Genomic DNA, 57,181 nt, shown 5'->3' on the forward strand with positions numbered 1-57,181 from the left:
CCGATTGCACGGGTACCGTCGTAACCGGAGGAGGCGTCGTCGGCGTCGAGTCGCCTTCGTTCAAGCTTCGGCCGGATAACGCGTTTAATTTCTTGCTTTCTTCCAGGTAGGCCAGCGCAAACGGCCTGTCATTGACGGCCGCGTAAGCCGGGCTGTACGAGGTCACGCTGAATCCGGCATCGGCCGCATTCGACTCGAACGACCAGATCTGACTGCCGTCTCCGCCAGCCTCGCGGAACGTCTTCAACATGTCCCGGAACCAGAGCAGACGCACGCGGTCGTAATCGGCCGAGCCAGGCTGAACGGCTTCGTCATCGCTGCCGGAATCGCGCACCGGCACGTTTTTCTGCAAATTCCATTCTTCCATGACGACCGGTTTGCCTGCCGCATGCGCATCCGCCACGAAGCCATTGATCAAGCCCTGCGCCTCCGGAAGCGTATAGTTCAGCCACTCCGCGTTCGGATAGAAGTGGAAGGTCATGAAATCGATGTTCGGCTGATCGAGCACGCCGATGGGATCGTCGCCGTTGCCTTCGTCCGTTCTCGCCCACGGCTCGCCTCCTGCAGCCGCATTCCGGTAACCGTGTCCCTCGGAGCCTGCCGTTACGAGATGATTGGGGTCCTTGGACTTGACGTAGGCGGCCATCTCCTCGATCCAAGCTCCGAGCTTCGTGCCATCGGGATCGTACAGGCTGTGATCGGGCGTATTGTCGTCGGCTTTGTCCATTCTGGGCTCGTTCATCAAGTCCCAGGCGAACAACGCCGGGTCTTCGGAGTACTTGACGCCGTTCACGGTATTGACTCTCTCCGTAAACTTATCGATGTACGCTTTGTAGAGGGCTTTGGCATCCGCGTTCGAGAAAAATTCCAGCTTGTTGTCCAGCCCGAGCCGGTCCGTATACGCCTTGATGCCGCCCATGTCGTTCCAGTAATTCGTCAGCGTGACGATGACGCGAATGCCGTTCTTCCGCGCGCTCTCCATCAGATAGTCGAATTCCCGGAACTGCGCCTCGTTGAAGCTCCAATCCGGCTTGTAATAGGAGTGCGCGTTCTCCGGCTCGATGAAGAAGCCCCAGGTGCGGAATACCGTCGCGCCAAGCTTCTTCGCTTCCAGCATCGCACGGTCGATCTGTTCCTGATAGGTAAGGACCGCATCTTTCTTCGCCAAGAGCTCGAATTGCTCGTTGTCCGCCGCATAGATGACCGTCTTGTTGTTGCGGCTTGCGGTCTGGTCGTCTTTGAACGCCAAATCGTACGTATTCCACCCGTTAAAATAAAACGTCTTGCCGTCCAGCGCGAAACGCGATCCGCTGCGCTTCACGATAGTGCTTATCCCGCCGCCGTTCGCGACGACCGCTTCCGCGACGTCCGTCGTCGCGAAGCTGCCGCTTTCGGCGCGCACCACGAAGATGTAAGCACCGTCCGGAAGCGCCGCCGTATCGATCGCCGCGCGATACGCGCCGTCCTCGTAAGTCATCTCGAGCTTTTCGTTATAGACATCGCTCGCGCCGTGGATTTCCGCGTAAACGCCATTCAGTTCCTCGGTTCCGCTATTCGTCACATCGGCCGTAATCTCATAGGCGCCGCCGATTTCTTCATCGAACCCCGGCTTGACAATGCGGACGTTAAGCGGGCTGTTCTTCACGTACACCTCGGTCGTCACGGTCGATGCGCTGCCGTCCGAAGCGCGCAGTTCGGCGGTCAGCACCTGGAAGCCTTCCGGCTCCGTCGTCGTGTCCCACGTCCCTGCGTATTTGCCCGCTTCGTTCCGCGTCAGTGTCACGATCTGGCCGGATTCCGACGTTGCCGTTACGGAGTCGGCCGTAACGCCGTCCGGCACGACGACATTATAGGCAAGCGCTAGCGCGCCGGATACTTCGTCTTCCAATTTCGGCGTTTCGGCCGTAATGGTCGTGTCCTCCGAAGGACGAAGCATGACGTTATCGATGTAGATCGGGCCCGTATAGCCGCTGTTCGTGCCGGCAAGACGGATGACCAAGCGTCCGACCTGCGTCTTGTCGACGATGGCCGCCAGCGACTCGGTCCGTTTGATATGCGCGTATTCGGTGCCGTTCACGGTCACTTTTTCCGCTGCAGACAGGTCATAGGCTTGATGGCTGCTGACGTCCATCCAGCCCGCATTGAACGCGAATCCCACCTTCAGCTGACCGGTAAACAGTGAAGGATTCGGCACGTAGATGTCGTAAGTAATCTTCTCAATCGCGGACAAATCGCTCTTGACGTCGTTCTTGCCGCTCGCCCATGCCTCAAGATTCGCTTCGGAAAACCCATTGTCGGGATCGAAAGCCACATTCACCGCCAGCGCGCCTTCGTTGCCCGGCACGGCCATGGCCGTGCTGTTCGCCACGGTCCCCAAGGCCGATCCCCAGCCGCCGAACCAGCCCATCGCCGTGCCGTCGTCGAAGGTATATCCGTTGCCGGCCGTCTTGGAGATGACGACGTTGTCGATATACAGCTTGCCGCTGTACGTCAGATTCTCGCCGACAAGGCGAATGATCAGCCGTTTGTTCTCTCCTCGGTGCGCGACATCCTTCAGCGGGACGGATTTGTGAATTTTGGCGTAGGACTTGTCTCCGATGGTCACGCGGTCGACGTTCCGCAGGTTATACTCGTCCCAATCGCCCATATCCTGATAAGGGCCGCCGTCCAGCGCCGTTTCGATCTTGACCCATTGGTCCGCGTCGTTCGATACCGGCGGGACCGGGTAGAACAGGTCGTAGTCGACCTTCTTGTGATCGGCGAGGTCCACGACCCGATGGTCCACCGGATCCAGGAAGACGCCGACGTTGCAATCCTCGAAGTTATTGCCGCCCGCATATTGCATGTCTATGGCTAAGGCGCCGGTATTGCTGCCGTCCGCCAAGTCCGAGCTGGCGTTAACCCCGTCGGCGCTGCATGGACTGCCCCAGGCATACCCCCACCCCATTGCCGTGCCATCGTTAAACGTATAGGCCAAGTCGCCCGCCGGCTTGATCACCGCCGGCTCGTCGGCCGCGTAGGCATTCATGGGAAGCGGAAGAAGACTTGTCAGCAGTGCAAGGCCAAGCAGAAGCGGAAGCTTTTTTATACCCCATCTCAACACGCGGAGACCCCCTCGATCGATTCGAATTCGTTCTTACGTCGCAAGCCCGTGCGTCCTGTCACTTTACCGAGCCGCTGACGATGCCGGCGAAAATATACCGCTGCAGCACCAGATACAGCACTGCGGTCGGGACCAAAATAATAAGAATGCCGGCGCAAATGCTGTTCCACTCCGCGCTGTACGCGCCGGAAAATTTCATTAGGGCGGTCGACACGACGCCCAGATGCTGCGCCGGCATGTACAGATAAGGAATGTACATGTCGTTGTAGATGCCGATCGTCTTCAGAATCGTCAGCGTCGCGATGGCCGGCACCAGCAGCGGCATAATGATCGAACGGTAGATTTTGAAGAGGCTGGCCCCCTCCAGCATGGCCGCTTCGTCCAGCTCGGCGGGAATGTTCCGCATGAACTGCAAATACAAGTAAATTTGCACGAGGTCGGTTCCCATGTACAGCATGACCGGCGCATAATACGTGTTGAACAAGCCCAAGTGCTTGATGATCGAGAAGACCGCCACCTGCGTCGTAATGCCCGGAATGATAACCGCTGCGGCATACAGCCCGATCACGGCCTTTTTCAATTTGAATTCGAATCTTCCGAGCGCGTACGCAAGCGATGTGCCGAGGAGAATATTCAGCGCGACCGCAAGCACGATGATGACGCCGATATTATAGAACGCGTGGCCCATTCGTCCGACCTCGAGCACGAGGCGGAAGTTGTCCATGTTCAGGAAGCTGTCCGGCAGCTCGAAGATGCCCGAACGGGCGTATTCCTCTTTGCCTTTGAACGCGTTGATGAACACGATATAAGGCGGGAACAGCACGACAAATGCGGCAATCAGGACGGAGACGTATTTTACGGCCTGGATCCTCACTTTACTTCTCCCCCCACATGATGAGTTTTCGCTGGATGAGCAGGACCGCCGCGACGAGTACCAGCAGCGCGATCGCCATGGCAGAGGCCAATCCGAAGTTGCTGAACGTGAACGCGATGTCGACCGTCTTCGTCACGAAGGTCTCGCTCGCGCCGATCGGTCCGCCTTTCGTCAGGATGAACGGAAGCTCGAACACTTCCATCGACCCCGTAACCGTCAGGAACAGGTTCACTTCGATAATGGAACGAAGGCTCGGCAGCGTAATGTAGCGAAAGGCTTGAAGCCTGCTGGCCCCGTCTATTTTCGCGGCTTCATACAGCCCGACGGGGATCGCTTGCAAAGCCCCCAGGAAGATGACCATGCTGAAGCCGGTATATTTCCAAATGTTAATGAACGCCAGCGAGTAGTTCACCAGGGAACGGTCTCCCAGCCAATTGACGTGCCCTCCCAGCCCGATCGCCTCGATCAGCCGGTTCAGTCCGCCGTTCTGCGAGTCGTACATATAGCTGAACATGTAGGAAACGGCAACCCCGTTCATGATGAACGGCAGGAAAATAAGGATCTTGAACAAGTTTCTGCCCCTCATGCGGGAGTTCAGCAATACGGCAAAGTACAGGGCGACGAGGTTCTGCGCGAGCCCGGCGGCCAAGTAAGCCAGATTATGCTTGAAGACGCCGATCAGCTTCGGATCGGAGAACATCTCCCGGTAGTTGTCGAGGCCGATCCACGTCTTGCTCGGGCTGAGGCCGTCCCAGGAGGTGAAACTCATGTAGAGCAAATTGACGGCCGGATAATAGGAGAACGTCAGCAGAATCGCGACCGGCAGGAGGAGGAAGGCAATCAGGATGATCGTTCGCTGCGTTTTATACGTGAGTTTCATTTTGTTCCCTCTGTCCCGGGGCCCAAGATCGGGAGACGCGGCCGTTGCAGCCCCGTCCTCCCGATCCAACCCGCTGTGGAATGTTATTGACTGACCGCTTTCCGCGTTTCGGCCCATTTCTTGTCGTATGTCTCGATTACGCTGTCCGGCTTGTCGGACACCGCGTATTCTTGAACCAGATCCGGCCATGCGAATTGCATTTTGTTCATGATGCTGTTCGCCAGCTCGCCCCTAGGACCGCTTTCGATCGTCGATACGCCGCTGGACATGAACTCGGCAATTTGGGTCAGCTTGGATTGCGCGGATTTGATCGCAGGCACGAAGCCGGAGTCGTTGTCGTAGCCGGATTGCTCGACCAGGAATTTCACCCACGCCTTGGCCGTCTCCATATGCTCGCTGTCCTTGCTGACGGCGATCATGGCATCCGATCCGATCGGAGCGACCAGCTTCCCGCTGTTGTCTACGGGCATCGGGAAGAATCCGATGTCTTCGGGAGCCGCGCCGTTGTCGATGACCTGCTGGATGGCCCAGTTGCCGAGAAGCGCCATGGCGAATTTGCCCGTCGCCAGGTCCTTCTTGGACTGCTCCCAGTTCGTGGAGAACAGATCCGGTTCGGTGTATTTCTTCTCGACCAGCGTGCGGAAGATATCGAGCGCTTTGCCGTAGGCTTGGTCCTTGGCGAACGGCGTGTCGATCTCGGCGTTCTTGTCCATGATGTTCACGTCGTTCGCGATGGCCTGGGCGAGCGACTCGTATTGGTTCAGCGGCCATTTGTCCTTGAAGTTCGTCGCGACCGGCACGATTCCGGCAGCCTTCAGTTTCTCGCAGGCGGCGTAGAATTCGTCCAGCGTCTTCGGCACGCCCGTGATTCCCGCAGCGGCGAACGCCTTCTTGTTGTACAGCATCCCTGTAATCGAGCCGCCGCTGGTAACGGCGTAGAGATGCCCGTCGATGGTCGATTGGCCGGCGAAATACACCTTGTCCGCAAGCCCCAGGTCGTCGAGAGGAGCGAAAAACTTCGGATAATCCTGCGGCTGGATCGCGTCTCCCCCTACGAACGTAACATCCGGCAATTGTCCGGACGCCGCCCGCACCTTCAAGATCTGGCTTTGATCCTTGACCGCTTCGATCTCGACGTCCGCTTCGGGATACAAGGCCTTGAACGCCGTGACGTAATCCTTCAGCTTCGTCTCCGCAATGTCCGTCCGGTGGTTCAGAAACGTAATCTTGCCCGTGATCTTGGCCGCCGGATCCTCGGCCGGCGCGTTCGCGTTTGCGTTTGCGGCGGCCGTATCGTTGCCGCCGTTCGCCGCGGTCGCGTCCGCGTTTTGTTCCGGCGCCGCATTCGACTCTGCCGCGTTATTGTTGCTGTTGTCGTTCCCGCAGGCCGTGACCATGGCCGTCAGGAGCAGGAGGCCGGATAGAGCAGCCAGCTGTTTTTTCATGTGATCGTTTCCCCCTAGAAGTTTTTGATATCGCTTACAATTTAAATTATAGAAAAAGAAAGAACCGGGTCATAAGTGACCCGATTCAGAATTATAGTCTTGAATGAAGTTTTTAGAGGCGATTGGTTTGCGTCCCCCGACGGATGTCGGGGAATGCAGCATTCGCCAGCTTCGTGAGCATCCGATTGGTTTGCGTAGGGATGATTGGTTTGCGTTCCCTGACAAATGTCGGGGAATGCAGCATTCATCCGGCTTCTTCGAATGTCAGGGAATGCAGCATTCATCCAGCTTCCCCGACGGATGTCGGGGAATGCAGCATTCGCCAGCTTCGTGAGCATAGGATTGGCTTGCGTAGGATGATTGGTTTACGTTCCCTGACGGATGTCGGGGAATGCAGCATTCATCCAGCTTCTTCGAATTGTCAGGGAATGCAGCATTCATCCGGCTTCTTCGACAGGTCGGGGAATGCAGCATTCGCCCAGCTTCGTGAGCATGGGATCAGCTTCCTCGAATCGCCCGGGAATGCAGCATTCACTCGGGCTGGACTTCCGCCCGCGCTTTCGCCCATTTACGGTTGTAGTCGTCCAGCACCTTCTGCACGTCGCTTGCGACGACGTATTCCTGCGCCAGCTGCGGCCATGCGAACTGCGCTCGTTTCATCACTTGGCCGGCATATTCGCCCGCCTGCGGGCTCTCCGCCAAAACGACTCCGCTCGCCAAAAAACCCACCACCTGCGGCAGGACCGGCTTCGCCGTCTTGATGACCGGAACCAAGCCGGAATCATTGCCGTAACCGGACTGTTCGACGAAGAACTTCACCCACGCCTTGGCCGTGGCGAGATGCTCGCTGTCCTTATTGACCGCGAGCGCGACATCCGCCCCGAACGGGCTGATCAAGCGGCCGCTGTCATCGATCGGCATCGGGAAAAATCCGATATCCGCCGGCTTGGCGCCATTATCGATCAGCTGCTGAATCGCCCAGTTGCCCAGCAGCGCCATTGCGGTCTTGCCCAGCGCGAGATCCTTCTTCGATTGCTCCCAATTCGTCGCGAACAAATCGGGCTCCGTGTAGTGCTTCTCCGTCAGCTCCCGCAGCAGCCCGAGCGCCTTGCCGTAAGGACCGTCCTGCCTGAACGGCGCGTCCGTCCTCGCGCTGCTGTCCATCGCGTTGGCATCGCCCGTCATCTCCTGCGCCAGCGCCTCGTAATAATTTAGCGGCCATTCCTCTCGGAAGTTGGTTGCCACGGGGACGATGCCCGCTTCCTTCAGCTTCTTGCAGTCGGCGAAGAAATCGTCCAGCGTGCGCGGCGTTTCGGCGATGCCGGCCTGCTCGAAAGCCCTTTTGTTGTAAATGACCCCCGTAATCGTGCCGCCGCTCGGAATCGCGTACAGTTTGCCGTCTACGGAGAACTGATCCTGGAAGTAGATGCGCCCGTTCAGGCCCAAGTCGTCCAAAGGAGCGAAGAACGCCGGAAAATCCTTCGGCAGGATGGCGTCTCCCCCGACGAACGCGACATCCGGAAGCTGGCCGGAGGCCGCCCGCACCTTCAAAATATTGCTTTGGTCCTTCACCGCTTCGATCGTCACGTCCGCCTTCGGATACAAGCGTCGGAACGCGGCGACATAATCCAGCATCTTGGTCTCCGCAATGTCGGTACGGTGCGTCAGGAACGTAATCGTTCCCGTGATCTCCGAAGAATCCTCCGTCCCCGATTCGTCGTCTCCCGCTCCCCCGGCGCATGCGCTGACGGACGCCGCAGCCAAGCTTAATCCCAATGCCAGGCGTAATGCTTTCCTCATGATCGAGCCCTCCGATGTCTGCTATCCCGCCGATGACTACCCTCGTTCCTTGTATTCTTTCGGCGTCATGCCGGTCATTTTCTTGAACAGGCGGTTGAAGTAGACGGCGTCATGATAACCGACCAGCCCGCCGACCTCGTAGACCTTCAGCTCCGGGTTATATCGCAGGATTTCCTTAGCCTTGTCGATGCGGACCTGCAGCAGGTAATCCGTAATCGTCTGACCCGTCTGTTTCTTGAACAGCTGGCTGATGTATTGCGGATTCAGGAAGACTTGGTCCGCCAATTCGGAGAGGCTGATTTCCTTGCGGAATTCGTCCTCGATATAATTCTTGATCAGCGCGACGACGCGGCCGTCCGCATCGCTCCTGGCTCCTTCCCCGCCGGCCCGCAAGGCAGCCAGCTCGTTCCTGACCTTGTCCAGCAGCCGGTACAGCTCATCCTGATTGACCGGCTTAAGCAAATAATCCTCCACGCCGAGCTGAATGGCCGTCTTCGCGTAATCGAAGTCGCGAAAGCCGCTCAATACGATGAAACGGAGGTCCTTATTGCACTGCTTGAGCTGCCCGATCAAATCCAGCCCGCCGATGAGCGGCATCTTGATATCCGTAATCAGCACATCGGCCATATTCACCTTCAAGTCCTTCAGCGCTTCCTCGCCGTCGGCGTAACAGCCCGTAATCTTGTGGGGAACCGGGCCGCGCTCGATCATTTTCGTCAAACCAAGCCGAATTCTCGTCTCGTCATCCGCGACAGCGATTCGAATCATGCGATCTCCTCCGTGTAGGGCAATGATAATCGTACCGTCGTTCCGGCCCCCTGCTCGCTCTGGATCCCCAGTCCATAGGCATGGCCGTAATGCAATCTTATTCGTTGATGCACGTTGCGAAGCCCGATCCCGTGATTCGAGTGCTGGTCGTACTGATCGGCGTCCATCTGCGCCCGAAGCCGCTGCAGCGTAGCCTCATCCATGCCGTCGCCGTTGTCCGAAATGAGGCAGATCAGCGTATCCTGCTCCACACAGGCGGATATGCGAATGATCGACTGGCCTTTTTTGTTCTCCAAGCCATGAAAGATCGCGTTCTCGACGATCGGCTGAAGCAGCAGCTTGATCATCCGGCAGCGCATCAAACTGCCCGCCACCTCGTTGATGAATATGAATTTGTTCTCGAACCGGTAGTTTTGCAGCTGTAAGTACTTATCCAGATGGTCCAGCTCCTCCTCCATCGTCACGATTTCCTGGCCTCGGTTGATGCTGTACCGGAGCAGCTGGCCCAGCGAATAGATCATATCCGACATCTCATGGACATCGTGGATCAAGGCGGTCATTCGGAGCGTCTCTAGCGTGTTGTAGATAAAATGCGGATTGATCTGGCTTTGCAGCGCCTCCATCTCCGCGATCCGCTTGCGGTTGCCCGTCAATTGAATCTCTTCGATCAATTCCTTGATGCGCTTGATCATGCGGTTGAAATTCATGCCGAGTATGCCGACCTCATCCGAATGCTTGATGGCAAAGCGGACCTCGAGGTCCCCCTCCTGAACGCGCTTCATCAGCTTCGTCAGCCGCTGCAGCGGATTCGTCAGCGCGAAGGACAAGTACACCGACACGCACAACGCGAACACGATGATGAGGAGCGTCGTAATGACCGTGAACCGCTGGGTTTCCGAGGCTTCCTTGTTGAGCTGGACAATCGGAATGTAGACGAGCATTTTCCAGTCCGTCTTCTTGGATTTCAGATACGTGACGATGTAGTCCTTATCATCCATTTGCATCGTAAAGCTGCCCTTGTCGCCCACGGCTTGCCGCACGGAAGGATCCGCCGACAAATCCTGCGTCAGGAGCTTCTTCGTGGAATCGAAAATGACGTTGTCGTCCTTATCGATGATGATCGTCTTCCCTTTGGTGACGTTGTCGAGGCCTTGGATCTCCTTCTCGATGACTTTGAAATTCGCGTCGATGACCATCGTGCCCACGGATTCCAGCGTCGATAAATTTTTGATATCCTGGACGATCGTGAAGACGTAACGGGAGGTGTTGCTCGAGGTAATTTCGTGCGTGCTCATGAGCAGCGGCTTATTGGACGCCTGCGCCAGGCTGCTCCATTCCTCGTACCGCTCGTGAATGTCCTTGCGCAAGCCTTCCGAATTGGTCCGGTAATAGATATGGCCGAAATGATCGAAAATGTAAACCGAATCCGTGCCTTGCTTGAAATTGCCGAGCATTTCGATATAGTTGTCGATCTCCCGCTCCTTCTGCAGGGTGACCGACGAGTCCGCCAGCAGATCCTGCAGGCCCAGCGACGGCCAGCTGCCATACAGCGGGAGAATCGTAATGTTCATCAGATCCGAGATATAGTTATCGAGCGTCGACATCAATGTGCCGGACATCTCGGACACGTAATCCGATGCGTTGGATTCGATCGATCGCGTGTAGCGCCCGTAAGAGAAATAGCTGAGCGCCGTAACAGGAATGATGACCAAGAGCAGGAATACGAGAATGAGCCGTTTTTCAATCCCCATATTCATAAACGCCTTCCAGGGATGGACCGGCTTGCCGGCCTTCGATCGCTTCAGGTTAACCATGACCGCTCCTCTCCTCACGTTCATGTAACTTCGCGAAGCGAAAGCGTTTTCCTTCCGCGTTTTCGGTCGCATTCGACAAATCTCACGACAGGAAAACGGAAGCCGTTTGTTTAACCGATGCGGCGCAAGGGTAAATAGCCTTAACTGAAACCGGCCGTACAGGGCCAAAAGGAGTTTTACCCGATGTCTTTGTCTTACGACGATTTTGCTTTTATCGTACGCTTCAACCATATGATGACGTTCGGCGCGATGACGCCGCGGAGCCACGATCACGGCACCGTGTTCCAGCTCTTGAAAGGCGGGCTGCATAAAGCCGCGGGCACGGGCTCGCTTCAGGTACGCCGCAGCTTCGCGAATGCCGGACGGGCACCGCAGCGCACCTTGACCTACCGTTAACGAATAGCGCAGATCCTATATAGACGGGCACCCCTTAGGGGTGCCTTTTGCGTTTCAAGCATGTTTCTTCCAGCCAGGGTATACAATAACGCGACAGAACGAAAGCCAGGGAGCATCGTAAAGCTTCGGCCCGCGACGACATGCGAATCTCGCCGTAACATGGTTTCGAGGTCGCGTTGAGTCCATTCGTTGACAGCCCGCGAGACATGTACCTATAATGATTCCAGCCCAAACGCTGCACTGCGAATTCGGCTCGATTGTTTCAAGGAAAGGAATCCATCCATGCCCTCATCATCTGAAGTATCCGCGGCGATGCCGCGTTCCAGGCGACTATGGACGGCCGGCGTGCTCGGTTCGCTGAGCGCGTTCGGTCCGCTCTCGCTGGATATGTATCTGCCCGCGCTGCCGAAGCTGGCCGGGGATCTGCATACCAGCACCTCCCTTGCCCAGCTCAGTCTGACGGCCTGCTTGATCGGCCTTGCGCTCGGCCAGCTGTTCGCGGGACCGATCAGCGACGTGCGAGGCCGGCGCGGCCCGCTGCTCGTCGGCCTGCTGCTCTACGCCGTATCTTCGCTGCTCTGCGCCGTGGCGCCCGGCATCGGCACGTTCATTGCGCTGCGCTTCATTCAAGGCCTTGCAGGCTCTGCCGGAATCGTCATCTCGAGAGCCATCGTCCGCGACCTGTACAGCGGCACGGAGCTGACGAAGTTTTTCTCGCTGCTCATGCTGGTGAACGGCATCGCCCCGATCGCCGCGCCGATCTTCGGCGGACAGCTTCTCCGCTTCACGGACTGGCAGGGCGTATTCGTCGTGCTTGGCGCGATCGGGTTAGTCATGTTCGTCGCCGTGCTGCTCGGATTGCCCGAGACGCTCCCTGCGGAACGCCGATCCAAGGGCGGCATCGCGAATACGCTCGGCACGTTCCGCCGACTGCTCGGGGACCGCGTATTCATGGGCTACGCGCTGGCGCAGGGCTTCGTCATGGCCGCAATGTTCGCGTATATCTCGGGCTCGCCGTTCGTGCTGCAGGACGTGTATGGCGTGTCTCCGCAGACGTTCAGCCTCTGCTTCGCCATCAACGGCCTCGGCATTATCGCAGCCAGCCAAATTGCGGGACGTCTTGCCGGCCGGATCAACGAAACGAAGCTGCTCGTCACCGGACTTGTCCTCGCGGCCGCCGGCGGCACCGTGCTGCTCATCATGCTGCTCGCTCACGCACCGCTCGGCTTCGTGCTTCCGCCGCTGTTCTTCGTCGTCGCGAGCGTCGGGATCGTCTCGACCATGGGCTTCTCGCTGGCCATGCGCAATCAAGGGCATGCCGCGGGCAGCGCCTCTGCGCTTCAGGGACTCATGTCGTTCCTCTTCGGCTCTATCGTAGCCCCGTTCGTCGGCATCGCGGGCAGCGAGACGGCTATCCCGATGGGCATTCTTATCGCTTGCCTCGACGTTGGCGCGGTCCTGATCTTCGTGCTGCTGGTCGGCCGCGGACGCAAGGCGGCGCCCGCCGATCCGCGGTAATAGCACGTGCTACGCGAATGGCGATAATGTTGGATCCCATCGTGCTTCACCCTCCTTCGGGAGGTTTTTTTATTTTCGCCATTGCGAACACATGTTCTATGTTATATACTGGATTTGTGGCGATACTGGATAGGGTTGTTGACTCTTTGGATGCCCATACCAATCTAGAATCAGAGGAGCTGTTGATGATGTCTTTGCGTCTGACCCCGTATTTCGTAATGAACGGCAATGCCCAGGAAGCGATCGAATTTTACGAGCGCGCGCTCGGTGCTTCGGTGCTGTTTAAGCAGACGTTCGGCGAGATGCCGTCCAATCCCGACTACCCGCTTCCGGATTCCGCGAAGGAACTGATTGGCCACGCCATGCTTAAGATTGGCGAATCCGACTTGATGTTCTCCGACGCGTTCGGCGGCGATGAGACCCGGATCGGCAATCAAGTGACGATCTGCATCACCCTGCAGGACGTCGAAGAGGCGCATCGCATCTTCAACGCGCTGTCCGACGGCGGACAAGTCGTCACGCCTCTCATGGACACGCATTTCAGCCCTGCATATGGCAGCGTTACCGATAAATTCGGCATTACGTTCCAATTTTTCACCGAAGGCAAGATGTAATTACGCGCTGCGATGATAGGGTAGGCTCGTTCCGTTTCGGAGGAGCTTCGCCATGCTTGTCTCGCAGCAAGCGGTCGAAACGCAAACAAGGCTCTGCGCGCCGTGGCGGCGAGCAGAACCTTGTTTTTCTTATCTAGGCGCTAGACGCCGAAAACCCGCTTGATGGCTTCCAAGTAAGCCAGACCGTTCTTCGTATCCGGTTCCAGATAGCTGCCTTCCGTCCACTCGTTCCATGCATTGATCGTGAACGCGCGGAACCCGTTGATATCCTGCTCCAGGAACAGCTTCATCCGCTCCAGCGACGCTTGGAACCGCTCCGGCGTATTGCCTGACAGCATACCCATGAACGGGTAACCCAGGTTGTCGAAGACGTCGGACTGCACGGTACGCGGCGAGGAATCCCAGCCCATCGTCACGTTCGGCAGATAAGGCAGCCCATGCTCGCGGGCGAATTTCTCCCAATCCGCAGCCGATCTCTCGGCGATGTCGGCGTACGGCGTCTCCGGGAACGAAGGCAGCTCCTGATGATGAATCCATACGTAAGAGGAGACGCTGTCGACGCCCAGTGCAGCCAGCATTTCGGTGCCGTTCGTGATTTTCTCTTCGCCCGGCAAGATCTGCACGCCCCAGACCACGGCATTCACATGCAGCTCGCCCAGTCCGGCCGCACGCACGCGATCCCGGAAATCGTCCAGCGCCGCGCGCGTTTCTTCGATGCCGCCCAAGCCTTTAACGAGACTCATCAGCTCGTACACGGAGAAATACAGCTTGCCATCCACCCGCCAATAGTTCGGGCGCGTGAAGTAGGCGGCAATCATATGATCCGTCGCCTTCGTGAACGCCTCGCGGCTTACCGTGCCTTGCGCCAACGTATTATACGGCTTGTTCCGAGGCGCCGGATGAATGTCGATCCAATCATGGTTCGCCCACATGAGCGCGAATTTGAGCCGCTCGTTGTTGGCGGCGCCGAAGAAGCCTTCTTCGAGCGCGCGTTCCAGATAAGGTCCGTCCTCGTACCAGTACCAATCGAATAGGAACGTATCCACGCCATGGTCGGCAGCGGCATCGATCTTCTGCGCCATATCTACCGGATTCGCTTCATCCGTATATCCCCACAGCGGCACCTTCGGCAGATCATGCCCCTCGAAGCGAGGCGTCGCCCGTTTCACGAGCTCCCATTCCGTCCAGTTCTCGCCATGCCAAGCTTCATTGCGCTTATCAACGTGATAATTCGGAAAATAATAGACCGCGACCTCGTACGGTTTCGTCATTTGCTAACCCCTCCGGCTGCTAAGAATCCGCTTTGCTGATTTCATCCTACTCCAGCGGGCGCGATCTGTATTTGGAGTGAAAGCGCCATCTTTTGCACAAACAGCGAAAAACGCGCAGGAAGCAGCTGACAACACAGGCGCAAAGGGTTGCTCTGCTCTGCTCTGCTCTGCTCTGCTCTGCTCTGCTCTGCTCTGCTCTGCTCTGCTCTGCTCTGCGCCTGAACCCGCCAGCCAAGCTCAGACAATCGTCAGTCCGCCGCCTGCTCCGAGCCCCGCAAGGAATCCGCGTATGCCCGGGGCGGCAGTCCCTCCAGCTTCTTGAACAGGCGGCTGAAATAATGAAGGTCTTCGTAGCCGCAGCGTTCCGCCACTTCGCCGATGGAGAGCCCGCCCTGACGCAGCAGTTCCTTCGCCCGCTCCATGCGCAGCCGGGTCAGATAGCGCGTCCACGACAACCCTGTGGCCTGCTTGAACAACGTCCGCGCATACTTCAGCGTCATTCCGTAGCGGCTGACGACCTTCTCCAGGTCGGCCTCTGCCCGCAAGCCTGCACCGTGCATGAGCGCGATCATTTCAGTAATCATCGCTTTGTGCGGATTGTCCTGACGTATGCCTTCCGACGTATGGGTCTCTTCCAGCAGCAGACCGATGATATCGAGCAAGCAGGCTCTCGTCCGCGCTTGATAGCCGAAGGGCTTGCGGTCGAAGAGCGCATGCAGGTCGGCGAATCGCTCGCTGAACTTGTGCGAAGCGCCGGTCGAATAGAACGAAGGCAGCGCGAAGTCCGTTACGGTCTGCACCGGCCGCTCCAGCAGTTCCTCCTGCACGGGCACCTCGGGGAGATTCGCATAATCCACCTGCACGTAGATATCGTCGGAGAAATCCAGCTCGCGTCCCATATAGACCAGATCAAAATGGCAGGCGTAATACGCGAATGCGCCGCCAGCCGGCACGCGGCACGCATTTACCGTAAGCGGCGGAATGACATGGAGATCGCCTGCCTGCAGCAGCACTTCCTCCTCGCCAAGGGTGAAGAGCGCGCTCCCGCGCGTAATATAGATAAACTCGTAATCATAAATGATGCGGCGCGGCACCCTGTAGGTCTCGTCGCCTTCATTGTAGTGGACATAACGCACGTAAGGGGCTAATTGCCGAAGCCCGATCGGAATGGTCGTAGACAGGCTCCTCGCCCCCTTCTAGGTCAAAATGATGCGCAGCGCGAACAGCAGCAGAGCGACGCACATGATGCGAATGAGCAGCACGCTTCCGATGCGGCGCGAGACGCGCGCTCCCAACCAGCCGCCCAGCAGCGCACCCGGCGCCAGCGACAAGACGAGCAGCCAATCCCATTCGCCGCGGATCACGTGCATGCCGCTTCCGAACAGGGCAGAGACGAAGATAACCGCCATCGAAGTGGCGGAAGCGATGTGCGGCGGGAAGCGGAACAGCAGCAGCATGGCCGGAATAAGCAGCACGCCGCCGCCGATGCCAAGCAGACCGGCAATCAGCCCGACCAACCCGCCGATGATCAGCGCAGGGATCGCATTGAAGCCGTATTCCTGCTGCGTCCCGGCAGCGTCGGTATAGGTGCGCACATAGCGCCATTTGCCTTGATAAGGCTTGATCCGGCTGCGAAGCAGCAGCAGGACGACCATGAACAGCATGAAATAGCCGAATATCCGGCGAAAAGCATCCGGGTCGAAGAGCGCGGTCAAGCTCGCCCCGACCATGGACATCGGACCGCTCGAGATCGCGAAGAACAGCGCGCTTCGCAAATCCGCTTTGCCTTCTTTCACGAACGTCAACGTAGACGTAAACGACGTACATACGAGCGCGCCGAGCGATACGCCGACCGCAAGCGCCGTATTGATTTCCATGCCAAGCAAGGTCGGGCCAAGCAGCAGCAGCGCGGGCACGATAATTACCCCGCCGCCCAGGCCGACGATGGCACCGAACGTCGAAGCTACCAGGCCCAGCACGAACATGGCAAGCAATGTGGACATGTCCCACATCATAACGGCTGGATACACGAAATTGCACCTCATGTCGCATTTCAGAATGTCGGCCGCGCATCCGTTCCGAGCGACACCTTGCATGATGCCAGGACTCGATTCGACAGCGTATGACGGCTTCAGCGAATATAGGTATCATTATAGCGAACCAGCCGTTCTTTTCCCATCTATCGTCTCATGATCGCACGGTTCAGCGGCAGGACACGAACGCGCGATACTCCCCATTCGCACGCAAAAATAAGGGCTTCCCCGCGTCCTCGTCAGACTTCGGGAAAGCCCTTACCGTTTATTCGAAATGATCAAGATCATGATTCCGCTTCTTCTTCCGCTGCCTCCTCGGCAGCAGCTTCGACTTCCTCGTCGGCAGCAGCTTCTTCAGCTTCTTCCTCGGATTCATCGGCTTGCGCTTCTTGCTCCTCGGATGCTTCCGAAGCGTCGTCCGCTTCTTCCGCGGCTTCTTCGGACTCCTCGGATTCGTCGGATGCTTCGGCTTCTTCAGCCGCCTCTTCCGCTGCTTCCTCGCTGGCTGCAGCGACTTCTTCAATCGCCTCGAGCTCGATAGAAGCTGCTTCGGCGTTTACCTCTACAATCTCTTCCTCATGGCTCATATTACTCACCTCCCGGGCATCAATTACTATAATTGTAGCGCTTTCACGGAGGCAAACAAGGGTGTAAAATGTCGCAACCTGCCGCTTGGCAACTTTATTTTTAATTCATTCGCCTACCTGCCAAGGCTCGCCACGGGACGACAAAAAACCCGCGATTCCATCACGGGGAAAAGAAAGAAAAGTTCTATTCTATGCAACTTGGTGCCATCACGCGCCGCAAAAAAGCGGGATGAAAGCAAACCTGCAGAATTGGAGTTCGGAGATCCGCCGCTCGGGAACTTTACCCGTTCCTCGGTAACAAGCCGCCTTCCGATCAGCCTTTTCAGATCACAAAAAAAGGACAGCAATGGCCGCTGCCCTTCTTTCCTTCGTTGACGCTTCAGACGATTAATCGATATAGCCGGCTACGCCTTTGTCCATCAGGTAGTCCATTTCCGCGTCCAAAATGTTCTCTACCGTCAGCTCGTCCGATTTCAAGCCCGGGCGGCTCAAAATATAGTCCGTCAGCTCGTCGCTGTCGATATTCACTTCGCCGTTCTTGTCTTCCTTCGCGCTGTTGATGAACGTCTGTTCATGCTTCAGCACCTGCTCGATCAGCTTGGCATCCGCCTTTGTTTTGCCCGCAATGTACTGCACCAGCTCGATCATGTTGATTTGCTCACTCAATTCGGTTACCCCCTGTGCATTGTGTTCATGTAGCGCCATTGTAACACAGCGGCCCCGAGTACTCCAAAAAAGCTAAGGGATCAACAGAATCTTGCCCGTGCTTGTCCGGCTCTCGATGAGACGGTGCGCGTCCGCTCCCTGCGCAAGCGGAAACACCTTAGGCGCTTCCAGCTTGAGCCTGCCCGCGAGCACTTCCCCGAACAAGGAAGCCGACCGCGAGATCCGCGCTTCAGCCGTCGCGACATGATTCCACAAGTCTCCGCCAGTCAGCGTCTTGCTCGTATCCATCAGCATCCGCGGATCGATGAAGGGCGGGTCCCCGCCGGCCATGCCGAAGAACACGACCGTTCCGCGCGTGCGGACGGCCCTGAAGCTGTCCATCAGCGTGGCGCCTACGGAATCGTAGGCGACGTCCATGCCCGGCTCACCCTTTCCATGGGCGGCCGACCACTGTATGCAGCCGTCGACCCAGTCATCCTCATACAGCAGTACTTCATCCGCGCCGGCCCGAAGCGCCGCTTCCCTTTTGGCCCCGCTGGAAGTCAGCCCGAGCACGCGGGCGCCTTTGGCTTTGCACAGCTGGACCAGCAGTTGGCCGACGCCGCCGGCAGCGGCATGAACCAACACCCTGTCGCCCGGCCCGACGGCGAAGCTGTCATTCGCCAGGTAATGGGCGGTCAGTCCTTGCAGCAGCACCGCGGCGGCGGTCTCGAAGCTGATCTCCTCGGGCAGCGGAATGATTTTATCCGCCGGTACGACGACGAGCTCCGCGTTGGCATGCGGTACGTCCGCGAAGCCGACGCGGTCGCCGACCCGGACTCCGACTACGTCCGAGGCCGTTTCTTCAACAACCCCGGCTCCCTCGTAGCCGAGAATGTAGGGCGGCTCGCCAACCAAATGGTAATTGCCGCGTCGGCGGTACACGTCGGCGTAGTTAAGGCCGATCGCTCTCGTTCGTACCTTCACCGTTCCCGTCGCAAGCGCAGGATCGGGAATACCCTCAAGCGCCAGCACCTCCGGTCCGCCGAAGGCATGAAATACCAATGCTTTCATTGCGCGCATTCCTCCTGTCGTATCTCCTCTAGTGTATCCGAATTCCGAGAGAAGGATTTGGCGGGAGATGCAAGGCTCGTTCGGAGTGAAGGATCTTTATTGCGCGCCGTTCAGCAGCGCTTCGATATCGGCTGTCATGGACAGCGGCTCGACCGTGGATTCGTACCGTCCCGCGACTTCGCCGCGGCGGTTAACGAGAAACTTGGTGAAGTTCCATTTGATCGAGTCGTCGTTCAGCCATTGCGGAAGCTTCTCGCTCAGGAAGGAGTGAAGCATTTTGCCGCTGGGCTCGTCGGTGTTGAAGCCGAGAAAAGGAGCCCGCTCCGTCAAATGACGGAAGACGGGATGCGCGTCCTCGCCCCGCACGTCCGTTTTGGCAAACAGCGGGAACGTCACGCCGTAATTCAGCTGGCAGAAGCTTTGTACGTCCGAGTTAGCGCCCGGCTCCTGCTCGCCGAATTGGTTGGACGGGAACCCGAGAATGCGCAGGCCTTGGCCGCCGAATTGCTCGTGGAGCTTTTGCAGCTCCTCGTATTGAGGCGTGAAGCCGCATTTGCTGGCCGTGTTGACGATAAGCAGCACCTCGCCTTTGTAATCCGCCAAAGATTGCTCCTTGCCTTGAATGGTCGTTGCTTGCAGGTCGTATAGTGTCGTCATGAATGTATCCCTCCGAATTTAATTTTAATAAATTTAATTGCATACAATTTATATTTAAAACAATACCAGTCCGAACTTCTCCCGTCAACCGCCACTTTAGTTCGAATCCGTCTTGCAGCTGCCGGCTTAGCATGCCGTATATTTCCAGCCCCTTCCTCAAACACTACACGCAATACGATGCCGAGGAGGCTGATTGGCCATGTCCCAGCGAACTTTGACGGTCGTGCTCGCCTTGATTCTGCTGGCGATGATAGCGGCGTCTTACGCCGTGCAGTACAGCCTATTCGGCAACCGCCCCAACTTCGAGCAGCAGCTGGCCGCGATCGAGCCCCTGGCGGAAGCCGGCCGATGGACGGATGCCGAGCAGGCAGGGAAAGCCGTCGACCGCCGCTGGAGGAAGGGGAAGACGTTCATCGCCATCAAATACGCGGATTCCGATTACACGCTGCTCAACGTCACCTTGCTCGAGCTGCTGAGCGCCATCAAATCGCATAACACGGAAGAAGTCCGGCGGACGTCGCGCATCACGCTCTATTTGTTCGAGCAGCTTACGTCCATCGCGCCGAGGTCTTGATTTTAAGCTAACGCTGTATCTTAGTCATATTCCGTTGTCGCTGCCGCAATCAACAAGGAGGATACGTCTGCATGCTGAACGATTTACTCATCTACGCGGTCCGCGCCGTCATCATCGTGCTCGCAACGTGGCTCGTCACCAATTTCATCGGCAAAAAGGCGATCGCCCAAGTCACGCCCTACGATGTCGCCGTCCTGTTCATTCTGTCGAACATGGCCGCCCAACCGCTCGTCAACAAGGACCCGTTCAAGACCGCCATCGGCATGGCCATACTCGGCATCATTACGGTGCTGATCGGCCGCCTGTCGCTGTTTCGCATGTTCTACGCCATCGACTATACGCCGAGCCTGCTCATCCGCGAGGGTGAAATCGATATGAAGGAGCTGCGCAAAAACCGCATGAGCCTGTATACGATGCTATCCTTGCTGCGGGAACAGGGCTATTTCCAGCTGTCCGACGTGCACTATGCCATTTTGGAATCCGGCGGCTCCTTGTCCGTCATTCCGAAAGCCGCGGCGCGCCCGATCCAGCCGCCCGACCTGCACCTCGATCCTCCGGAGCAAAAGCTCTCCTATCCGCTCATCATGGACGGGGAGCTGCTCCCGCAGTCCATTAACGCCGCCGGCATTACCGAGAAATGGCTGCTTCATTCGCTGCGCAAGCAGTTCGACGCCGCGCCGCGCGAGCTCTGCTACGCCGAGCTGACTTCGGAAGGGAAGCTGTTCGTACAGCGGACAAGCGCGGGCAGCAGCGGGTAGTAGTCGTGAATTAGCCGTAAATCAGCTGTGTATGATCCGTAAATTAGCGCTGAATGAACGGTCAATGAAGGGTGAATGAACGGTGAATACGTGGTGGATGGAACGGATCCTTGGCTGCCTGCAAGGTTGAATATGCCGATCGACAGCGGTACAATGAAAATCGATTAGTAACTAAACTATCTATAGCGGCAGCTGGCCGAGCTGCTTGAAGGAGACGTTAAGATGAGCAAAGAGCAGATTACCATCGGCGGCCGCGTGCTCGTCGTCACCGCGGTCGACGCCGAGCGTGACGCGGTGCTTCGCGGCGTCGCCGGCGACGATCGGTTTCACGTGATCGCCGCCGGCGTCGGCCCGGCGGCAGCCGCGGCTGGGACCGCATTCGCGCTGGCAGCCGCCGGCCAAACGGCGGACACCCGCTATGCGCTGGTGATCAGCGCCGGCATCGCCGGGGGGTTCCCGGGCCGCGCGGCCGTCGGATCCGTCGTCGTGGCCAGCGACATCATCGCCGCGGACCTCGGCGCCGAGACCCCGGACGGCTTCGCCAGCGTGGACGAGCTCGGCTTCGGCTCGGCCCGCATCGCGACCGACGCCCGCATCGCGGGCGCCTTGGCAGCGGGCATCGCCGCGGCCGGTCTGCCGGTGAGCCTGGGCCCCGTGCTCACCGTGTCCACCGCGACGGGCTCGGCCCATGCCGCCGCGGAGCATGAACGGCGCGTGCCGGGCGCCGCGGCCGAAGCCATGGAGGGCTTCGGCGCAGCCACGGCCGCGCAGCAGCTGGGCGTGCCCGCGCTGGAGCTGCGGGCCATCTCCAATGCCGTCGGCCCGCGCGACAGGTCCGCCTGGCGGATCGGCGACGCGCTGCAAGCGCTGGAACACGCAAGCCAGATTTTGAAAGAGGTGCTCTCATGAAAATAGCTTTCTCCCCTTGTCCGAACGACACGTTCGTCTTCCATGCGCTCGTCCATGGCCTCGTGCCGGACGCCCCGGAATTCGAAGTCACGTATGCCGATATCGACATCACGAATAACTGGGCCGCCGCTGGAGAAGGCCCTGAGGTGCTGAAAATCTCCTACGCCGCCTTGCCTTGGGTGCTTGATGATTACGCCCTGCTGCCATGCGGCGGCGCGCTCGGACGCGGCTGCGGACCGCTCGTGCTGACCAAGGACAAGCTCGGCAATCCCGCAGAACTGGCCGGCAAACGCGTCGCCGTGCCCAGCGAGCGGTCTACCGCTTATCTGTTATTCCGTCTATGGGCAGCCCAAAACATCCCGGCCGGCAATCTCGAAATCATCGTCATGCCCTTCCATGAAATCATGCCCGCCGTTCGGGATGGCGCGATCGACGCCGGCCTCGTCATTCACGAAGCCCGCTTCACGTACCAGAACTACGGCTTGAGCCTGCTCGCCGACATGGGAAGCTGGTGGGAATCCGACACCGGCCTGCCGATTCCGCTCGGCGCCATCATCGCCCGCCGCTCCCTGGACACGGCTTCGCTGACGAAATGGATTCACGCCTCGGTAGATTACGCCTGGGCCAATCCCGAAGTCTCGCAAGACTATGTCATGGCGCATGCGCAAGAGATGTCGCCGGACGTGGCGAAGCAGCATATCTCGCTCTACGTCAACGAATTCACCGCCAATCTTGGCGCCAGCGGGTACGCCGCCGTCGAATCCTTGCTCGGCCGTGCCATGCGGGAAGGCCTCGTGCCGAAATTCGATCTTGCGAAGCTGCGCGCTTGATGCCCACAGCAGACATACTTCCTGCGATAGGGCCGTGCGTGCCTGACATTGTTCCGCGCACCAAGCACGACTGATGAATAAACCAAAAAACACTTCCTCGGCGGAAGTGTTTTTCTTATATGCCTCGTTATTTATCGCCGACTTGGCTGCTCCCACGTCAACCGCCTCATGCTGTCTACACCCCGCGCAGCTCCCGTTCGAACAACTCTTGGTTGCCCTTGTGAAACTTCCGCATATTGCGCGGAAACCGGCAGTCTGCGATCAACGCATCGATCGTCGGCTGATCCCCCGCCCTGACGGCATCCCGCATCGCCGCAATATAGGCATAATCCGCGGCCTGCCTGCGCTTCATCTCCGCCTGATCCGTCGTCGAGGCACCGTGTCCCGGAATCAACCGCGTGATAGCGTGCGAGGCCAGCATGCCGTCGAGCTTGGCAAGCGATGCTTCGTACAGCGTGCTGCTGTGGTAAATATACGGAAACTCGATATCCGACCAATAGTCGCCCGCGAGCAGGAGACCGAGCGGCTCCACCACCGTAAACAGTCCGTCGTCGTTGTGTCCCGGCGACTGGTAGAAGACAAGCTCCAACGAACCCGAAGCGCCGAGCCGGAGCCGTACGCCGTCCCCTTCGATGGCATGCGTGACGGCCGGATACCGCATCTCGTATGGCCGTTCCAAGTAATAGTCGTCATCGAACGCTCGAATCTGCTCCACGATGCGGGCTTTGGCCGCTTCGTCTTTGCCGGCCAGCGCAGCCGACGCAATGATTTCCGCATCCGGAAAAGCGCCGCAGCCGAGGATATGGTCGAAATCCGAGTGCGTGAGCAGCACGTACTTGCGTTTCCCGTTCACGGCCGCGTCGTCGGCGTAACGCCGAATCTCCTGCACCTCGTGCGGCAGCCAGCCCGGATCGACGATCAGCACCGCATCCTCACCCTGGATGACGGCAGAGGTTGTTTTGTACAAAGCGCTTTCGAAGAGGGTAAGCGCGCCTTTTCGCAGTTTGATCATGGTTCGCAAGCAGCCTCCGTTCGTAATAAAATTCCGATTTGGCGATGGGATGGATTTCCTTCCCTTACGCATTCACATACCTAACCGTTCCCACGCTCATATGCCAAACCAAAGCTGCCTCGCATGGTGGCGGATGTCCAACCAATCCAACACATAGAACCGTGAATTCCCGCCAAACTAGAGGAGTGATGGAACGATGGAAAATAACGCAAACCCGGGCATTATTACCCGGCTTCATTCACCAGTAAAGGAGTTGCCCCAGATGCTAGACTGCATCATCATCGGCGGAGGACTTGCCGGCCTGCAGGCCGCCATTCAGCTCGGGCGATACGCCGCGCATGACGTACTCGTCATTGATTCCGACGGCGGCCGTTCCTTGCTATGCCGGAATTACCGCAACCTACTCGGATATCCGGATGGCGTATCGGGCGAAGCGCTTCGCGAGGCAGGCCGCAGACAGGTCGCCGAATACGGCATCGAGATGATCGAGGACCGAATTGCGGAAGCCGAGCATCTGGAGCAGGGCGGCTTCCGTTTCCATGGCGCCAGCGGCGCCGTATATGAAGCGCGCACGGCGCTGATCGCTACCGGCGTCATGGACCGGCTGCCCGATTGGCCGGGGCTGCGGGAATGCCTCGGGCTGACCGTCTTCGTCTGCCCCGACTGCGACGGCTACGAGATTCGCGGCCGCGAAACGCTCGTGCTCGGATCCGGCGACGTTGGCGCCAACATGGCGCTGACGCTGCTGAATTGGACGGACCGTCTGCTTTATTTGCGCCAGGAGGAGGAAGAACATCCGCTGAGTCCGGAATTGGAGGAACGGTTGGCGGCAGCCGGCATTCCGCATCGCATTGAACCGGTACAAGCCATTTCCGCCGCGAATGGCGGCGTCCTGCGCGGGGTCGTGCTGGCGAACGGCTCGGAGCTTGCCGCCGATCGGGCGTTCGTCGCCTTCGGCGGCAACGAGGTGCGCACGCAGCTGGCCGGCCAGCTCGGCGCGCGCCTGCACCGGAACCGGCACGTTTGGACGGATGCCCGCACCAAGCTGACCAGCGTGCCGAATCTCTGGGCGGCCGGCGATATCGCCTTGCACTCCGAGCAGGCCACGGTCGCCATGGGCGACGGCGCGCAAGCGGCCATTTGGATGCATAAACAGCTGATGGAGGATGCCGAGAAGCGGCGCTGACCCATGTTGGATGGGGCTTCTGTCTGCGGCTGTTCCCGTTGTCCGTCGACCTGCTTTCGCATTAGCAAATCGCTGCTGCGTCTTCCAGCAGTGACGCCCTATCGTCCTGCCCTATCTGTTCGCTTCGTGCACCTTCAGCTGCTTGCCCTTGATCGTCGTCGTCTTCATGGCGCGCAGGACAAGCGGCCCCTTGCCGTTCAGAATATCGACGAACGTTACGTTGTCCTGCATCGCGATAATGCCGATATCCGCGGCCGTGACACCCTCCAGCTTCGCGATCGTTCCGACAAAATCAACCGCGCGGAGCTTCTTCTTCTTGCCCCCGTTGAAGTACAGCTTCATAATATCCTGGCTAAGCAGCTCCCGCTTGTCCAGCCGCGGCGCTTCGACCGACTCCAGCTTGCGCTCGAAAGCGGTACGCGACGCTTCGACCGTTTCCCTGGAAGGCGCTTCGACACGAGGCAGCGAGAATCCAAGATAGCCCTCGATCTCGGCCAGACGCCGTTCCTCGCGGGGCGTCGCGAATGTTATCGCCTCGCCGGTCAAGCCCGCCCGGGCCGTGCGGCCGATCCGGTGCACGAATTTCTCGCTGTCCATCGGCAGGTCGTAATTGACGACATGCGTAACCTGCTCAATGTCGATGCCGCGCGCCGCAAGATCCGTCGCCGCCAGGTACCGGAATTCCCCGCGACGGAACGCATGCATGACCGCGAAGCGATCGTCCTGCTCCATGCCGCCATGAATTTTGTCGCAGGGATATCCGCTGCGCCGCAGCTCGCGGGCAACCTCGTCGACCGCCTCCTTCGTCGAGCAGAAGACGATGCAGCTGTCCGGATTGTCCACGACCGTGACCGCTTTCAGCAGCGCGAGCTTGTTCGTTTCCTCCACGATGTAGAGCTTATGCGTAATCCGGTCCACCGCCACGCCCGGCGATTCGATGTCGATGTGAAGCGGATCGCGGAGATGCGTCCGGCACAGCCGTTCCACGTCCTCCGGCAGCGTCGCCGAGAACAGCAGCGTGACCCGGTCCTTCGGCAGCTGCTCCAGAATCGACTCTACTTGCTCGATAAACCCGCGGTTCAGCATCTCATCGGCCTCGTCGATGACGAGATACCGGATCCGCTCCACGTTCAACGTGCCGCGCTGAATATGATCCAGCACGCGGCCGGGCGTCCCCGCGACGGCATGAACCTTCTGCTTCAGCTCGATCTTCTGCGCGGCGAACGGCTGCTGGCCGTAGATCGCAACCGCCTTAATGCGCTTAAAGCGGCCCAGATTGACGAGGTCTTCTTTAACCTGCCCCGCCAGCTCGCGCGTCGGCGTCAGCACAAGCGCCTGCGGACGGTTCTCCGCCCAGTCGATCCCCTCGCAGATCGGAATGCCGAACGCCGCCGTCTTCCCGCTCCCTGTCTGCGCACGGACGGTCAGGTCCCGCTGCGCCATCACATGCGGTATAACCTCGCGCTGCACCGGTGTCGGCTCTGCATAGCCGAGGCTGTCGACCGCCCGACAAATCTCATCGCTCAACCCGTACTCTTGAAATGTATTTCCTTGTTTCTCAACGCCCATATTCGTTATTCGATCTCCTTCGCGCACATCTGTATATGATGCCAGTATACCTCATCCTCTTGCCTGACGCTCGGTGCCGTCAAAATGCAGCTTGCGGCGCTTGCATGGGACTTTTAAGCGGGAATTCTGACGGAAAGGTCTGATTTGGCTTGCAGATGAGGCGGCCTTTACCGTAAAGGCTGACTTAAAGCAATGTAGTTGCAGTGCACTGGGTGCACTTCTTGCACAGAATCCGCTGCTTTTTCCCCAATGCAGCCGATTCTCGTCAGCCCCCCGCACAAAAAAAGGCCCCGGTCTCCAAAATAGGAGACCGAAGCCCTCGCTCAACATTTAACCCTAAATGAATCTTTAAAGCTTCACTTTCACCGTCTTGATCTCGAACGGCGCGAAGGACAGTGCATAGCCGCCATCGCTGCTCGAACCGTCAGCCGTCAGCGCCTCGACCTCTTGCTCCATCAGGTCGGTCAACGCTGCCGCTGCATGAGGCAGCTGGACGCGCACGCGAACGGATGCGTTCGCGCCTGACGTTTCATACAGACGAACGATCAGCGCATTCTCGTCTTCCGCTTTCTTCACCGCTTCAATCATGACGCCGCGGCCTTCCAGCTCGATCGCCGAGAAACCTTCTGCCGGAAGGATGCCGGCACGGGAACCGCCTGCTTCGACAACGGCAATCGGGGTATTGAACGCATAGCCCGCTTTATAGACTTCCGCTGCAATGAAATCTCCCTCATGCGGCAGCAGGGCATAGTCGAACTGATGCTGCGCACGGTCGCAGGTCGGATCCGGGTACGAAGGGCTGCGCAGCAGATTGATGCTGATCGTGCTTCCGTTCGCGCTGTAGCCGTATTTGCAGTCGTTGAGAATCGCGGCGCCGAAGTCCGGCTGCGACAGATCGATCCATTGATGCGCGCAAATCTCGTCCTTCGCGTAATCCCACATCGTATTGCGGTGGGTCGGCCGCTTCAGGTGGCCGAACTGAATTTCGCAGTTGGCGAATTCGGTATAGACGTTGAGCGGGAAAATCGCGCGAAGCATGCAGCCATCCTCCTGCCAGTCCGCGTCCGTGCCGAACTTCAGCTGCTTGCTGCCCGCCGTCACCGAGATGCGCTGAACCAGCGTGGATTTGCCGTACGCATACCGCTGCTCGACGATCGCTTGCGGGCCGTCGACGAATGCGCGCGTGCCCGTCAGCTTCATCGCTTCGAAGCCTGCTGCAGCGTAATCCTCAGGGAAGTCCCATGCATCGCCGTCGTCCTTGTACACCGCCAGCACGTTGGCGCGTTCGCCGGCAGCCAGCACCTCGCGGCCAAGCGTCTTGTCGTAGACGGAGCTGACGCTGCCGTCCGCTAGGAAGCTCACGCGGATAAGATCATTCTCCAAGCGGTCATCCGCCGATTGCAGAAGCTCCGGCGCTGCCAGTCCCGATGGCGTACCCGACTCGATAACCGCATAGCCCATCGCCGGAACCTCGACCTCGCGCCATTGACCTTGACCGAGTCCGATCCATTCCTTGCGCGTCCAAGGCAGCGAGTTGAACAATACCGCAGGGCGCTTCGCATCCGTGCCTGCCGCGACCGAAGCCGCCGCTTCTCTGTAGGCAGCAGCCGTCAGATCGTTCACGCGGCCAAGCAGCGCTTCGTAGCGTGCCAGCGACTCGTCGAAGACCCGCGTAATCGAGGAGCCCGGCAAAATATCATGAAACTGGTAGAGCAGCGTTTCCTTCCAAATGCCGTCCAGCTCTTCGGCCGGATAGGCGCCGCCACCCGCCGCAAAAGCAAGCGAGGCCGCGAACTCCAGCTCGCGCAGCGCCTTCTCGAGCTTGCGGTTGAAGCGTTTGTTGCGCGCTTGGCTCGTCAGCGTACCCTGATGCTTCTCCAGGTACAGCTCGCCCTTCCAAGTCTTATAGCGGCCGGCGTTCGCGTTCAGCTTGTCGAAGAAGTCGATGGCCGGCTCCTGCTTCACGGGAATAAGCCCCTGCAGGTTTTTGAGACGCGAAAGCCGCTCCAGATGCTCCTCGCCGGGACCGCCGCCGCCGTCGCCGATACCGAATACGACGAGGCAATGCTCGGAGACATTCTTATCGTAGTAGTCCCGCTCCGCTTTGATGATCGAACGCGGCAGTGCCGGGCCGTTGTAAGTATCCTCTGGAGGCAGATGCGTCAGCACGCGGCTGCCGTCAAGGCCTTCCCAGAAGAACGTATGGTGCGGATGATCGTTGTGCACGCTCCATGACAGCTTCTGCGTCATGACGTAATCGACGCCGGACTGCTTCAACAGTTGCGGCAGGCTCGCGGAGTAGCCGAAAATATCCGGTACCCACAGCATGCGCATGTCCAAGCCGAACTCTTCTTGGAAGAATCGTTTGCCATGCAGGATTTGACGAACGAGCGCCTCGCCCCCGGCGATGTTGGAATCCGGCTCGACCCACATGGCGCCCTGTACTTCCCAACGTCCTTCCGCGACGCGCTGCTTGATTTGCGCATACAGGTTCGGATGCTGCTCCTTCACCCATTGGTACAGCTGCGGTTGGCTCGCGCCGAACACGTAGTCCGGATAGCGCTCCATCATCCGGAGTGCGGTCGCGAACGTCCGCGCGCCTTTACGGAACGTCTCCCGAATCGGCCACAGCCACGCAAGGTCAATATGAGCATGCCCGATCGCAGTCGCCGTGATCGTAGGGTCGCCGCCCTGCTTCGCCAATTCCGCGCCCAGCAGTTTGCGCGCCTCCGCAACCGTTTCATCCGACGGGTACCGCAGCAGCAGATGCACGTCGTACAGGGCCTGCGTGATTCGCGCCGTGCGGGCGGATTTGTCTTCGATATTCTCCACGTAATCCAGCAGCACTTCATAATCGTAGTACAGCTGACGAACCTCTTCATGGCAGATCGCGATATCGGCTTCCTTCACGGTTCCGCTGCGGTAGAAGCCGAACAGGTCGTTGTTGCCGGCATCGCCCCACAGGTCGACGGTTTCCCCGCCTGCCGCGCGTTCCGCGAAAGGCAGTACGCGTTTGCCAGGCAGACCCAGCGTAAGATCAAATTCCGAGTTCACGTTCGTGAGTCCCTGCAGCGGCGTGCCCGCATCGTCGAAGATACACAGCTCGCCGTTCACGTCGATCAGCAGGACGACTTTGGCGCCCGCCGCCGATTCCGGCACCTGCCCGCGGAAATGGAACCAGGCGCAGTCCCACCGCTCGCCCCATTTATCGCCGGCTTTCAGCTCCAGCCGGTCGCCGGACGTGCGCTCCGCGAACGTCACCGGCTCTTTCGTCGCATAGGCCGTTAATTCAAGCGGCGCCAGCTTTGTATAGATACGTGATTCGATCCCCTGCAGCGTTTTTCGGAGAACGTCCATTTTAATCGGTGTATGCGGCATTCGATCCGTCACCATCCCTTTACTCGTTGTATATGACATAATAATATATTATATATATACAATAGATCAATCCGTTTTCTAAAATAAAAATGCACCTGCTCCAGGCGCATCTCCCCGCTTATCTATTCGGAGGCCGGCGCCCCCGCCGTCGTCTCCCGGACAACCAGCTCCGGCTCGAGCACGATTCGCCGATAAGTCGGCGCGTTCCGACCTTTCCTTCGCAGCAGCTCCAGCAGCAATTCCCCTGCCCTGCGGCCCATTTCGCCTTCGTTCTGATCGAGGTACGTGAACGCTCCCCGTTCCTCCAGCAGCCCCCCGCTCGGATTATCGAACGCCACGATGGACAGGTCCCGCGGCACCTCAAGCTTCGCCGCCTTGGCTAGCGCCGCGATATGCAGCCCAAGCGTGCTGTTGAGCGCGATATAAGCCGTCGCCGCGCGGCTTGCAATCGCCTTCGCGAGCGGATTGCCGCCGCCCCTGCCGATGCCATGCACGTTAAAATCGGTCAGCAGCAGCGTCGGGTCGATAAGAGCACCCTTCGCCTTAAGCGCATTCATGTACCCGCTGATTCGCTCATCGACCGAGACCGTCGCGACCGGCGTATCCGCGCAAATCGCAATGCGCCGATGACCAAGCTCCCACAGGTGATCGACAGCCAGCTTCGAGGCAAGCACGCCGTCCGCGAGCACGGTATTCGTCTCGACGCCGGGCAGGTGGCGATCGATCAGCACGAACGGGTAACCGCTCATTTTGAGCCCGATGATTTCCTCGTTGTACACGTCCGCGTCCACCGGGAATACAACCATCCCATCCATTGTGTCCCGCAGCTCGCGGATCAACTCCCTCTCCCGTTCCATATCGTTGAACGTGAACATCGCGATCAGCGAGCAGCCCGCGCCCTCCACGGCAGTCCGCACTCCGGCGAGCAGACGGATGGCGAAATAATCGCCGATGAACGGGATAACGATTCCGATCCGCGGCCGCGCGCCCTTGCCTTCCTGCGCTTGCAGTCGCTCCGGTTCGGAAGCATCCTCCGCCGCAAAGCCGTCGTCATCCTCCGGAACGCCCTGAACATAGGAGCCCCGTCCCGGGATGCGGCGGATCCACCCTTCCCGGGCCAGCTCCCCGAGCGCGTTCGCGACCGTGATCCGGCTGACGTCGAACTGCTCCAGCAGCTCCTTTTCCGTCGGGATTTTATCATCCGTCCGCAGCCGCCCCGCACGAATCGCATCTTTAAAATGATTCTGAATGCGTATATATAACGGCTCCCTGTCCGTGCCCATCGTCGGTATCCTCCCACATTAAATATTTATATTCAATATATCATATAAAGGGATCCTTGGCATTTCATTTCCAAACCCGTCCCGACAAGGCGCCGTCGATTGCTGTAAAAAGCACTTGAACCGCAGCGAAAAAGAGGGAGGGCATGTCAGGTTTAGGCGAATGAACGCCGAATGGATCGTAAAAACTTGCCGGTGAACATGAAGATAACCTTGAATGGGTCGAAGATTAATAAGAGCCACGCCAATATGAAGAAGAAGAAGAGATAAGCCAGCCGGCTAGGGAGCAGAGGTTGAAGGAGCCAGAGTAAGAGAAGCCAGAGCCAGAGACGGAGAAGCCAAAGACGGAAGCGCCAGGCACAGACCAAAACCAAACCGATAGGAACAAACGGACGGGAGGCAGAGGAATTAGAGTCAAAGGACTAGGAGGGAGAGGCAGAGTTAGCAGCCCTATAATAGCCGCACAAAAAACGGATGCCCGCTGCGCGATTCCAATGAAGGAACCTGCAGCGAACACCCGTTGATTCGGTAAGGCAGCCATCTGCGCTAAGCGCGCGCAATGGGCTATTTGATCTCGAGCAGCTTGTATTCAATGATGCCCATCGGTGCGCTGACTTTGATGATTGCTCCGATCCCTTTGTTGAGCAGCTCCTTGCCGAGCGGGCTTTCGTAGGAAATCTTGTTGTCCGCCACGTCCGCTTCGGCCGGCGCCACGATCTGGTACTCGATCTTCTCGTCGAACTCCACGTCATGCAAGATGACCGTGGCGCCGATTTGCACGCTGTCCGTATTGCCGCCTTCCACGACCCGCGCGGTAGCCAGCATTTTCTCGAGGATCATGACTCGCGTTTCCATAAACGCCTGATCTTCCTTGGCCGAATGGTACTCGCTGTTTTCTTTCAAGTCCCCGTAGCTGATCGCCAGCTTGATCCGTGCCGCCAGCTCTTTGCGTTTGACGTACTTGAGATCATCCAGCTCCTCCTGCAGTTTATCAAACCCTTCTTTCGTCAAAATCACTTGTTCCTTCGACATGCATAACCGCTCCCGTTCAATAAGATAGCTCTAGTGTACCTTATTTCAGGCCATTTGTCCGTGAACTGGCCAACAACCCTTCGTCTCATCCTGTTATTCTTGACCAAAAAGCAAACGCCTATAAGAACGGACAGCAAAAAAGACACCTCGCGGGAAGGTGCCTTCATGGTCCCGGCATGAGCAGCTGGCTTACAGATCCTTCGCCACATGCGGCTTGCTGTAATGGCTCGTTCCGCCTTGGCCGACCCATACTTTACCGCCGCGCAAGAACGTGATCAGCTTGGAGGCTCCCGTCGTGAGCAGCACGGTGACGGAAGCGCCGTCGCATTTGGCCACGTACACGAAGTACCCGGAACGGGTAATATACGATCGCCAATTCCGATCGAACTCCGAGCGCGCGACCCGATTCGAATACACTTGATTCTCCAGCTTCGTTGCTTTCATTCTAACCACTCGCCCCATTCGCCGCAGCCATCCTCTCGAAATAAGATCCTGCCTTATCTTATTCCGAGCGCGTCCGAACGGTATGGACAGCTCACCCTTAACCGGAAGCTCGCATTTGCTTGCTGCGCAGTTGTCCGCAGGCCGCGTCGATGTCCGTGCCGTGCTCCAAGCGGACGCTGACGCTGACTTGCTGTTTCTTCAGCGCGTCGTAGAAGCCGCGGATCGATGATTGCTCGCTCCGCTGGTACTGACTATGCTCGTCGACGGGATTGTACGGGATCAGGTTCACGTTGACGCTTGCGCGGCGCTCGCCGATCAGCTCGGCAAGCTCCAATGCATGCTCTTCCCGGTCGTTCACGTCCCGCAGCAAAATATATTCCAGCGTAATGCGGCGCTTGTTCTTGCTGATGTAATAATCGATCGCAGCCATCAGCTTCTCGATCGGGATCGCCCGGTTGATCTTCATGATCCGCGTGCGCAGCTCGTTGTTCGGCGCATGCAGCGAAATCGCCAGATTAACGCCTAGGCCGCGATCGGTAAACTCAATGATTTTGTCCGCGAGGCCGCTCGTCGATACGGTAATATGTTTGGCGCCGATGGCGAGCCCTTTGTGGTCCTTGATGACATCCAGAAAATCGACGAGGTTCTCGAAGTTATCGAACGGCTCCCCGATCCCCATGACGACGACGTGGCTCACGCGCTCTCCCTGACCTGCGGCGTCCAGGTACAGCTGCACCTTCATGATCTGCTCCGCGATCTCGCCAGCGGAGAGATCCCGGCTCTTGCTGATCAGACCGCTGGCACAGAAGCTGCAGCCGATGTTGCAGCCGACCTGCGTCGTCACGCAGACGGACAGGCCGAATTTGTGCCGCATGAATACGGTCTCGATTAAATTGCCGTCCTGCAGCTTGAACAGGAATTTGACCGTGCCGTCCGCGGATTCCTGCTTCGTATGCTCGGCCAGCGTCTCCATCGCGTAATGGGCGGCGAGCACCGCGAGGCACTCTCCGTTCACGTCCGCCATCGCTTCGAACGACGTGACGCGCTTCCGGTAGAGCCAATCCCACACCTGCAGCGCGCGCGATTTCTTATGTCCATGCTCCTGCAGCCAGACGGTCAGCTGCGCAAGCGTTAATCCATATATAGAAGGTTTATTCATTGCCCAAGTCCTCTTTTCAATAGCAGTACTGCGTTCGCATTCCCTTTCATTCTCCCAAAATTCAAGGGGGAATACAAGAGCCGGCCGCTTTTGCCAAATGAAGATCGATATGATATGGTAAATGTAACCTCTCGTGATTTAAGTTACCTATTTCAAAATTGTTTAATTAGAAGGAGCAGTTCCAGATGCCCAATAAACTCAAGCTCGGCTTCACCCGGCAAGAGGACCAGCTGGCGATGCTGTATACGCAAGGCGGGCCAAGAGAAGGCGCAGGGCGCAAAGGAATCGGCGATACGCGGAAGATGTCCTTAACCTTGACGGAGGAGGATTGGGCGGCGTTCGAAGCCGTCTGCCAAGCGCGTTCCTGCTCCAAATCAGAGCTGCTCCGCGAAATCATTCACGACTATCTGCATACGGCGGCGAAAACGAACAGGACCGAAAAGGAGTGAAGCCATGCTCGTCTACGTCCAGCAAGCAGCGTTCTATGCCGCCCTTCAGCGGTTGATGCCCGCCATATCCGGTAAACCGGCCGTACCGATTCTCGGCGGCGTTCGCCTGCGCGCAGGTGCCGACGGCTTATGGCTTGCGGGCGGCAACGGCAGCCTCACGATCGAAGCGCATCTCGCAGCCGCGTCCGAAGAAGCGACAGTTCGGCACGCCGGGCAGATCGTGATTCCGGCACGAACGCTGCTCTCCCTTGTCCGCAGTTTGCCGGCAGGCCCCGTTACGCTGGAGGCTTCGGGCATTGCCAAATTGACCATACGAACGGCTGACGCTCTATTCCGGCTAAGCGCATGCTCGGCCGATCAATACCCGGAGCCGGCGTTGCCCGATGCCGTTCAAGAGCTGCGGCTTGAGAGCTCGCGGCTGAAGCAGCTCGTTCGGCGCCTCGCTTTCGCCGCTGCAAGCTCCGATGCCCGTCCGGTCCTGACGGGGATTTGCTGCACATTGAATGCCGCTGGCATGACCTGCACGGCGACCGACGGCGTGCGGCTCTCTAAGCAGCGAATGCCTTGGATCACCGGCGTATCTGAAGCTGAAGCTCCGCTTCAATCGCATACGATGATCATCCCGGCACGGCCGCTGCTGGACTTCGTCAACATGCCGAAATTTGAAGACAACTCGACCACGTCGCTGATTGCCGGATCAAATATCGCGCGGTTCGATAACGGCGGGACACGGCTTCAGCTCCAGCTGTTGGAGGGCGCCTACCCCTCGGTCGACCGCGTTGCCGCCGATGAGCCGACTTCCGTCATCCGACTCCGCGCGTCCGATTTACTCCGCGCTCTGGACCGAGCCATTGCGCTTGCCGGCGAGCGACGCCTCGTCAAGCTCGTCGTCCATGACGAGTCCGTCACGTTATCCGCGCATGCCGAAGGTATGGGAGAAGCCGAAGAAACCTTGCCTTTGTGCAGCGCCAGCGGCAAGCCGCTGACCATCTCCTTCAACGGAAGCTACATACGGGACATGCTGCACGCCCTGAACGAAAGCCTGATTACGCTTGCCATGTCCGGTCCGCGCAAACCGATCGTGATCACAGCATCTGAGTCCGACGGCACCGAATCGTTATTCGTGCTGACGCCGGTCCGAACAACGGAGGAATCGTTCTAGCTTCAACACCGACGAGGATGCGTAACCCGAACGGCCGAGTAGAACTCTCCGCACCCATGAACGCCGAAAAGCCCCTGAACCGGCAAGCCGCATCAGTCATGCGGTACTTGCCCGGTTCAAGGGCTTCTCTTCTATTTCACAGTTGGCCAGTCAGCGATTATGACGTAATCCTCATCCTTAGACTCCGCCCTCGAACCGATACTCCCGCCACCAGGTCAGCGTCTCGCCCGGCGCCACCCGGACCGGGGCGAACATCTCCGGCGACACGTTATGCGCCATGCCCCATACCGCAACCAGCTCCGTCTCGAAGCCGCAGGTCTCGCTCATCCGAACGCCGGACGGCCGATGCAGGAGCGTCCAACCGCTCGGCAGGCCCGGATCCGCTTCGCTGCGCGGATACATCCGCGCGTAGAAATCCCGCTCCGGCACGCCGCTCCATTCCAGCCGCTTCTCTTCCGCGCGCACATCGCCTACGTGCACTTGCAGCGCAGTCGCATTTTCTCCGTCGAAAGACAGCGTATACTCAGGCCCTACCGTCTTCCCGTCGATGCAGACGAAATTATGCGCATACTCGTTCGTGACGATCTCGCGCTTGCCGACGTTGGTCAGCTCATAGTCCACGCGCAGCCGATTGTCTTCCACCCTCAGCCGTTTGCTGCAGCGCGCCGCATAACCGAGGCATTCCTCCGGCAGCACGGTAAACGACAGGCTGCTCTCGTCCGGCTGTTCGACCTCAATGGCGAAGGGCCGCAGCTCGTATGCCCGCATATGCCCGTAACCGTTGTCCGAATCGCGCATCAGCAGGCCGACGCCCAGCTTGGGGAACCATTCTCCCGGCTTGACCTCGCCGTAGCCTACGGTCCGTTCGATGCCGAATTCACCGCAGAGACCGGCCCCTTTCGACGGATCCCATTGATTTGGCAGCTCATACGCACAAAAGGCATGCCGGTCGTCCAGCCTCACTTCCGTTACGAAGCCCGTCCGATCGAACCGTACGCCGCCCACCTCGCCCGGATGCTTGACGGTGACGGTCAAGCGGCCGCTCCGCAGCCGTAAATCTTCCATTGCAGTTCCTCCTCGATAACGAATGTTTGCCATTCCCTAACGATTCGTTGATCGTTCCCCGTCTCCTGCCTGCTTCACCGTACAGCTAGGAAAATACAAGCGAGGTGGAGAGTGCGAGGAGCTACTGGTATGATAGAGGCGATTAATTTGCTTTCACGTCGTAGCCATAAAGGAGCCCATCCATGCAGTTAAACAAAGGCGAGATCTTATTCCGGCAAGGGGAATCCGGTCCCCTCTTCCAGCTGCGCAGCGGCCTGCTCAAAATCATGCGCGTCCACCCGGACGGCACTCCGTTTCTCGTCAACGTCATCACGCCAGGGGAAACGATTCCCCATCATTCCCTGATCAGTCCGAATCCGTATTTCGGCACGGCCATCGCGCTGGCGCCCTCCGAGATCGAGGTCATCTCCGCGGCAGACTGGTATCGGCAGCTGCAGGACGATGCCGACCGGTGCCGGGAGGTAGCGCTGCTGCTGCAGGACAAGCTGCGCATGATGCAGCAGCGCATCGATCAGCTCACGCAGGTCGCTCCCGCGGATAAACTGCTCAAGCTCCAGGCTTGGTTTCGCCTGTATATCGGCGAGGCGCCGCTGACCGACGTGCTGACGCAGGACGAGATCGGCCAGCTCATCGGCCTGCGCCGCGAAACCGTCAACCGGCTGCTCCGCGCCCAGCGGGCCGGGTCCTGATCCCAGGCTGCAGCCTCATCATCAGCCTCAATCCAGCGCGCCGGCCGGACCGAAGAACTCATAACGAAGGTCTGCCGCCGGAACGCCCCATTCCTTCAGCGCCCGGTTCACCGTCTGCATGAAAGGCTGCGGGCCGCAGAAGTAGAATACGGCCTCCTTCGATACAAGAACCTCCTGCAGCCATGCCAGGTCGATCCGGCCTTCTTTGTGATAAGCGCCCGCCGTCCGATCATCCGCCGTTGGCTCGGCATAGACCCAGAAGGCCGAGAAGTCCGGCCGACCGCTCACGATGCCTTCGACTTCATCCTTCAACGCATGCATGCCGCCATGCTGCGCGGCATGCACGAACGTCACGCTTCGTTCCCGCTGCCCTTCGGCCAGCGAACGCAGCATGCTCACCATCGGCGTCAGCCCCACGCCTCCGCTGATCAGCACGACGGGACGCGAATCCGCCCGGTCCAGTTTGAAATCGCCCGCGGGCGCGGAAACCTGCAGCACGTTTCCTTCCTGAAGCTCCGCATGCAAGTAGACGGACACTTTTCCCGCCGGACGATCCTGAGCGGTATTTTCCCGTTTCACGGAGATGCGGTAATACGCTGCCCCGGGCGGCCCCGACAAGCTGTACTGCCGGATATGCGTATGCTCTTCACCCGGAATGTTCAATTTGACGCCGATATACTGTCCGGGCTCGAAGGCCGCGATTGCCCTGCCGTCCGCCGGCTCCAGATAGAACGACGTAATGACCTCGCTCTCCCGCACCTTCCGCGCCACCTTGAAAGGACGATAACCCTCCCATCCGCCGGGCTGCGTCTCTGCCTGCCGATACATCTCCGCCTCCACGCCGATAAACGCATCCGCAATAATGCCGTATGCCTCCGCCCATGCGCCCAAGATCTCGTCCGTCGCGGCATCGCCCAGCACCTCTTTGATCGCGCCCAGCAGATGCTCCCCGACGATCGGATAATGCTCCGGCTTAACGCCGAGACTCCGATGCTTGTGCGCGATGCCTTTGACGACCGGCAGGATGGCCTCCAGCTTCTCGATGTTCAAGGCCGCCGCATAGACCGCGTTCGCAAGCGCCGTCTGCTGCCTGCCCTGCTTCTGATTCGCGTGGTTGAAGATATTCAGCAGCTCCGGATGACTTTGGAACAACCGCTCGTAGAACCGCTTGGTGATCGTCGTTCCGTGAATCTCTAATACCGGCACGGTGGATTTGATGATGGCGATATTTGCTTGGCTTAACATGATTGAACGCCCCGCTTTCCTCTTGCGTGAATTGGATATGGCTCTAGTATAAGGCCCGGCACCCGGCGGGACTGTGATCGCAATCACAGCGTTTGGGAACAAATCGTGACGTAGACGCGCAGCATCTGACGCAGGCGAAATAAGTCCATTTGTTGAACTACCCCCTCTTCAAAATCGCCATAAGATGGTAATTTTGAAGGAATATGCTGGATATTGTCGAATGAAGTAGACATAGATACAAGACCTTACATGCCAGGGGAGATTAATCATGACGATTCAATTAAACGAACAACGCCGAAAACAGCTTGCTTATATCGGCATTACGGAAGCGGATTTGGCGTACCTGCACGGCAAACGCGAGCTTTTCGAGCAAATCACGAGCCAGGTCGTCGATCAGCTGTACGAGCAAGTCGTGGCCGTTCCCGAGCTGTCGGCCATTATCGAGAAGCACAGCACGCTCGACCGGCTCAAGGAAACGCAGCGTTGGTACTTCATGTCCTTGACTACAGGCGTCATCGACGAGGCCTTTATCGACCGCCGCATTCTGATCGGCAACATCCATTCCCGAATCGGCCTGACGACCGACTGGTATTTGGGCACCTATATGCTGTACCTGGACACGGCCGTGCAGCATTTCAAGCGCATCGCCCCGGAATCGTGGATGACCATTATCTTGGCGCTGTCCAAAATGTTCAACCTCGACTCCCAGCTGGTGCTCGAAGCCTACGAGAAGGACGAGAAGGATAAAATCCAGGCCTTGTCGGACGCCAAGCAGACGACGCTGACGACGATCAGCCGCGTCGTCCAGGAGCTCTCGGCCATGATCGTGGAGCTGAGCAGCAGCAGCCAGTCCGTCGCGGACTCCGCCACCCATACGGCGGACATCCAGGATCAGGCGAACGTCAAAGTGCGCGAGCTGCAGTCCAAGATCGGCGAGATCGACAGCATCGGCTCGCTGCTCCAGGAGATCTCCGATCAAAGCCAGCTGCTCGGCATCAACGCCGCCATCGAAGCGGCGCATGCGGCCGATCACGGCCGCGGCTTCGGCGTCGTCGCGAACGAGATCCGCAAGCTGGCCAGCCACTCCAAGGAGTCGCTGGTAACCGTGCGCGAGAAGCTGCAGGAAATCACGAGCGTCATCGGCGAGGTCATGCAGGACGCCGAGCGGACGTCCACGCTGGCGCGCGACCAGGCCGCAAGCTCGCAGGAGCTGACGTCCTTCGTGCAAATGATCGAGACGATTACCTTGGAACTGGAGAGCATCCAATAATCGCTCGCAGGCGGATCTGCTTTTCCTGTCTGAACGGCTGGACCGGTTCTATAACCGGTTCGGCCTTTTTTGCTGCCGATTCCACCGTGCGATCTCGATTATCCGGCATAATTCCCCATTCTTTGGCGCACAGTAAGTGCTGGACAATCGCAGAAAGGTGGCAGCGCTTCTATGCCTAACGACAAGAAAGACGACCTAACGCTGACGAACCGGCAGGGCCATCCCATCTCGGATAACCAAAATATCCGTACGGTCGGCAGCCGCGGTCCGTCGACGCTGGAGAATTACCATTTTATCGAGAAAATCTCCCACTTCGACCGCGAGCGCATTCCGGAGCGCGTCGTGCATGCGCGGGGCGCCGGGGCGCACGGGTATTTCGAGGCTTACGGCAAGGTGGGCGACGAGGCGGTATCCAAATACACGCGGGCCAAGCTGTTCCAAGAGGCCGGCAAGCAGACGCCGGTGTTCGTCCGATTCTCGACCGTCTTGCATGGCGGCCACTCGCCGGAGACGCTCCGCGATCCGCGAGGCTTCGCGGTCAAATTTTACACCGAGGACGGCAACTGGGACCTCGTAGGCAACAATCTGAAAATTTTCTTCATCCGCGACCCGTTGAAATTCCCCGATATGGTGCACGCGTTCAAGCCTGACCCGGTCACGAACCTGTCCAATCCCGAGCGGATGTTCGACTTCATATCCGGCACCCCGGAAGCGACGCATATGGTGACGTTCCTGTTCTCGCCATGGGGCATTCCGGCCAACTACCGGCAGATGCAAGGGTCCGGCGTCAATACATACAAGTGGGTTAACCAAGACGGCGAGGCCATGCTGGTCAAATACCACTGGGAGCCGCTGAAGCACGGCATCAAGAACCTGCTGCAGAACGAGGCGGATGCCATTCAGGGCATGAATACGAGCCATGCGACGCAGGATCTGTACGAGGCGATCGAGCGCGGCGACTATCCGGAGTGGGAGCTGTTCGTCCAATTGATGAGCGATGACGAGCATGCGGAGCTGGACTATGATCCGCTCGACCCCACCAAGCTGTGGGACACCGAGCAATTCCCGTTCCTCCCCATCGGCAAAATGGTGCTCGACCGCAATCCGGAGAACTATTTCGCCGAAGTCGAGCAGGCCGCGTTCGGCACCGGCGTTCTCGTCGACGGACTGGATTTCTCCGACGACAAGCTGCTGCAGGGGCGGACGTTCTCCTACTCCGACACGCAGCGGCACCGCGTCGGCACGAACTACCTGCAATTGCCGGTCAACGCGCCGCATGCGCCGGTGGCCACGAACCAGCGGGACGGGCAGATGGCCGTCACCGTCGACCGCGCGAGCGGGCAGAATCCTCATGTCAACTATGAGCCGTCCAAGCTCGGCGGGCTGAAGGAAGCGCCGCCGGAGGGCAAGGATCATCAGCCGTCCTACAATGCGAAGCTGGTACGCCAGAAGCTCGAGCGGCCCAATGATTTCAAGCAGGCCGGCGAGACGTACCGGAAATTCGAGGATTGGGAGCGCGACGAGCTCATCGCCAATCTCTCCGATGCCCTGAAGGTCTGCCAGCCGCAGATTCAAGAGACCATGATCGGCTATTTCACGCAGGCGGATCCGGACTACGGCAAACGTGTCACCGACAGCCTGGCAAGGGCCAAGGTGGATACCTCCCACATCGGCTCCGTATCCCTCCGCGAAGGCGCGGAAATGGCCGAGAACGCAGGACGCCAAACCGACGGCTATTGAATGCGCCGCAACACGCCGCGCCACGAGAAAATGCCTGCAAGCATGCGGCCAGCGGCCGAGCTTGCAGGCATTTTCACTTGTTTGTTCGACTATCTTGTTTATTCGATTTGCGTAGAGAGTTCGCCTGATCGAGCTCAAGAGGGTGAGCTATTCAACCTCCTGCCTTCAAGTTCGCCTGAATGAGCTCAAGAGGGTGAGCTATTCAACCTCTTGCCTTCAAGTTCGCATAATCAAACTCAAGAGGGTGAGCTATTCAACCTCTTGCCGTCAAATCCGCCTGATCGAGCTTAAGAGGGTGATTTATTCAACCTCTTGCCTTCAAGTTCGCCTGATCGAGCTCAAGAGGGTGAGCTATTCAACCTCTTGCCATCGAATCCGCCTGATCGCGCTCAAGAGGGTGAGCTATTCAACCTCCTGCCTTCAAGTTCGCCTAATCGAGCTCAAGAGGGTGAGCTATTCAACCTCTTGCCATCGAATCCGCCTGATCGCGCTCAAGAGGGTGATTTATTCAACCTCTTGCCTTCGAATCCGCCTGATCGAGCTCAAGAAGGTGAGCTATTCAACCTCTTGCCTTCAAGTTCGCCTAATCGAGCTCAAGAGGGTGAGCTATTCAACCTCCTGCCATCAAATCCGCCTGATCAAGCTCAAGAGGGTGAGCTATTCAACCTCTTGCCTTCAAATCCGCCTGATTGAGCTCAAGAGGGTGAGCTATTCAACCTCTTGCCATCGAATTCGCCTAATCGAGCTCAAGAGGGTGATCTATTCAACCTCCTGCCTTCAAGTTCGCCTAATCGAGCCCAAGAGGGTGATGTATTCAACCTCTTGCCTTCAAGTTCGCCTAATCGAGCCCAAGAGGGTGATGTATTCAACCTCTTGCCTTCAAGTTCGCCTAATCGAGCTCAAGAGGGTGAGCTATTCAACCTCCTGCCTTCAAGTTCGCCTAATCGAGCTCAAGAGGGTGAGCTATTCAACCTCTTGCCATCGAATCCGCCTAATCGAGCTCAAGAAGGTGAGCTACTCAACCTCTTGCCATCGAATCCGCCTGATTGAGCTCAAGAGGGTGAGCTATTCAACCTCTTGCCATCGAATCCGCCTGATCGAGCTCAAGAGGGTGATTTATTCAACCTCTTGCCATCGAATTCGCCTGATCGCGCTCAAGAGGGTGAGCTATTCAACCTCTTGCCATCGAATTCGCCTGATCGAGCTCAAGAGGGTGAGCTATTCAACCTCTTGCCTTCAAATCCTTCAAATCCATCTAATCGAGCTCAAGGGGGTGAGCTTCCCCACTGCTTGTCTAGCCAATCGCCTCGTCCAGCTAGTTGATATCGCCGACATAGATTCCGAGCGGGGCTTCCCCGGCGGCAGCCTCCTGCAGATACGGGATCAATGCCTGCGGGAAGAAGCGGTACCGCGCCAGCTCGGCAACCGGCAGCCACTCCAAGCCGATGCAATCCTCATCCGGCGCGGTGCCCTGTCCCAAGAGTTCCACGTCCAACAGCTCGCACAGGAATAGATGATCGACGACATGCGTGTCCGGATCGACTTCGCTGTCCCCATGATGATGCCGGCCGATGTATTCCCGAAGCACCGCAAACTGCTTGACCAGCACGCGGCTGCCGGTCTCCTCCACGAACTCCCGCTCCAGCGCTTCAATCAGCGTTTCTCCATGCTCCTGGCCGCCGCCAGGCAGCGTATAATCCGCCCCGGACCGCAGGTCCCCTTTCTTCACCGTCAGCAGTTTGCCGTCTTGAATGACAATCCCCTTCACGCCGACTCGCGCCTTTAACATCCTGCATCCCCCCACTTTACATTGGCTGCCGCCCCGCTCTTCGTTGCTGTCGGACTACTTGTACCATACAGGTTTTCATTTAGCTATGGGCCGCAGCATAAAAAGCCCGGGTCCGCGTGCTGCGCGGCCGGGCTGTATCTCGTATGTTTGACCGGATGCTTGACCGGCTATTTCATCATTTGCTTCACCAGCTCGCGGTTACGCTCCTTGAACCGATCGTTATGCGAAGACACCATGCCGTACTTCTCGGCATCCGGCTGGATGAAGCTCTTCGCCCGGTTCACCGCGTTCGCCGCGTCCTGGAAGGCACCAGCGATCAGATGCAGCTTGCCGTCGTGCATCAGAATATCGCCTGCCGCATAGAGACCCGGCACGGAAGACTCGCTGCTGACGCTGCCGGATACATAGAAATCCTCCAGCATTTCGATATTCAGGTCGCTCGCCTGCAGCAGCGTCGAATCGCGGTCGTAGCCGTGATTGATGACGATTTCGTCCACCTCGACGACCGATATTTCGCCCGTCTGGTGGTTCGTCAGCTCCACGCGCTCGATCGTTTCATGATTCTCGCTCGCGAGCAGCTTGGTAATCGAAGAATGGAACACGACGTTGGCGCTGCTGTTCAAGAGCTGCTGCACCTGCGCCTCATGGCCGGACAACCCGCCCTTGCGGTAGACGACGATGACCTGGTCCGCGATCGGCACCAGCTCATTGGCCCAGTCGACGGCGGAATTGCCGCCGCCGGATACGATGACGGTTTTGCCCTTGAATTGACGCAGCGATTTGACCGTATAATGCAGATTGCTTACCTCGTACCGCTCCGCGCCCTCGATATCCAGCTTCGTCGGATTCAGAATGCCGCCGCCCACCGCGATGACGACCGTTTTGGAATGATGGATTTGGCCGGATGAACCGCGAAGCTCGAATAGGCCTTCATCGTTGCGGCCGATCGATTCCACTTTCTCGTTCAGCACCACTTCGGGACCGAAGGTGAGGCCCTGCTCAACCAATTGTTCGATCAGCTGGGCTCCGGGGGTAGGCGTCAGCCCGCCGACGTCCCAAATCATTTTCTCCGGATAGACATGCACTTTGCCGCCAAGAAACGGCTGGAACTCGATAATCTTCGTTTTCATTTCCCGCAGTCCGCTATAAAAAGCCGAGTAAAGCCCCGCCGGGCCGCCCCCGATAATGGTGATATCAAATACGTTCTCCGCGTTCATGGCCGATCGCCCCTTCGCTGCTCATTTTCGTTGATAATGATTCTCAATGTCTCCATATGCATTAATATACACGGCATCGCGCTTTAATACAAGATGATATTGACAATCATTCTCATGTCAATTATGTTTGTTAGAGTCGCTAATACTGATAATCATTATCATCGTTGTCAAGGCACAAATATATCTTAAAGGAGCTCTCCCCTGTCATGAGAAAAGCACTCATCCCGGTTCTCGCAGTCCTCATCCTGGTTCTCAGCGCATGCGGCAATTCCGCGAACAACGCCGGCAATTCCGCGAATGGAAACGAAAAATCCAACAACGCGGCAGCAAATAACACGCCAAGCAGCAACAATGCGGCGGCAGACGATACGGCTGCGGCTAACGATACGGCTACGACCGGCACGATTACGTACCAATCGCAAAACGGTCCAGTCGAAGTACCCGCCAACCCGCAGCGCGTGGTCGTCCTCTCCTCTTTTGCAGGCAGCGTGATGGCACTGGGCGTTAACGTCGTCGGCGTGGATTCCTGGTCCAAGCTGAATCCCCGCTTCCAAGATCGGTTGAAGGATGCTCAAGAGGTTACCGACGAGGATCTGGAGAAAATCATTGAGCTGAAACCCGACCTGATCATCGGTTTGGACAATGTCAAAAACGTCGATAAACTCAAACAAATCGCGCCGACGGTTGTCTATACGTACGGTAAAGTCGATTATCTGACCCAGTACGTCGAAATCGGCAAGCTGCTGAATAAAGGAAAAGAAGCACAGGCTTGGGTCGACGACTTCAAGAAACGCGCGGCTGAAGCCGGCACGGAGATCAAGGCGAAGATCGGCGAGAACGCAACCGTTTCCGTTGTCGAAAGCTACGACAAGCAGCTCTACGTCTACGGCGACAACTGGGGACGCGGCACGGAGATTCTCTACCAGGAAATGAAGCTCAAGATGCCGCAAAAGGTTATCGATACGGCGCTTAAAGAAGGCTACTACGCGCTTTCCACGGAAGTGCTGCCGCAATTCGCCGGCGACTACATGATCGTCAGCAAATTCAAGGGCGCCGACAATTCGTTCGAAAAGACCGATTCCTATAAGAACATTCCCGCGGTCAAGAACGGCCATGCCTTCGAAGTCGACGGCAACGCCTTCTACTTCAACGATCCGCTGACGCTGGACTATCAACTCGAATTCTTCAAGCAGAAATTCCTGGGGCAATAGGATGATGACAAGCGAAACAACACGTCCCTATCCATTTGTCCTCAAGCTGACGGCGGGTCTGCTGTTCTTCGTCGCGATGTTCGTCATCGCCATGGTCTTCGGAGCCGCCCACACCACGGTGAAGGATGTCTGGCTCGCGCTTACGACCAACCAATCGGGAGAGAATCTCTCCATTCTCCGAGAAATCCGATTGCCGCGCGAAATCGCGGCCATCTTCGTCGGGGCGGCGCTTGCCGTGTCCGGATCCGTCATGCAGGGCATGACGCGCAATCCGCTTGCCGATCCCGGCTTGCTCGGCCTCACAGCCGGTGCTAATGCAGCACTGGCTTTTACTATCGCGTTCGCGCCTTCGGCCAACTACTTCTGGATTACGATCGCCTGCTTTATCGGAGCCGCTGTCGGTTCGCTGCTCGTGCTCGGCGTAGGCGCCGCGAAGAAGGGCGGTTTCTCGCCGCTGCGCATCGTGCTGGCCGGTTCGGCCATCTCGGCGTTTCTGTACGCCATAGCCGACGGCGTCGCGCTTGCGTTCAAGGTTTCCAAGGACGTCTCCATGTGGACGGCGGGCGGCATGATCGGCACGTCCTGGAGCCAGCTGCAGATTATCATTCCGTTCATTTCGGTCGGCATCTTGGTCGCGCTTGCGATGTCGCGCCAGCTGACCATTCTCAGCCTGAGCGAGGACGTCGCCGTCGGACTCGGACAGAAGACGGGCCTGATCAAGGCCGTGCTGTTCCTCGTCACCGTGCTGCTCGCCGGCGCCTCCGTGGCGCTGGTCGGCAACTTGACCTTCCTTGGACTAATGATTCCGCATATCGTTCGGGCGATCGTCGGTACGGATTACCGGTTCGTGGTACCGATGTCGGCGGTTGCCGGCGCTTCGTTCATGCTGATCGCCGATACGGTGGCCCGCGTGATCAACGCGCCTTATGAAACGCCGATCGCCGCGATCGTGGCCGTCGTCGGTCTGCCCTTCTTCCTGTTCATCATGCGCAGAGGGGGGAAAGCAATCAAATGATACGTCAAGCGCTTATCCGCAAGCAGCGGATCATTCTGCTGCTGTTCGCCGTTCTGATTCTCCTTACCGTCTTCATCAGCATGGGTCTTGGCTATTCCAAGGTATCCTACGGCCGATTGCTTCCGACGCTGCTCGGGAACGGGACGTTCAAGGAACATTTCGTGCTGTTCGACGTCCGGCTGCCGCGCATCATTATCACGCTCTTGGCAGGCATGGCGCTGGCGCTGTCCGGATCCATCCTGCAAAGCATAACGCGCAACGACTTGGCCGATCCCGGCATAATCGGCATCAACTCCGGCGCGGGGGTCGGGGTCGCCATCTACTTCTTGTTCATGCCGATCGATGCCGGCACGTTCGCATACGTGCTGCCTATGGTCGCTTTCGGCGGGGCGCTGGCGACGTCGGTGCTCATCTATCTGTTCTCGTACAAGAGGCATGCCGGCCTGCAGCCGGTCCGGCTCGTCCTGACCGGGGTCGGTTTCTCCATGGCGCTCTCGGGGGTCATGATCGTACTGATCTCTTCCGCGGATCGGGAGAAGGTCGACTTTATTTCCAAATGGCTCGCGGGTAACATCTGGGGCGCGGACTGGCCGTTCATATGGGCGCTCCTCCCGTGGTTGGCCGTACTCGTACCGTTCGTGCTGTATAAGGCGAACAAGCTAAATCTGCTGGCGCTGGACGATTCCGTCGCAATCGGCGTCGGCGTCTCCTTAACGAAGGAACGCCTCGTGCTGCTGCTCGCGGCCGTTGCCTTGGCAGCCGCCGCCGTGTCCGTGGCGGGAGGCATCGCCTTCATCGGCCTGATGGCGCCGCATATCGCCAAGTCGCTGGTCGGACCGCGCAACCAGCTCTTCGTTCCCGTCGCCGTATTGATCGGCGGATGGCTGCTGGTGCTGGCGGATACGATCGGCCGGAACGTGTCCGGCGCTGCCGACGGCATTCCGGCAGGGATCGTGGTCGCGCTCATCGGCGCGCCGTATTTTGTCTATTTGCTGCTGAAGAAGATCTAAGCCGCTGCGGCGGCCGATCCGCCTCGCGGCCTTTCAAGTCGAACAAGCTCTTCGCCCCTGAGGGGACGAAGAGCTTGTTTTTGCGTTCTTGGGGTTCGGCTTCACGGCTGCCCCAATTCCGTTCGAATGGCCTGCGCCAGCTTGGCGCAAGCGACGCCTGGCGGAAACGAGGCGCTTCTGACGAGCATGCCGATCGTCATGGCGATCAGGCTTACTTCGCTCAAAGGACGCATGACCGTGCGCGCGTCCGCTTCTTCTGCAAGCACGCGCGGGATCAAGGCGATGCCGAGACCTTGCCCGACGTAGGCTTTGAGCGCCGTCATGCTTCCGATTTCCATCGTATCCGCCTGCGGCTGCCCAGCCTCCTGCAGGACCGTTTCGAGCTTCTTTCGGTAAGGGCAAGTGGCCGACGTGATGAGGAGCCGATGGTTATGCAAATCTTGCGGCGTTATCTCGGAGCGCTCCGCCAGCGGATGATGCACGGGCATCAGCACGACGAACGGTTCTTGGTACAACGGTTCAAAGTACAGCTCCGGTGCAAGTCCCGGCGCCGAGCAGACGGCCAGGTCCAGCTCACCGGCCAACAGTCGCTCGCTCAAAGCCGGCGTACTCCCGATATCGACGGTGATCCGCACTTGCGGATGCGCGGACAGGAATCGCGCAATGACCTCCGGCAGGCGATAACTCGCCGCCGGTTCCGTCGCGCCCAGCCGGATATGTCCCGCTTCGCCGAGCCGGAGCCCGGTCAACCCGCGCTGCATGTTCTCGGCGCGCTGCACGATATCCAGGCTTTGCTCGTGAAAGATCCGCCCCGCTTCCGTGAGCCGGAGCGTTTTGCCTCCGCGCTCGATCAGCTGCACGCCGTAGTCGGTTTCCAGCTTCTGCACCTGCATCGTGACGGTCGACTGCGCGTAATTCAGCTCCTCCGCGGCCCGAATGAAGCTGCCGTGCTTCACGACCGCGTGGAAGGTTTTGAATGCTTTTATATCCATTGTTAGTCGCCTCCGAGAACTAGGAGTTCATTTTATTTGAATGGTTTAATCAAATGATTCAATTATACAAATAGAAACGCCAGCGATACAATGAGAGCATGAAGAAGAGTCAGATCGACATTCAGATGCGAAGGAGCGAGGCAGGATGGAGTTGAAAGGACGAACGGCCATCGTCACGGGCGGCGGAACGGGCATCGGGCGGGCGGTCAGCCTGTTGCTGGCGCGCAAAGGCGCGAATGTAAGCGTGAATTACTCGCGTTCTCGGGAGGACGCGGAGGCTACCGTGCAGTCGATTCGCGAGCAAGGAGGCTCGGCCATTGCCGTGCAGGCGGATGTCGCCCGGGATGAAGAGGTTCGCGCCTTGGTCGCGCGCACGGCCGAGGCTTTCGGGGGTGTGCAGCTGCTCGTGAACAACGCCAGCTTCACGCATCATATCGCGATGGACGACCTCGATGCCGTGACGGACGAAGTCTGGGATTCGCTGTTCGACGTCAACGTGAAAGGCATGTTCCGCTGCGCGCGAGCCGTCGCGCCGTGGATGAAAGAAGCCGGAGCCGGCGCCATCGTGAACGTCGGCAGCATTTCGGGGCAGACCGGGCTCGGCTCCTCCCTTCCCTACGCCGTCTCCAAGGCGGCGGTCCATGGGCTGACGAAGTCGCTCGCCCGGGCATTGTCGCCGAGTATACGAGTGAATGCCGTCGTCCCGGGCGCCGTCGCGACGCGATGGTGGGCCGGACGGGAGGAGCAGATGAAGCGGCTCGCGCCGAACCTGATCTTGCAGCGCATCTCGACGCCGGAGGACATCGCGCAATTGATCTGCTCCGCCCTCGAACAGGAAGCAATGACGGGACAGCTCATTACGGTCGATGGCGGGCAAACGCTTTAGTCTGGGGCTTAAAGCGCGTCCATTGTCCAAATCGAAACAAGCTCTTCGCCGGAAGGACGAAGAGCTTGTTTTGCATTCACCAGCCATTTGCGCCTTGCGGCCGCCTAGGCTAGCACCGTCGTGCATGCCCAAGCACGCGCTTAACCGCATCGTTTACTTGAATCGATCCGCAAACTGCTTCATAATCCCGGAGGACAAATAATCGGACAGCATCAAGATATGGCTGTAGCCTTTGTCGAACGTTGCTACGTCCCCCGCCCAATCCTGCTTCATTCGAGCCGTCAGCGCCTCGGCAACCTGCTGTAAATGCACGTAGAGCAGGCTCTTCAGCTCCTTCTCGGAGAGGTTCGGATTGGCCTTCGCGAGGAACGCCGCCAGCTCGTCGGCGTTGCGGTACCACAGCTTATTCTGTTTCTCCATCTCGGCCGCGTTGCCGGCCTTGGCCGACGCGATAATTTGGCCCGCGAGCAGAATATGCTCCCTGAGCAGCTCCGCCAGCTTATTGCCGGCTGCCTCGCCATAGAACGGCTTGATTGCATCGCCGATATCCTGTTGATTCTGAAGCAGGCGAGCGAGTACTATCTCCTGATCCGGCAAGCCCGCGACCGCGCTGACGATATCATTGTGCGTCCAGAAGACATGTTCGGACCACAGCTTGCGCAGCCCCTCCCGCAGTTGGACCGCGGCTGGACTCAAGCAGTCCTTCGCTTGGACGGCGGGGTGCTTCATCACGGATTGCTGCGCGGCGCCGGCGGCACTTGCCGCAAGCGGCGCAGCGCCCAGCATGAGCGTCAAACTAAGTAAACTTGCCTTTACGATCCGATTTCTCATCAGGTGAAATGGACGCTCCTTTGCCAGCATGATTGTGGAATACCGTTAGTGTAGACACTTCCACCAGAATCATGCATGAGCCGGGGATCACGTCGGGAGGATGAACCTGAAGTTGTCCTCGGCGTCGTCGTTGGCCCAGCCGCCGGAACGGTTCAAGTGATCATAGAAGCTGCAGGAAAATTTAAACACATGTCCGAAATCCCAGTCCACGGCGGCATAGTCGCGCAGCCAGAACTCCGCTTGTACTGGCAGCCATTCCGACCGCTGCGCAAGCGCGAGCGGCAGCCGGTCTACCGGAGATACGAGCTGGATGTGCTCATCCATGCGAAGATCGCGGCTCGCCCGCAGAACCGTAACCATGGCCAGCAGCTGCCGCACGCAGGATCGGAACAGCTCCCCGTAGCCGAGATCGTGAAGCACGTTGAGCGCATGCGAGAACGTGAGCATGTGACCGATCAGATCGTGATGCGCCTCCGCCCGATAGATGCGCTTAAACGCCGCGAGCTCCGACAGTATCAGCGCCGACAGCTCCGCAGGGCCATCGATCGCGGCAGACATCGCCATCATCTCCTCCGAGGCGGGCAGCTTCTTTACTTCAGCTGCCCGGAAGCCGATCCAGGAACGGCCTGGAATCGTGCCTCGAAATGACCGAATGAGCACTGCGATGCCGGCGATATCGTCCGCCGTCCCCCAGCCGTCAAGCTCTCGCAGCGCCGAGAGCGCATGCGCCGCGTAGATGAAATTATGGCCGACCCAATGCAGGCCGTCCAGCGTCTCTTCAAGCGCCTGCACGATCGCCTGCTCCGCCTCCCGCGCGGGAATCACCCCGCCAGCCTGCGTTTCCAGACTCCGTCCCGGCTCGCGCTGCCACGGGCCGCTCTGTTCCAGCTCGCTTCGCCCCCGCTCCTCGTTGCCGAATTCGGCTTGCGGCGCATGCACGGCAAGCATCGCCTCCGTCTGGCGCGCGATGGCATCCTCCGTCTCCGGAGCCAGCCGGTTATTCTGCCGGAAGAAGACGCTTGCGATGGCTGCTGCCCCGTAGTGCGCCTGCCAAATATCGCCCGTACGAGCCTTGCAGCGCGCGATAATGGAAAGGCCAGTCGCCAGGTGGCTGCCTGCCGGCACCGTGCGTGACCTATCGCTGTGCTCCGTCACCGACCGACTCCTCCTTTCCGCCGAGCGTGACGCAAGCTGCCCCGCCGCCTCATGGCGACAACCGAGCGATGACCGCCTCCAGCCGCATATCCGCCATCGAGTCCAGCCGTAAATCGACCTCGCCGAACGTTAATTCACGGGTTACGGCGTTAGGGACGGCAACGCAATAGAGTCCTGCCGCTTTGGCCGCTTTCGCGCCGTTCGGCGAATCCTCGAAGGCGATCGCCTCGTTCGGCGCAATGCCGAACGCTTCGATGACCTGCAAATACAGCTCGGGATCCGGCTTCACCAGCCGAACGTCGTCGCGCACCCGAATGCACTCGAAATACGGTGCCACGTTCAGTTTGGCGAGATGCACCGTTACCCATGCCCGGCTCGAGCTGGAGGCGAGTCCGATGCGCAGTCCGAGCGCGCGAGCCGCTTCCAAATTAGCCTGCACGCCAGGACGGATCGTCTCCGCCTCCAGCAATTGCTCGAATTTGGCCTGATGCCTGCTCCTGAGCTCTTCCCGGTCGATCGCCCGTCCCAAGCAGGCTTCCAAATGATCGAACGGATTGAAGGCGCTATTGTACGTGCCGATGCACTGCCCCCAGACGCCAAGCTCCAGCTCATGGCCGTGCTCCGCGTAAATTTCTTGGAAAGCCTTGTATTCCGGTACCTCGGTATCGTAAATCAAACCGTCAAAATCGAAAATAATCGCCTTGATCACGGATATGCTCCTCCCTCGAAATGGATCATACCTAGTAGTTCTCGATTTCCGTACCTATTCCCTTTTCGAATCCGCCCCGCCGGCTGCCCGGCCGAGCAATCAACCGACTCTTCATTTCGCTTCGGCCGAAATTTCCGTCGTTACGATAACACCGTCCGCGTTATTGCCGCTCACCGTATACGACCCGTCGGCCGGCACGCTAATCTCCATTGCCGCGGATTCGGAGGCAGGATAGTAAGTGACCGTATAGCTCACGTTATCTACCTTAGCCGTTATTGTTCCTCGCTCCTTCAAGGCTGCCAGGTATTCCTCCAGCGTCCAGTCGTTCGCATGCATCAGTTGGCTGTGCGGCTGCCCGACGTACCGGAAATGCCACGGTTCATACTCGATGCCGGTCAGGTCGGTCTTATCCTTGGGATAGCGAAGGACGAAGCCGTATCTCCACGCATTCTTGCTTAGCCACTTGCCTTCCGGCGCCTGACTCATCTCCGCTTCGGTTGAGCCCACGTCCATGGACAGGCCGAGATTATGCTCGCTGTAGCCTGGCGGCAGCGCATAGTCCGACCCTTTCTCCTCGTAGAGCTCCTTCTGCGATTCATTGTCGCGATAGCCGCTATTAATGACAAAATGGCTGATGCCGGCCTCCGCCGCAGCGTCGACCAGCACCTGCCATTTCTCGGCCACGCGCTTCGAGAGCATGATCTTCGTATCCAGCAAGCCGTAGCCATGCTTCAGCTCGGGATGCTCGAAGAGATTAACGATATCGGTCAGCCTGCCATTGTCGTCAACGGGATGCTGCTTATCGACGAGCAGCAGGTTTCCTTGGTGAAGTTGATTCACGCCTGCCGTTACCTTGCGCATTTGCATCGCGACGGATGCTTCCGTGACACCATCCTCGCCGCCGCCAGCCCATTCCTTCACATGCTGCGCACCTTCCACTCCGATCAACACCAGCAGCATCAGACCTGCGATTCGCATGTTCCTCATCATCGTTTCCATTCCTCTCGCAAAAACATTCGTCTTGCAAGAATAGAGCAAACGATTAAAGAAGACCTTGCGGAAAGCTTAACTTTTTCTTAATTCACTCCGCGGGCGCATTCATACAAGCGCTGCGGTCAAAGCATCTTAGTTATAGTTGCGCGCGATCGTTTCCAGATATTCTTCGATCGGAACCGAATGCCGCAGCGCCAGCAGCCCTTTGCCTGCCTCGCCCACGACCGTCCGGAATTGCTTGCTTTCCCCGGTCGCCTGCGCCGCTATGGCATCGACGATGATTTGTGGATCGTCCAACTGACTGCTATCGTTGCTGCTCATCAAACCGACGACTTTGTTCATCAAATCATCGTAAGCCGTGATGTTCTCGTCCTTGTTCCAACGAATGCTGTTTACGAAGTTGTTGCCGCTCGAACCGCCCTGCTCGATGAGACGAAGCTCGATATTCAGCGGCTTGAGCTCGTAATACAGGCCTTCCGTCAAGCCTTCCAGAGCAAACTTGGACATGTTATACAGAGAGCCCAGCGGTACCGCCGTCGTGACCCCCATGAAGGAGCTGATGTTGATGAACATGCCGCCGCCTTCGGCTCTGAAGTGGGGCAGGAACTTGCGGATGACATTGATCGGGCCGCGGGCGTTCACCGCAAACTGCCAATCAATAGTTGCTTCCTCGGCCAGCTCCAGCGCACCGTAGGAGCCCATGCCCGCATTGTTGACGACAACGTCGATCTTCCCGAAAGCGGCGACCGCCTCATCGACGGCCGAGTTGACCTCATCCAGGTTCGTGACGTCCAGCTTGAACAGTTTGATGTTGTCGTACGCGGTCAGCTCCGTTTCTTTCTCCGGGGTGCGCATCGTCGCGGCGACGTTCCAGCCCAGCTTCGCGAAATGAATGGCCGTCAGTTTACCGAGTCCAGAGCTAGTTCCTGTAATAAAGATCGTTTTCGTAGTCATATTGAATCTCCTCCAGTAGTTGTTTTGAATTAGATTAACCATAAATTGAACGTTCATTCTATCTATTGCAAACTTTCACTTTCAGACGAGGGGACGGACGGATGAGACACTCTGCAAACGATCGGACTGTCTGGCATCTTCCAGCAGAATAGTTAGCCGACAGACTTGTTACAGAAAAAGTTCATATCGTTCCTGCAGCAACTTGACTCTTAAATCGAACGTTCGATCTATACTTAGCGAAAAGAAAGAAGCAGGTCGCCGGACTTATTCGTTCCAGCCCTTTTCTTTGCTTACCGCGTTCCAGAAGGAAAGGATCGCCTGCTCCTCGACGTCTTCCGTCAGCTCCAGCATGTTCTGCTGGTGGCTCTTCAGAAGATAGACGGTGGATCCATAATGCATCTGCACCATCATATGCGGTTCCAGCTCAATGAACAAGCCTTGATCAATCGCCTGCCGGTACAGCTTCTCCAGCGGCCCGCACCATCCGCCTTTGTAGGCTTCCAGCTTGGACTGCTCGTAAATATACGGCGAGAACGAATACTGCTCGATGAACCGAAAGCCCTTCGGGTACGTCTTGCCAAGCTCGATGACATTGCGCCACGCCCGGCGAAATTGTTCCTGCACGGATTCGGCTTCGTTCAGATCCTTCGTCACGAATTGTCCGTTGAACAAGACGATCGCCTTGTACAGCTCGTTGATAATGTCTTCCTTGCTGCTGAAATAATGATAAATGTTGCCCGTGGATACGCCGGACTCCTTGGCGATCAACGACATCGACGTTGCCTGCAGTTCTTTGTCGATGATCAAATGGAGCGTCGTCTCCAAAACGGCCTGCTGGACTTTGTTATAGCGCTCGAACATGCTTGACTCCCTCCTCCTTTCCGATTCGAAAAGATTAGATCGAATGATCGTTCTAATCATAATCCATAGGTATCGCTCCCGTCAACCCACCGCACGAAGACACGGTACGGTGTGTGACGAGAAGGGCGCGCGGGAAGCTCACAGACGCATACGGCGGCACTTGGGTGCGGGACGGCGCGACCGTGGACCATGGAGGGCGCGACCCGCGACGCGGCACTGTGCAACCCGCCGCTTACCGCGAGCCTTGACCGGGCGATGACGCCCGGCAGCGCTTGGAGCCATCCATTATTTGGAGCGATCCCGCTGCGATGTTTCCCCGTCCCCGCGCTCCCCGGTGCCAGCATGCTCGGCGACACGCTCGCTTTCCCCGCCGTCCAGCGGCAGCCTTACCTCGAAGCAGGTGCGCACGGCATCGCTATGAACCGTGATCGTACCGCCATGCTGCTCCACGATATTGCGGACGATGAACAGGCCGATGCCGGTCCCGCCGCTTTGGGACGTCCGCGCCTGATCGCCGGTGTAGAACATGTCGAAGATATGCGGCAGCTGCTCGGGAGGAATAGTATCCCCGTAATTGACCACCCGTATGACCGCTTCGCCGGCCTCCGCTTCGCAATGGATATCAATGAACTGTCCGTCCCCGCCGTACCGGACGGCATTGGTCAGCAAATTCTCGAATACGCGGGCCAGCAGTTCGCCGTCGCCCCTCATCTCCACCTGCGAATCCATGTGCAGCCTGACCGTCAGCTCGGCATTCTCGAAGACCGGATACAGCTCTTCGTTCAGCTGGACGAGCAGCTCGCTGACATCCAGCTTCGCGAGGTGAAGCGGCGCCTTGCCATAATTCATGCGAGTGACCTCGAACAGCTCGTCGATGAGCTTCTCGAGCCTTCGGGATTTCGTAAAGGCGATCCCCATATAATGCCGAACCTGTTCCTTGGACAAACTTTCGTCCCGCAGCACAATATCCAAGTAGCCCAATACCGACGTCAGCGGCGTCCGGAGATCATGCGCAAGGTTGAGCACGAGCTGATGCTTGCTGGTCTCCGCAAAATCGCCCCGCTCTACCGCCATCTGCAGGTTATCGCCAGCCTGGTTGAGGTCATCCGCGATGCGGGCGAATTCGTCCTGCGAGCGGATGACGACGCGACTGCTGAAATCTCCCTGGGCAAGCCTGCGTATGCCCGCCGAAATGTCGGCAAAATACGCCGCATACGGCTTCGTCAACAGATAGAAAAATAAAGTCGTGAACGGAATCATCAGGATGATGGCGAACTGGAAGTCCCCGATGTTCTCGATATACCGCCGTACCCGGAAAAACGGATCGTTCGCATACCAGACATGGGACAAATAATACGTTTCCAGCGCCCTGTAGGCGATAAACATGACGATGCCCGAGAGAAGCATGCTGAGTCCGAGCAGCAGGAGCATCTTGAATCGGAAGCTGAACGCCGGCTTATCCATTGAAGGTGTACCCTACGCCCCAGACGGTCTTGATCCACTTGTCCTTGTCGTCGCCCAGCTTCTTGCGCAAGGTTCGGATATGCACCATGACCGTATTGCCGCTCTCCAGGTACGTCTCCCCCCAGACGCGCTCGAACAGATGCTCGCCGCTGAACACTTGCTTCGGATGGCTGGCAAGCATATACAAGATATCGAATTCCTTCGGCGTCAATTCGACGGGGCTGCCGTACTTGGTCACCGTATGCCGGCCGGTATCGATGACGAGGCCGCCGATCTCCAGCACCGGCGAGCTCCCGCCCGACTGCTGATTAAATTGAAGCGCGCGCCGCAATTGGGCGCCCACGCGGGCGACCAGCTCCATCGGGTTGAACGGCTTGGTCATGTAATCGTCGGCGCCGATGACGAGCCCCGTGATTTTGTCGAGATCGCTCGTCTTGGCGCTGAGGAAAATAATCGGCATCGCGGAATGCTCCCGAATGCGGCGCGTCACCTCGTATCCGTCGAGCCCCGGCATCATGATATCGAGAATCGCAAGGTCGATCGTCTGCGACTGGACCGCCAGCACCGCTTCTTGGCCGGAGGCCGCCTTGATGCAGCGGTAGCCCTCCTTCTCCAAATGCAGCTCGACCAAGTCGGCGATTTCCGCTTCGTCGTCCGCGATCAGTATCGTATTACGCTTCATTCGTTTCCAGCTCCCGACCCGGCAAGCGTTGACTTGCCGATTTTCAATCTACGTAGAGGTAGTCTACCATTTAAAACTAAAAAATATCTTAAACTTCCACAACGGGCGTTCGGATGGGAAACTATTCGAACAGGGGCCGCCATAACAGCATGCATCGGCTTGGGCTTTGGCTTTGGCTTTGG

General features: G+C 58.3%; 51 protein-coding genes (1 of these 51 only partly in view). 17 read left to right on the forward strand and 34 right to left on the reverse strand.

All coding sequences use genetic code 11. From position 1 onward, the window contains the following. The 7 genes from AC0YNU_RS27900 to AC0YNU_RS27930 form a co-directional block, all read right to left on the reverse strand. Window positions 1–3,103 carry the 5' portion of an S-layer homology domain-containing protein gene (locus AC0YNU_RS27900; RefSeq protein ID WP_475762412.1) on the reverse strand. It extends 1,148 nt beyond the left edge of the window, so 3,103 of the gene's 4,251 nt are visible here — the first part of the coding sequence; it begins with the start codon at window positions 3,101–3,103; its stop codon lies off the left edge, out of view. A gap of 58 nt (window positions 3,104–3,161) precedes the next feature. Beyond that, complete coding sequence (locus AC0YNU_RS27905; RefSeq protein WP_475762414.1) at window positions 3,162–3,977, reverse strand: carbohydrate ABC transporter permease; 816 nt, start codon at window positions 3,975–3,977, stop codon at window positions 3,162–3,164. 1 nt (window position 3,978) lies between these two features. Then, window positions 3,979–4,857 carry a carbohydrate ABC transporter permease gene (locus AC0YNU_RS27910; RefSeq protein ID WP_475762416.1) on the reverse strand — a complete coding sequence of 293 codons (879 nt, stop codon included), beginning with the start codon at window positions 4,855–4,857 and terminating at the stop codon, window positions 3,979–3,981. A gap of 83 nt (window positions 4,858–4,940) precedes the next feature. After that, on the reverse strand, window positions 4,941–6,302 hold the full coding sequence (locus AC0YNU_RS27915; protein WP_475762418.1) for an ABC transporter substrate-binding protein: 1,362 nt from the start codon (window positions 6,300–6,302) through the stop codon (window positions 4,941–4,943). A gap of 531 nt (window positions 6,303–6,833) precedes the next feature. After that, complete coding sequence (locus tag AC0YNU_RS27920) at window positions 6,834–8,102, reverse strand: ABC transporter substrate-binding protein (RefSeq protein WP_475762420.1); 1,269 nt, start codon at window positions 8,100–8,102, stop codon at window positions 6,834–6,836. A gap of 36 nt (window positions 8,103–8,138) precedes the next feature. Then, a complete protein-coding gene (locus tag AC0YNU_RS27925; protein ID WP_475762422.1) occupies window positions 8,139–8,870 on the reverse strand; it encodes a response regulator transcription factor in 732 nt (243 codons plus the stop codon). After that, complete coding sequence (locus AC0YNU_RS27930; RefSeq protein ID WP_475762424.1) at window positions 8,867–10,684, reverse strand: sensor histidine kinase; 1,818 nt, start codon at window positions 10,682–10,684, stop codon at window positions 8,867–8,869. The genes AC0YNU_RS27925 and AC0YNU_RS27930 overlap by 4 nt, the downstream gene beginning before the upstream one ends. 183 nt (window positions 10,685–10,867) lie before the next feature. On the opposite strand from AC0YNU_RS27930, the gene AC0YNU_RS27935 reads away from it, so the two are divergent. The 3 genes from AC0YNU_RS27935 (at window position 10,868) to AC0YNU_RS27945 (ending at window position 13,212) form a co-directional block, all read left to right on the forward strand. Further along, window positions 10,868–11,080: a hypothetical protein gene (locus AC0YNU_RS27935; RefSeq protein ID WP_475762426.1), complete on the forward strand. Its 213-nt coding sequence runs from the start codon at window positions 10,868–10,870 to the stop codon at window positions 11,078–11,080. A 282-nt stretch (window positions 11,081–11,362) separates the two neighbouring features. Then, the gene (locus AC0YNU_RS27940) at window positions 11,363–12,598 is read left to right on the forward strand and encodes a multidrug effflux MFS transporter (protein ID WP_475762428.1); all 1,236 of its coding nucleotides are present in this window, start codon (window positions 11,363–11,365) and stop codon (window positions 12,596–12,598) included. 188 nt (window positions 12,599–12,786) lie between these two features. Next, window positions 12,787–13,212, forward strand: coding sequence for a VOC family protein (locus tag AC0YNU_RS27945; protein WP_475762554.1), 426 nt, complete (start codon window positions 12,787–12,789; stop codon window positions 13,210–13,212). A gap of 140 nt (window positions 13,213–13,352) precedes the next feature. Here the strand turns inward: AC0YNU_RS27945 and AC0YNU_RS27950 are convergent, their stop codons facing one another. The 7 genes from AC0YNU_RS27950 to AC0YNU_RS27980 form a co-directional block, all read right to left on the reverse strand. Then, window positions 13,353–14,483, reverse strand: a complete 1,131-nt coding sequence (locus AC0YNU_RS27950) for a glycosyltransferase WbsX family protein (RefSeq protein WP_475762430.1) — start codon at window positions 14,481–14,483, stop codon at window positions 13,353–13,355. Between the two features lie 248 nt (window positions 14,484–14,731). Next, window positions 14,732–15,619, reverse strand: a complete 888-nt coding sequence (locus AC0YNU_RS27955) for a helix-turn-helix domain-containing protein (RefSeq protein ID WP_475762432.1) — start codon at window positions 15,617–15,619, stop codon at window positions 14,732–14,734. A 60-nt stretch (window positions 15,620–15,679) separates the two neighbouring features. Next, a complete protein-coding gene (locus AC0YNU_RS27960; protein WP_475762434.1) occupies window positions 15,680–16,513 on the reverse strand; it encodes a sulfite exporter TauE/SafE family protein in 834 nt (277 codons plus the stop codon). Window positions 16,514–16,800: 287 nt separating this feature from the next. Then, a complete protein-coding gene (locus AC0YNU_RS27965; RefSeq protein WP_475762436.1) occupies window positions 16,801–17,103 on the reverse strand; it encodes a hypothetical protein in 303 nt (100 codons plus the stop codon). Between the two features lie 387 nt (window positions 17,104–17,490). Then, window positions 17,491–17,769 (reverse strand): hypothetical protein, encoded by a 279-nt coding sequence (locus AC0YNU_RS27970; protein ID WP_475762438.1) that lies wholly within the window; start codon window positions 17,767–17,769, stop codon window positions 17,491–17,493. A 72-nt stretch (window positions 17,770–17,841) separates the two neighbouring features. Beyond that, window positions 17,842–18,822, reverse strand: a complete 981-nt coding sequence (locus AC0YNU_RS27975) for a quinone oxidoreductase family protein (protein WP_475762440.1) — start codon at window positions 18,820–18,822, stop codon at window positions 17,842–17,844. 96 nt (window positions 18,823–18,918) lie between these two features. After that, entirely contained in the window at window positions 18,919–19,479 is a 561-nt protein-coding gene (locus AC0YNU_RS27980; protein ID WP_475762442.1) for a glutathione peroxidase, read from the reverse strand. A 199-nt stretch (window positions 19,480–19,678) separates the two neighbouring features. Between AC0YNU_RS27980 and AC0YNU_RS27985 the strand changes: the two genes are divergently transcribed. From AC0YNU_RS27985 to AC0YNU_RS28000, 4 genes are all read left to right on the forward strand, one after another. Beyond that, window positions 19,679–20,053 carry a hypothetical protein gene (locus tag AC0YNU_RS27985; protein WP_475762444.1) on the forward strand — a complete coding sequence of 125 codons (375 nt, stop codon included), beginning with the start codon at window positions 19,679–19,681 and terminating at the stop codon, window positions 20,051–20,053. 71 nt (window positions 20,054–20,124) lie between these two features. Beyond that, window positions 20,125–20,811, forward strand: coding sequence for a DUF421 domain-containing protein (locus AC0YNU_RS27990; RefSeq protein ID WP_475762446.1), 687 nt, complete (start codon window positions 20,125–20,127; stop codon window positions 20,809–20,811). A 222-nt stretch (window positions 20,812–21,033) separates the two neighbouring features. Beyond that, window positions 21,034–21,720 carry a futalosine hydrolase gene (locus tag AC0YNU_RS27995; RefSeq protein WP_475762448.1) on the forward strand — a complete coding sequence of 229 codons (687 nt, stop codon included), beginning with the start codon at window positions 21,034–21,036 and terminating at the stop codon, window positions 21,718–21,720. Then, on the forward strand, window positions 21,717–22,550 hold the full coding sequence (locus tag AC0YNU_RS28000; protein ID WP_475762450.1) for a 1,4-dihydroxy-6-naphthoate synthase: 834 nt from the start codon (window positions 21,717–21,719) through the stop codon (window positions 22,548–22,550). The genes AC0YNU_RS27995 and AC0YNU_RS28000 overlap by 4 nt, the downstream gene beginning before the upstream one ends. 175 nt (window positions 22,551–22,725) lie before the next feature. Here the strand turns inward: AC0YNU_RS28000 and AC0YNU_RS28005 are convergent, their stop codons facing one another. After that, window positions 22,726–23,562 carry an MBL fold metallo-hydrolase gene (locus tag AC0YNU_RS28005; protein WP_475762452.1) on the reverse strand — a complete coding sequence of 279 codons (837 nt, stop codon included), beginning with the start codon at window positions 23,560–23,562 and terminating at the stop codon, window positions 22,726–22,728. A 262-nt stretch (window positions 23,563–23,824) separates the two neighbouring features. On the opposite strand from AC0YNU_RS28005, the gene AC0YNU_RS28010 reads away from it, so the two are divergent. Continuing rightward, on the forward strand, window positions 23,825–24,748 hold the full coding sequence (locus tag AC0YNU_RS28010) for an NAD(P)/FAD-dependent oxidoreductase (protein WP_475762454.1): 924 nt from the start codon (window positions 23,825–23,827) through the stop codon (window positions 24,746–24,748). Window positions 24,749–24,859: 111 nt separating this feature from the next. Here AC0YNU_RS28010 and AC0YNU_RS28015 read toward each other — a convergent pair whose 3' ends face one another. The 6 genes from AC0YNU_RS28015 to rlmN form a co-directional block, all read right to left on the reverse strand. Beyond that, a complete protein-coding gene (locus AC0YNU_RS28015) occupies window positions 24,860–26,317 on the reverse strand; it encodes a DEAD/DEAH box helicase (RefSeq protein ID WP_475762456.1) in 1,458 nt (485 codons plus the stop codon). Window positions 26,318–26,665: 348 nt separating this feature from the next. After that, a complete protein-coding gene (locus AC0YNU_RS28020) occupies window positions 26,666–29,710 on the reverse strand; it encodes an alpha-mannosidase (protein ID WP_475762458.1) in 3,045 nt (1,014 codons plus the stop codon). 107 nt (window positions 29,711–29,817) lie between these two features. Continuing rightward, complete coding sequence (locus AC0YNU_RS28025) at window positions 29,818–30,978, reverse strand: GntR family transcriptional regulator (RefSeq protein ID WP_475762461.1); 1,161 nt, start codon at window positions 30,976–30,978, stop codon at window positions 29,818–29,820. 561 nt (window positions 30,979–31,539) lie between these two features. After that, window positions 31,540–32,007, reverse strand: a complete 468-nt coding sequence (gene greA / locus AC0YNU_RS28030) for a transcription elongation factor GreA (RefSeq protein WP_475762464.1) — start codon at window positions 32,005–32,007, stop codon at window positions 31,540–31,542. 189 nt (window positions 32,008–32,196) lie between these two features. Further along, on the reverse strand, window positions 32,197–32,451 hold the full coding sequence (locus AC0YNU_RS28035) for a hypothetical protein (RefSeq protein ID WP_475762466.1): 255 nt from the start codon (window positions 32,449–32,451) through the stop codon (window positions 32,197–32,199). Window positions 32,452–32,548: 97 nt separating this feature from the next. Beyond that, window positions 32,549–33,610 (reverse strand): dual-specificity RNA methyltransferase RlmN, encoded by a 1,062-nt coding sequence (rlmN, locus tag AC0YNU_RS28040; protein ID WP_475762468.1) that lies wholly within the window; start codon window positions 33,608–33,610, stop codon window positions 32,549–32,551. A gap of 185 nt (window positions 33,611–33,795) precedes the next feature. On the opposite strand from rlmN, the gene AC0YNU_RS28045 reads away from it, so the two are divergent. Together AC0YNU_RS28045 and dnaN are read left to right on the forward strand one after the other, a co-directional pair. Next, on the forward strand, window positions 33,796–34,059 hold the full coding sequence (locus AC0YNU_RS28045) for a hypothetical protein (RefSeq protein ID WP_475762470.1): 264 nt from the start codon (window positions 33,796–33,798) through the stop codon (window positions 34,057–34,059). A 4-nt stretch (window positions 34,060–34,063) separates the two neighbouring features. After that, window positions 34,064–35,221: a DNA polymerase III subunit beta gene (gene dnaN / locus AC0YNU_RS28050; RefSeq protein WP_475762472.1), complete on the forward strand. Its 1,158-nt coding sequence runs from the start codon at window positions 34,064–34,066 to the stop codon at window positions 35,219–35,221. A 177-nt stretch (window positions 35,222–35,398) separates the two neighbouring features. Here the strand turns inward: dnaN and AC0YNU_RS28055 are convergent, their stop codons facing one another. Further along, window positions 35,399–36,286 carry a hypothetical protein gene (locus AC0YNU_RS28055; RefSeq protein ID WP_475762474.1) on the reverse strand — a complete coding sequence of 296 codons (888 nt, stop codon included), beginning with the start codon at window positions 36,284–36,286 and terminating at the stop codon, window positions 35,399–35,401. Window positions 36,287–36,468: 182 nt separating this feature from the next. On the opposite strand from AC0YNU_RS28055, the gene AC0YNU_RS28060 reads away from it, so the two are divergent. Continuing rightward, window positions 36,469–36,975 carry a Crp/Fnr family transcriptional regulator gene (locus AC0YNU_RS28060; RefSeq protein WP_475762476.1) on the forward strand — a complete coding sequence of 169 codons (507 nt, stop codon included), beginning with the start codon at window positions 36,469–36,471 and terminating at the stop codon, window positions 36,973–36,975. Between the two features lie 27 nt (window positions 36,976–37,002). Here AC0YNU_RS28060 and hmpA read toward each other — a convergent pair whose 3' ends face one another. Continuing rightward, window positions 37,003–38,220: an NO-inducible flavohemoprotein gene (gene hmpA, locus AC0YNU_RS28065; RefSeq protein ID WP_475762478.1), complete on the reverse strand. Its 1,218-nt coding sequence runs from the start codon at window positions 38,218–38,220 to the stop codon at window positions 37,003–37,005. Between the two features lie 268 nt (window positions 38,221–38,488). Between hmpA and AC0YNU_RS28070 the strand changes: the two genes are divergently transcribed. Beyond that, a complete protein-coding gene (locus AC0YNU_RS28070) occupies window positions 38,489–39,490 on the forward strand; it encodes a protoglobin domain-containing protein (RefSeq protein ID WP_475762480.1) in 1,002 nt (333 codons plus the stop codon). Between the two features lie 171 nt (window positions 39,491–39,661). Continuing rightward, the gene (locus AC0YNU_RS28075; protein WP_475762482.1) at window positions 39,662–41,230 is read left to right on the forward strand and encodes a catalase; all 1,569 of its coding nucleotides are present in this window, start codon (window positions 39,662–39,664) and stop codon (window positions 41,228–41,230) included. 1,315 nt (window positions 41,231–42,545) lie between these two features. Here the strand turns inward: AC0YNU_RS28075 and AC0YNU_RS28080 are convergent. Together AC0YNU_RS28080 and AC0YNU_RS28085 are read right to left on the reverse strand one after the other, a co-directional pair. Beyond that, on the reverse strand, window positions 42,546–43,019 hold the full coding sequence (locus AC0YNU_RS28080; protein ID WP_475762484.1) for an NUDIX domain-containing protein: 474 nt from the start codon (window positions 43,017–43,019) through the stop codon (window positions 42,546–42,548). A gap of 167 nt (window positions 43,020–43,186) precedes the next feature. Then, window positions 43,187–44,236: an NAD(P)/FAD-dependent oxidoreductase gene (locus AC0YNU_RS28085; RefSeq protein WP_475762486.1), complete on the reverse strand. Its 1,050-nt coding sequence runs from the start codon at window positions 44,234–44,236 to the stop codon at window positions 43,187–43,189. 206 nt (window positions 44,237–44,442) lie between these two features. Between AC0YNU_RS28085 and AC0YNU_RS28090 the strand changes: the two genes are divergently transcribed. Genes AC0YNU_RS28090 through AC0YNU_RS28100 form a run of 3 tightly spaced genes read left to right on the forward strand, consistent with a single transcriptional unit; the run spans window position 44,443 to window position 47,472 of the window. Further along, window positions 44,443–45,447 (forward strand): iron-hydroxamate ABC transporter substrate-binding protein, encoded by a 1,005-nt coding sequence (locus AC0YNU_RS28090; protein WP_475762488.1) that lies wholly within the window; start codon window positions 44,443–44,445, stop codon window positions 45,445–45,447. A gap of 4 nt (window positions 45,448–45,451) precedes the next feature. Further along, window positions 45,452–46,462: a FecCD family ABC transporter permease gene (locus tag AC0YNU_RS28095; RefSeq protein ID WP_475762556.1), complete on the forward strand. Its 1,011-nt coding sequence runs from the start codon at window positions 45,452–45,454 to the stop codon at window positions 46,460–46,462. Further along, window positions 46,459–47,472, forward strand: a complete 1,014-nt coding sequence (locus AC0YNU_RS28100; RefSeq protein ID WP_475762490.1) for a FecCD family ABC transporter permease — start codon at window positions 46,459–46,461, stop codon at window positions 47,470–47,472. The genes AC0YNU_RS28095 and AC0YNU_RS28100 overlap by 4 nt, the downstream gene beginning before the upstream one ends. A gap of 101 nt (window positions 47,473–47,573) precedes the next feature. On the opposite strand, the gene AC0YNU_RS28105 is transcribed toward AC0YNU_RS28100, so the two are convergent. Continuing rightward, a complete protein-coding gene (locus AC0YNU_RS28105) occupies window positions 47,574–48,464 on the reverse strand; it encodes a LysR family transcriptional regulator (protein ID WP_475762492.1) in 891 nt (296 codons plus the stop codon). A gap of 145 nt (window positions 48,465–48,609) precedes the next feature. Between AC0YNU_RS28105 and AC0YNU_RS28110 the strand changes: the two genes are divergently transcribed. Further along, window positions 48,610–49,350, forward strand: coding sequence for an SDR family NAD(P)-dependent oxidoreductase (locus tag AC0YNU_RS28110; RefSeq protein WP_475762494.1), 741 nt, complete (start codon window positions 48,610–48,612; stop codon window positions 49,348–49,350). Window positions 49,351–49,503: 153 nt separating this feature from the next. On the opposite strand, the gene AC0YNU_RS28115 is transcribed toward AC0YNU_RS28110, so the two are convergent. From AC0YNU_RS28115 to AC0YNU_RS28150, 8 genes are all read right to left on the reverse strand, one after another. Continuing rightward, window positions 49,504–50,181, reverse strand: a complete 678-nt coding sequence (locus AC0YNU_RS28115) for a glycosyltransferase (protein ID WP_475762496.1) — start codon at window positions 50,179–50,181, stop codon at window positions 49,504–49,506. Window positions 50,182–50,268: 87 nt separating this feature from the next. Continuing rightward, on the reverse strand, window positions 50,269–51,336 hold the full coding sequence (locus AC0YNU_RS28120; protein WP_475762498.1) for a hypothetical protein: 1,068 nt from the start codon (window positions 51,334–51,336) through the stop codon (window positions 50,269–50,271). A 49-nt stretch (window positions 51,337–51,385) separates the two neighbouring features. Next, window positions 51,386–52,045 (reverse strand): HAD family hydrolase, encoded by a 660-nt coding sequence (locus AC0YNU_RS28125; RefSeq protein ID WP_475762500.1) that lies wholly within the window; start codon window positions 52,043–52,045, stop codon window positions 51,386–51,388. A 111-nt stretch (window positions 52,046–52,156) separates the two neighbouring features. After that, entirely contained in the window at window positions 52,157–53,035 is an 879-nt protein-coding gene (locus tag AC0YNU_RS28130; RefSeq protein ID WP_475762502.1) for a M15 family metallopeptidase, read from the reverse strand. Between the two features lie 135 nt (window positions 53,036–53,170). After that, a complete protein-coding gene (locus tag AC0YNU_RS28135) occupies window positions 53,171–53,992 on the reverse strand; it encodes an SDR family oxidoreductase (RefSeq protein ID WP_475762504.1) in 822 nt (273 codons plus the stop codon). Window positions 53,993–54,256: 264 nt separating this feature from the next. Beyond that, window positions 54,257–54,853 (reverse strand): TetR/AcrR family transcriptional regulator, encoded by a 597-nt coding sequence (locus AC0YNU_RS28140; RefSeq protein WP_475762506.1) that lies wholly within the window; start codon window positions 54,851–54,853, stop codon window positions 54,257–54,259. A gap of 285 nt (window positions 54,854–55,138) precedes the next feature. Continuing rightward, window positions 55,139–56,317, reverse strand: coding sequence for a sensor histidine kinase (locus tag AC0YNU_RS28145; RefSeq protein ID WP_475762508.1), 1,179 nt, complete (start codon window positions 56,315–56,317; stop codon window positions 55,139–55,141). Further along, window positions 56,310–56,999 carry a response regulator transcription factor gene (locus tag AC0YNU_RS28150; RefSeq protein WP_475762510.1) on the reverse strand — a complete coding sequence of 230 codons (690 nt, stop codon included), beginning with the start codon at window positions 56,997–56,999 and terminating at the stop codon, window positions 56,310–56,312. The genes AC0YNU_RS28145 and AC0YNU_RS28150 overlap by 8 nt, the downstream gene beginning before the upstream one ends. Window positions 57,000–57,181: the final 182 nt, after the last annotated feature.

Source organism: Paenibacillus sp. J31P316 (assembly GCF_056269105.1).

What these genes read in the sequence shown, in the direction of transcription:
- AC0YNU_RS28055 (WP_475762474.1), bottom strand. Translation starts at nt 36,286, where the DNA reads ATGGAAGATTTACGGCTGCGGAGCGGCCGCTTGACCGTCACCGTCAAG.
- AC0YNU_RS28145 (WP_475762508.1), bottom strand. Translation starts at nt 56,317, where the DNA reads ATGGATAAGCCGGCGTTCAGCTTCCGATTCAAGATGCTCCTGCTGCTC.
- AC0YNU_RS27940 (WP_475762428.1), top strand. Translation starts at nt 11,363, where the DNA reads ATGCCCTCATCATCTGAAGTATCCGCGGCGATGCCGCGTTCCAGGCGA.
- AC0YNU_RS27950 (WP_475762430.1), bottom strand. Translation starts at nt 14,483, where the DNA reads ATGACGAAACCGTACGAGGTCGCGGTCTATTATTTTCCGAATTATCAC.
- AC0YNU_RS28130 (WP_475762502.1), bottom strand. Translation starts at nt 53,035, where the DNA reads ATGATGAGGAACATGCGAATCGCAGGTCTGATGCTGCTGGTGTTGATC.
- AC0YNU_RS28060 (WP_475762476.1), top strand. Translation starts at nt 36,469, where the DNA reads ATGCAGTTAAACAAAGGCGAGATCTTATTCCGGCAAGGGGAATCCGGT.
- AC0YNU_RS28070 (WP_475762480.1), top strand. Translation starts at nt 38,489, where the DNA reads ATGACGATTCAATTAAACGAACAACGCCGAAAACAGCTTGCTTATATC.
- AC0YNU_RS28005 (WP_475762452.1), bottom strand. Translation starts at nt 23,562, where the DNA reads ATGATCAAACTGCGAAAAGGCGCGCTTACCCTCTTCGAAAGCGCTTTG.
- AC0YNU_RS27935 (WP_475762426.1), top strand. Translation starts at nt 10,868, where the DNA reads ATGTCTTTGTCTTACGACGATTTTGCTTTTATCGTACGCTTCAACCAT.
- AC0YNU_RS27985 (WP_475762444.1), top strand. Translation starts at nt 19,679, where the DNA reads ATGTCCCAGCGAACTTTGACGGTCGTGCTCGCCTTGATTCTGCTGGCG.
- AC0YNU_RS27915 (WP_475762418.1), bottom strand. Translation starts at nt 6,302, where the DNA reads ATGAAAAAACAGCTGGCTGCTCTATCCGGCCTCCTGCTCCTGACGGCC.
- AC0YNU_RS28085 (WP_475762486.1), bottom strand. Translation starts at nt 44,236, where the DNA reads ATGAACGCGGAGAACGTATTTGATATCACCATTATCGGGGGCGGCCCG.
- AC0YNU_RS27930 (WP_475762424.1), bottom strand. Translation starts at nt 10,684, where the DNA reads ATGGTTAACCTGAAGCGATCGAAGGCCGGCAAGCCGGTCCATCCCTGG.
- AC0YNU_RS28045 (WP_475762470.1), top strand. Translation starts at nt 33,796, where the DNA reads ATGCCCAATAAACTCAAGCTCGGCTTCACCCGGCAAGAGGACCAGCTG.
- AC0YNU_RS28150 (WP_475762510.1), bottom strand. Translation starts at nt 56,999, where the DNA reads ATGAAGCGTAATACGATACTGATCGCGGACGACGAAGCGGAAATCGCC.
- AC0YNU_RS28135 (WP_475762504.1), bottom strand. Translation starts at nt 53,992, where the DNA reads ATGACTACGAAAACGATCTTTATTACAGGAACTAGCTCTGGACTCGGT.
- AC0YNU_RS28100 (WP_475762490.1), top strand. Translation starts at nt 46,459, where the DNA reads ATGATACGTCAAGCGCTTATCCGCAAGCAGCGGATCATTCTGCTGCTG.
- AC0YNU_RS28090 (WP_475762488.1), top strand. Translation starts at nt 44,443, where the DNA reads ATGAGAAAAGCACTCATCCCGGTTCTCGCAGTCCTCATCCTGGTTCTC.
- AC0YNU_RS28115 (WP_475762496.1), bottom strand. Translation starts at nt 50,181, where the DNA reads ATGAGAAATCGGATCGTAAAGGCAAGTTTACTTAGTTTGACGCTCATG.
- AC0YNU_RS28015 (WP_475762456.1), bottom strand. Translation starts at nt 26,317, where the DNA reads ATGGGCGTTGAGAAACAAGGAAATACATTTCAAGAGTACGGGTTGAGC.
- AC0YNU_RS28095 (WP_475762556.1), top strand. Translation starts at nt 45,452, where the DNA reads ATGACAAGCGAAACAACACGTCCCTATCCATTTGTCCTCAAGCTGACG.
- AC0YNU_RS27990 (WP_475762446.1), top strand. Translation starts at nt 20,125, where the DNA reads ATGCTGAACGATTTACTCATCTACGCGGTCCGCGCCGTCATCATCGTG.
- AC0YNU_RS27925 (WP_475762422.1), bottom strand. Translation starts at nt 8,870, where the DNA reads ATGATTCGAATCGCTGTCGCGGATGACGAGACGAGAATTCGGCTTGGT.
- AC0YNU_RS28025 (WP_475762461.1), bottom strand. Translation starts at nt 30,978, where the DNA reads ATGGGCACGGACAGGGAGCCGTTATATATACGCATTCAGAATCATTTT.
- AC0YNU_RS28020 (WP_475762458.1), bottom strand. Translation starts at nt 29,710, where the DNA reads ATGGTGACGGATCGAATGCCGCATACACCGATTAAAATGGACGTTCTC.
- AC0YNU_RS28105 (WP_475762492.1), bottom strand. Translation starts at nt 48,464, where the DNA reads ATGGATATAAAAGCATTCAAAACCTTCCACGCGGTCGTGAAGCACGGC.
- AC0YNU_RS28035 (WP_475762466.1), bottom strand. Translation starts at nt 32,451, where the DNA reads ATGAAAGCAACGAAGCTGGAGAATCAAGTGTATTCGAATCGGGTCGCG.
- rlmN (WP_475762468.1), bottom strand. Translation starts at nt 33,610, where the DNA reads ATGAATAAACCTTCTATATATGGATTAACGCTTGCGCAGCTGACCGTC.
- AC0YNU_RS28110 (WP_475762494.1), top strand. Translation starts at nt 48,610, where the DNA reads ATGGAGTTGAAAGGACGAACGGCCATCGTCACGGGCGGCGGAACGGGC.
- AC0YNU_RS28080 (WP_475762484.1), bottom strand. Translation starts at nt 43,019, where the DNA reads ATGTTAAAGGCGCGAGTCGGCGTGAAGGGGATTGTCATTCAAGACGGC.
- AC0YNU_RS27975 (WP_475762440.1), bottom strand. Translation starts at nt 18,822, where the DNA reads ATGAAAGCATTGGTATTTCATGCCTTCGGCGGACCGGAGGTGCTGGCG.
- AC0YNU_RS27910 (WP_475762416.1), bottom strand. Translation starts at nt 4,857, where the DNA reads ATGAAACTCACGTATAAAACGCAGCGAACGATCATCCTGATTGCCTTC.
- AC0YNU_RS28000 (WP_475762450.1), top strand. Translation starts at nt 21,717, where the DNA reads ATGAAAATAGCTTTCTCCCCTTGTCCGAACGACACGTTCGTCTTCCAT.
- hmpA (WP_475762478.1), bottom strand. Translation starts at nt 38,220, where the DNA reads ATGTTAAGCCAAGCAAATATCGCCATCATCAAATCCACCGTGCCGGTA.
- AC0YNU_RS28010 (WP_475762454.1), top strand. Translation starts at nt 23,825, where the DNA reads ATGCTAGACTGCATCATCATCGGCGGAGGACTTGCCGGCCTGCAGGCC.
- AC0YNU_RS28140 (WP_475762506.1), bottom strand. Translation starts at nt 54,853, where the DNA reads ATGTTCGAGCGCTATAACAAAGTCCAGCAGGCCGTTTTGGAGACGACG.
- AC0YNU_RS27920 (WP_475762420.1), bottom strand. Translation starts at nt 8,102, where the DNA reads ATGAGGAAAGCATTACGCCTGGCATTGGGATTAAGCTTGGCTGCGGCG.
- AC0YNU_RS27965 (WP_475762436.1), bottom strand. Translation starts at nt 17,103, where the DNA reads ATGAGCCATGAGGAAGAGATTGTAGAGGTAAACGCCGAAGCAGCTTCT.
- AC0YNU_RS27945 (WP_475762554.1), top strand. Translation starts at nt 12,787, where the DNA reads ATGTCTTTGCGTCTGACCCCGTATTTCGTAATGAACGGCAATGCCCAG.
- dnaN (WP_475762472.1), top strand. Translation starts at nt 34,064, where the DNA reads ATGCTCGTCTACGTCCAGCAAGCAGCGTTCTATGCCGCCCTTCAGCGG.
- AC0YNU_RS27995 (WP_475762448.1), top strand. Translation starts at nt 21,034, where the DNA reads ATGAGCAAAGAGCAGATTACCATCGGCGGCCGCGTGCTCGTCGTCACC.
- AC0YNU_RS27980 (WP_475762442.1), bottom strand. Translation starts at nt 19,479, where the DNA reads ATGACGACACTATACGACCTGCAAGCAACGACCATTCAAGGCAAGGAG.
- greA (WP_475762464.1), bottom strand. Translation starts at nt 32,007, where the DNA reads ATGTCGAAGGAACAAGTGATTTTGACGAAAGAAGGGTTTGATAAACTG.
- AC0YNU_RS28075 (WP_475762482.1), top strand. Translation starts at nt 39,662, where the DNA reads ATGCCTAACGACAAGAAAGACGACCTAACGCTGACGAACCGGCAGGGC.